We start from the raw sequence: 57,671 nt of genomic DNA, 5'->3' as shown, positions 1-57,671 counted from the left end.
GTATTTGCAGCGCGTGTGGAATTTGCATCCGTCGGGAGGATTGAGAGGGCTCGGCAGATCACCGTCTAGGAGCATTTCCGGTGCGTACAACCCCGTCTCGTCCAGCATCGACGATGCAATGAGGGCCTTGGTGTAGGGATGCTTCGGCGCCCGGAAAAGCTCTTCACGGTCGGCGATTTCAACGACGCGCCCGAGATACATTACCGCGATGCGATCGCACAGATAACGCACCACACGCAGGTCATGGGAAATCATCAGAACCGTCAAACCGTGGCGACGCTTCATGTCCATCAGGAGGTTCAGTATCTGCGTGCGCATGGAGGCGTCGAGCGCCGATGTCGGCTCATCGCAAACGAGGAAACTCGGATTGAGAAGAAGTGCGCGCCCTATGACGACGCGCTGCAATTGCCCGCCGGAACACTGGCTGGGATAACGATCGTAAAATGAGGCATCAAGACCGACCTCCTCCAGCATCCGGAAAACCCGCGTTGCGCGTTCCTCGCGAGAGCCGATGCCGTGCTGGGCAAGCGGTGCTTCCATGCTTTGCCCGATGCGCATACGGGGATCGAGTGCCGAATAGGGATCCTGAAACACCAGTTGCACGACCCGACGCATCCGCCGAAGCTCTTCGCCCTGGATTTGCAGTATATTATGATTACCGATGCTGACCTCGCCTTTCGTCGCGTTCGTCAGCCGCGTTATCAATCCGGCGACGGTGCTTTTGCCGCAGCCGGATTCGCCGACGAGGCCCAGAACCTCGCCTTCGCCGATCGTCAGCGACACGTCGTCAACGGATTTCACCACCCGGTGACCAAAGCCCGATATGGGGTAATATTTGCAAAGATTTTTGGCAATCACATAGGGTCGGCTGTCGCTGCCGGCCGATGGCGTGGCCTGTTTCATCGTTGGCGATAACATCGTCACCTCCTTCAGCACATTGCGTGGCCAGCATGATCATGGTTGACCTGCTCGTCACCGACTGCCCAGCACCGGGCCTTGCGTCCTTCCGGCAGGGCATTCAGATTCGGTTCGGCTGCCATGCAGCGGCTGCCCATGCCGGCGGATTTGGCGAGCGCGCAGCGCGGGTGAAACCGGCAGCCGCAGGACATGTCGTGGGCCTGCGAACTGGAGCCGGGGATTGTCAGCAACTGCCCCTCGCCGTCAGTGGTCAGAAGCGAGCAGCTGATGAGCGCCTTGGTATAGGGATGCTGCGGCGCCTTGAGGATCGCCTGGGTGGGCCCTTCCTCCACGATGCGGCCGGCATACATGACCGCGATCCGGTCCGCGAATGCGGCGACAACCGAAAGATCATGGGTGATGAGCAGCGTGGCCAGCCGGCGCTTGCGGCGCTCGTCATCGAGCAGGCGCAATATCTGTGCCTGAACGGTGACATCGAGCGCTGTCGTCGGCTCGTCGGCGATCAGCAGTTGCGGATTGCCCGAGAGTGCTGCGGCGATCATGACACGTTGCGCCATGCCGCCGGAAAGTTCGTGCGCGAAGCATTGCGCCCGTGCAGACGGATCGGGAATACCGACATCGGACAGAAGGCCGACGACCCGATTGAGAGCGGCGTGCCGGCTCATCTTGCGATGGACCCATAGCGGTTCGGCAACCTGCGTCCTCACCCGGCTGGTGGGATCCAGCATGGCCTGTGGCTGCTGAAACAGCATGCCGATATCTGCGCCGCGCAACGCGTCGAGTTCGGCGGATGACAGGGCGAGAATATCACGCCCGGCAAAGGAAATTCGGCCGGAGTTGATTTCCGCACCCTGTGGCAGGAGCCGCATCAGCGATAGCGCCGTCATGCTCTTGCCGGATCCGGACTCGCCGACGAGAGCGACAACTTCCCCGGCATTGACGGAAAGCGTCAGCCCGGAGATGACGAATTTCCGGCCATGTTGCGCCGGCACCGAAACGTGCAGGTCCTCAATTTCCAGAAGCGGTGCGCATTCGGAAGACATGGCCGTGCTGGCATGCGTGTGTCCTTCGATATTCATAAGAGTTCCCCTTATTTTTATTGAATCGGAGGCATTTACGGATTTTCATGCGGCTTCAGACGATATTACTCTCCTTCATTGTCCGTGGCGTCATCTATGTTTGACGGCAGTCAAATCGACCATTGCCCCTTCGCGGGCGTCAATGACCGCTCGTTTTCTTGGTTTCAAGGTTGAGGCCATGGCCGATCCAGGTCACGCTGAGCGCCGCCAGGAAAATCGCCAGACCCGGTGCGATAACCAGAACGGGCATGCGTTCGGCGTAGGCCTGCGCATCGGACAACATCAGCGCCCAGTCGGCGGCCGGCGGTTGTACGCCGAGCCCCAGAAATGACAGTCCGCCCACCGTGATCAGCTTGTGGCCGAACCGCAGGAACGCGACAGCGGCAATGGGCCAGATCGTGTTGGGAATAATATGCCGGAAGATGATGAAGCTCCGCGTACATCCAAGCACCTCTGCCGCGCGGATATATTCACGGGAATTGATCGAAAGCGTCAGTCCCCGTGCCAGCCGTGCGAAAGGCGTCCAGCCAACGATGGTCAGCGAGGCGATCAGTGTGCCGTATCCGGGCCCGAAGATGGCGACGAGGAAAATTGCGATCACGACATCGGGTATGGCTATGAGCAGGTCCACGATGCGCATCAAAATCTGATCGACTATGCCGCGGCTGCGGCCGCTGACGATGCCGATCAAGGCTCCTATCACGACCGAGAGAATGACGGTGATCGCGGCGATGGTGACCGTGAAACGGCCGCCTATGAGCAGACGGCTGAGCACATCACGCCCCAGATGGTCCGTTCCGAGCCAATGGGCGGCGCTCGGCGCGTTCAGCCGCAGGCGAAGGTTCTGCTGCGCCGGATTATAAGGCGAAATCCACGGCGCAATGATGAGCAGCAGGATGATGGCGAGAAAGATCGCCGATCCCGCATAGAAGGTCCAGTGCCGCCGGCGAATGAAATCCGTGAACCGGTTGAGTGTCGAGGGGCGTCTGGGCGCGGTCATCGTCATGGCGGCAGCCTGTGGAAAGTGACTAATGGTCATGGCGACCTCGCATTGCCGGATTGATCAGGACATAGAAGCTGTCGGCCAGGGTATTGATCAGGATGGAAAGCGCGACGATGCAGATGAAGCCGCCCTGCAGCATCGGGATGTCGCGGTTGACCACCGCATCGTAGAGAAGCCGACCCATTCCGGGGATGGCGAAGATCACCTCCACCACCACCGATCCGCCCAGCAGCCCCGCAAGCCACAGGGCAAAAAACGTGACTACCGGAAGCGAGCCGTTGCGGATGCCGTGCCGCATGACCGTGCCATGCATGCCCAGCCCGCGGCTGCGCGCCGCCGTGATATAAGGGGCGCGTAAAACTTCGGCCATCGCCGCGCGCGTCACCTGCGTGAAATAGGCGAGCGGTCGCAGGGTCAGCGTCAGCGCAGGAAGGACCAGCGAACGCCAGCTGTCCCATCCCGCGGAGGGCAGCCAGCCAAGATAGAGGGCAAAGACGAGCGCAGACATGGGCGCGAACCAGTATTCGGGCGTGGCGACGAAGGTCTGGATCATCAGCGTCGCGAAATTGTCCAGCCGTCCGCCGGGACGCATTGCGGCCAGCGTGCCGAGCGGCAGGGCAACGGCCACCGCTATTGCCAGCGCCGTCAGCGCCAGTGTCACCGACACGCCGAGGGAACGCAAAAGCTCACCGGCGACGGGTTGGCTGCTGGTGAAGGAGAAGCCAAGGTCACCGCGTAACGCGTTCGACAGCCAGGCGAAATATTGCACATAGAGCGGACGGTCGAGCCCGAGGCTGGTTCTCAGCGCTTCAACGGCGTGTGGATCAAGCGCCGTATCGCGCATGCGCGAAAACAGGATGGTACGGGCCGGATCGCCACCGGCCATATAGGGCAAAAGAAACGCGATGACGGAGACGATCGCCAACATCAGGCACAGGATAAGGAACCGCTGTAATATCTGTATCCACATGGCTGATCTCCTTCACCGCATTGGCATTTTTACCGCAATCGACGACGTCCACGATTGGAACGGCCGCTCATTTCGCAAGGCGCTGTAGTTCCGCTACCGGGCCGGACGTGCCCTTCAACATGCCCGACCGTTTCGGCACCACCGCCGCCGGGATGAAATCGGGATCTTCCGATTGTGCCAGATCCTGAATGATCGGACACTCCGGCTCGCCATTATCCGGGCAATAGGTCGCCAGATGGCGGAGCGTATCGGCCATGTCGCGAAGCGTTTGCATCTTGGCTTCGAGATCGACGACGTGTTCCATGACGATGCGTTTGACGTCGCAGGAGGCGCCGCCGGGATCACGCCACAAGGTCATGAGCTGCCTTATCTTTTCGATTGAAAAACCGAGGTCGCGGCCGCGCCTTATAAAGCGCAGTGTTTCCAGATCATTGGCCGTATAGACCCGGTAGCCGGAATCGGTGCGGGTCGCCGATTTGATCAGGCCGATCGTCTCGTAATGTCTGATCATCTTTGCAGAAACGCCGGATGCGGTAGCGGCTGTGCCGATGTTCATGGATCCTGCTCCTATCTTTCCGGGGTGGACAACAGATCTGCATCACTGTCGGAGAACGCGTCAGCGCCATTCAGCCAGCCGATCACCACGTCGCTTAATGGTATGGCTCGGCATGCAAGCGTCAGGCCATCTGCTTTCTCTTCCTCAGTCAGCGAAAAAGGCGTGTGCTTGAGAAGGTCGACCTCACCGGAGATCAGCCTCGACTTGCAGGCCCCACAGCGGCCCATGCGACAGCCGTGCGGGTAAGCGATGCCTGCTGCCAGGGCGGCCTGAAGGACAGTCTCGCCCTCCGCCACCGCGATGCTGCGATCAATCTGCGGCAAGTGGATGGACCGGGGGAGCGCCATTGTGTCCCCTCCTATTCCGCTGCTGCGAGCTGCAAGCCCGCGGGTCTGTCCGTGAGCGGCGCACGGAAGCTTTTCAGGCGCAGCGCGTTCGTCAGGACGAAGACGCTGGAAAGTGCCATTGCGCCGGCAGCAAGGACGGGTGACAGCAACACGCCGTTGACAGGATACAATATTCCGGCCGCCACGGGAACGAGCGCGGCGTTGTAAGCGAAGGCCCAGAACAGGTTCTGGCCGATATTGCGGATCGTGGCCTTGGACAGGGCGATGGCATTGGCCACACCGCGCAGATCGCCCGACATCAGCACCACATCGGCGCTCTCAATCGCGACATCCGTGCCCGTTCCGATGGCGAGACCGACATCGGCTGCCGCAAGCGCCGGTGCATCGTTGATGCCATCGCCTACGAAGGCGACCCGGCGCCCACCGGTGGCAAGCCTTTTGACGGCTTCCACCTTGCCGTCCGGCAGCACTTCCGCCACCACCTCGTCAATGCCGAGGCGACGGGCGATGGCCTCTGCGGTGCGGCGATTGTCACCCGTGATCATCGTGACCTTGAGGCCGAGCGCATGCAGCGCCGCGATCGCCTCCGGGGTCGTCTGCTTCACCGGATCGGCCACTGCGATAATCGCGGCCAGCCTGCCGTCGACTGCAGCATAAAGCGGTGACTGCCCTTCCCTGCCCAGCCGGTCTGCTTCATGCGCAAACATCGCAGTATCGTAACCGAGCTTCGCCATGAACCGGTCCGCGCCCGCTTCAACCCTGCGCCCTTCAACCACCGCCGCCACGCCAAAACCCGGCGTTGCCTCGAAACCTTCCGCATCGGCAAGCGCCAGGCCGCCATGTTTCGCGGCTTCGACGATCGCCTCCGCAATCGGGTGTTCGGATCGGGTTTCGAGGGATGCGACAAGGCGCAGCACCTCATCGGCACCGAAGCCCTCGGTCGTTGTAAAATGCACCAGTTTCGGCCTGCCGAGCGTCAACGTGCCGGTCTTGTCGACGGCGATCACCTCGGCATCACGGAGCGTCTGGAGCGCATCGCCGCGCCGGAACAGCACGCCCATCTCGGCGGCGCGGCCAGTGCCGACCATGATCGAGGTAGGCGTGGCAAGGCCCATGGCACAGGGACAGGCGATGATGAGAACCGCAACCGCATTGACGAGCGCGAAGGTCAGAGCCGGATCCGGCCCGAAGAAGAACCACACGAGGAAAGTGGCGGCTGCAGCCAGCATCACCGCCGGCACGAACCAGTTGGTGACCTTGTCGACCAGCGCCTGAATGGGCAGCTTGTCGGCCTGTGCTTCCTCGACCATGCGGATGATCTGGGCGATCAGCGTATCGGCGCCCACCTTGGTGGCGCGGAAGGTGAAAGAGCCGTTGCGGTTCACCGTACCGCCCACGACCTCGGAACCCGCCGTTTTCGTAACCGGCACGGGTTCGCCGGTTATCATCGATTCATCGACATAGGACGAGCCACTGAGGATCACGCCATCGACCGGCACTTTCTCGCCAGGACGGACAATGATCACATCACCGGCGCGCACATCCTGCAACGGCACATCCACGGTTTCGCCGTCGCGTAACACCCGCGCCGACTTGGCCTGCAACCCGAGCAATCGCTTTATCGCCTCGCTGGTGCGGCCTTTGGCGCGCGCTTCAAGGAACCGGCCAAGGAGGATGAGCGTGACGATGACAGCAGCGGCCTCGTAATAGACATTCGCCGTGCCGCGCGGCAATATTTCGGGCAGGAAGGTTGCGACAACCGAAAATCCCCAGGCGGCGGCGGTGCCCAACACGACAAGCGAGTTCATATCCGGCGCGAGCCGCAGAAGTGCGGGTACGCCTTTTTTGAAGAAACGCAGACCCGGTCCAAAGAGTACCAGCGTCGTCAGAACGAATTGCAGATACCAGCTTTCCCGCATGCCAACCGTTTCCATCACGATGTCGTGGATCGCGGGGACAAGATGCGAGCCCATTTCCAGAACGAAGACTGGCAGGGTCAAAGCAGCGGCCACGGCCAGGTTGATTTTCAGGCTGCGCAACTCCACGGCGCGTCGGTCCTGTTCCACGTCGCCGGCCCTGTCGGCGACGATTTCCTTCGCCGTGTAACCCGCCCGTCTGATCGCCTCGCCCAAGGTGGCGGTAGAGGCGGCATTGCCGGCGACGCGGATGGTGGCGCGCTCGCTCGCCAGGTTGACGCTCGCTTCCGAAACACCGGAAACAGCCTTCAGGGCCTTTTCAACACGGCCCACACAGGAGGCGCATGTCATACCCTCAATATCAAGCTCTATCGTTCTTTCTTCGACCCCATAGCCGGCATTCCGCACCGCCGCGATCACGGCCGGCACGTCAGGTGATCCGGAAAAAGAGATGTCAGCGCGTTCCGTCGCAAGATTGACCGAAGCCTTGAGAACCCCGGGCACCCTGGCGATCGCCTTTTCAACGCGGCCGACGCAGGAGGCACATGTCATGCCATCGATCGCAATCTGGTGGCTCGCCCGGATCTCCATTTGTGACATGCGTATGACCCCTCTTTTCTCATTTAAAAAAAAGATAGGGCTTCCCATCGTGGCAAGGTCAATAGGTTCTTTCGGGTGATTTCAACGGAAAAATGCCGCCTGCGTGATCAAGCACACTTTTAAGGCAATCCTGCGGATCTCAGCGCCGCCCGTGCTGAAAACCTGGAAAATTCGGCATAAAATCCTCCAGACGCCGGGAAACCGCAGGGAAGCAAAAAAGAAAATTTAATCGGGGGTATGGTGCGGACGGCGGGACTTGAACCCGCAAGACCAATGGTCGGCAGATTTTAAGTCTGCTGCGTCTACCGATTTCGCCACGTCCGCATTGCGGCGCCATGAACCGCTCGGGGTCAAGTCGCTGCAAAAATGCTGTCATCGTTCAGGTGGCCGGCGCAAAGGCCGACCTTAAACACGACCGCGCCCCATCTACACAGTCCGGGCCGTTTCGGTCAACGGGGCCTCAGCCACACCAGGACTGATTTTTTCCCGAGAGCGGATGGGCCAGACCTTCGCGCACAAGCTGATCGGCGAAGGAGACGCCTGAACGCGAAAGGCGTGTCCGTTCCGCAGCTTGCCCGCCCGCAGCACCGGTAGATGCGACATCGAAGGCGCCGGCGTTCAGCATTTCGCGAAGCCTGACTTTCGCAATGAAACCGCGCTGGCGTTCTTCCATGCAGCGCGCCCGGTCGATCTGCGGAACCTCGATGCCGGCGAGCTGCATTTTCACGCCCTTCATCCAGAAGGTGTTGCCATCGGCCACACAATTGTTGAGGCCGGAGCGGCCGCAAAAGGCAAAAGTTCCGCTTTTTTCGCCGAGTGAGACCTTCTCGACTGACGGGCGGGTTTCCGGCAGGATAGCTGCGACCTTGTTCTGAGAGGCCGTAGGCGGCATGGCGATGGGGCGTGGCGGAACCGGTGCGTTGCCGGGCAGGACGGGGGCAGCAGGGCGCATGGCCGCGACTTTCTCGGAGGTAACCGCCTCGCGCTTGGCCGCCGTCGTGACTTTAGGAGCGTTGGCTGCCGAAGACGTCGCCTTAGCAACAGCCCGCTGCGGCAAAAGACTATCGCGATGTTCGTAGGCCTGAATGCCGCCGGCAACCACACCCAGCATCAGCACCCAGGGCCAAACGCTACCGCCACTCGATTTCTTCGCCGTGCGGCGTCGCGCTGTCGATTTTCGGTTGCTCACGGTCGGACTCCTTTTTACGGAGCCGCATTATCGGCCAAAGGGGTTTCTGAAAGGTTGGCGTCCCGAAACAGCTGTGGAAAAGGTTTAGCGAACCTGATCCAGCAGGCGCTTGCATTCGAGCAGATCAAACAGGGCCTCCTGCAAAAGCGCCTGGTCATCCTTGCCAATGCCGGACTTGCCCACCGATATTTCAGCGTCGCTGCCGCCACCGCCAAAACCGAAAAACCGGCCGCTTGGCTTCGCCTTCGGACGGCCGACGACCTCATCGCCATCGGTATCGATAACCCGCGGCTCGTTGACTTCCTTTTCGCCGCTCGCCGCCATGATGGCTTCCATGGTCGCGAGATCACCGGAGGCAATGGCAGCCACGAAGCGGTTGCCATTGGCTTTCAGAAGCTTCTGCACGCCCTTGATAGTGTAGCCATGGTCATAAAGAAGATGGCGTATGCCTTTCAGCAGGTCGATGTCATCAGGGCGGTAATAACGGCGGCCCCCGCCCCGTTTCATCGGCTTGATCTGCGGAAAGCGCGTTTCCCAGAAACGCAGCACATGCTGCGGCAGGTTCAGCTCATCCGCCACTTCACTGATCGTCCGAAACGCGTCGGGGCTTTTATCCAAATTTCCACTCCCATCCGAACCGGAGCGCCATGCATCCGGCCGGACACTGAACGAGAACGCTTTTCACCCGCCGGCCCGCATATCACGCAAGGTCAGGTCCGACCTTCGCGCCAACACCGGTTGCGGCAGGATACAAATCACTAAAATTGATTATGATGTGAGTCGACCGGATTTCAACGGCTTGCGCGTTGAAATTCAAGCATGTTCACAGGAAGAATGGGAAAAAGGGCTTACGGAGGCGCAAAACCGCGCCATGGCGCTGCTTCGCGCGCAGGCTTAGGTACCGGACTTCTGACCCTTCTGCTTGGCTTTACGAGCGGTATGCGCTTTCAGAATGCGCTGCTTCAATACATTCGAAGCCTTGAAGGTCATGACGCGACGTGGGGAAATCGGAACTTCCTCCCCCGTCTTCGGGTTGCGGCCAATGCGCTCGTTCTTTTCCCTGATCTGAAACGTCGCGAAAGAGGAGAGCTTGACGACTTCGCCGCGGGTGATCGCGTTGCATATTTCGTCGATAATCGTTTCGACCAGCTCAGCGGATTCGGTGCGGGACAGCCCGACTTTACGAAACACAGATTCTGCAAGATCTGCGCGTGTCACTGTCTTCCCGGCCATTTTTCCCCACAAACCGTGTCTGAATTCTTCTCTAGGAGACGCCGAGATTATTTCCCTTGTGGCGGCCGGTCAAGGGACTGTTCCAGATTCATTTGCGGCTTTCGGCAATCGCTGCAAGGGCTTAGAGCAACTGATACGGTTTTGACACAGGCCGAGCCGTCAAGACGCGCCTTATCGGGGCGTGAGCGCGAAAATCACAGCGGATTTCGCTTCACCGCCCCGGCAAACGCTGAAATCGCGCCTTTACCAGCGCAGCAACACCGCACCCCAGGTGAAACCGCCGCCCATGGCCTCCAGCATGACAAGATCGCCCTTCTTGATGCGGCCATCGCCTGCGGCAACGGCAAGCGCCAGCGGAATGGAGGCCGCGGAGGTATTGCCATGCTGATCGACGGTAATGACGACCTTTTCCGGGTCGATGTTGAGCTTTTTCGCCGATCCGTCGATGATACGCTTGTTGGCCTGATGCGGAACGAGCCAGTCCAGATCGTCTGCCGTGGTGCCCGTGGCTTCGAATGCCTGTTCAATCACGTCGGTGATCATGCCGACGGCGTGTTTGAACACTTCACGGCCTTCCATGCGCAGATGACCGACCGTGCCCGTTGTTGAGGGCCCGCCATCGACATAGAGCTTTTCCTTGTGCGAACCGTCGGAACGCAGCTGCGCCGTCAGGATACCGCGATCGGCAGAGGTACCCTCGCCTTCCCCAGCTTCCAGAACAAGCGCGCCGGCGCCATCGCCGAAGAGAACGCAGGTGGTGCGGTCCTTCCAGTCAAGAATGCGCGAAAAGGTCTCGGAGCCGATTACAAGAACGCGCTTGGCCATGCCGCCGCGAATATAGAGGTCGGCGGTAGAGACGGCATAGACAAAGCCGGAGCAGACAGCCTGCATGTCGAAGGCGAAGCCGTGGGTCATGCCGAGGCGGTTCTGGATGTTTACTGCCGTCGCGGGGAAGGTGTTATCCGGCGTCGAGGTGGCCAGGATGATGAGATCGATATCGTCGGGCGTCAGACCGGCATTGTCGAGAGCCGCACGCGCCGCCGCTTCGCCGAGAGACGCGGTGGTTTCACCTTCGCCGGCGATGTAGCGCTGCTTGATGCCGGTTCGCTGCACGATCCATTCGTCGGACGTCTCCACGACGCCTTCGATTTCACTGTTGGTCATCACACGCTTCGGCAGCGCTGCCCCGAAACCACGAACTATAGAGCGGATCATTCCGTTATTCCTCGTCAGCCACGAGTGCTTCGGGCGCCGGGGGCGGAAGCCGTCTTGCGTGGTAAATCTTGAGATCGTTTTCTATCTTGGCCGTCAGGCCGTTATGAACCATGTCGTAGCCGACATCGACGGCGGAAGCAAAACCGATGGCATCCGTACCACCATGGCTCTTGATGACAATGCCGTTCAGGCCGAGAAACACGCCGCCATTGACCTTGCGCGGATCCATCTTTTCACGCAGCACGTCGAAGGCGCTCTTTGCGAGAACATAACCGATCTTGGCGAAGAAGCTGCGGGAGATCGCCTCACGCAGCAACGTGCTGATCTGGCGGGCGGTGCCTTCGGCCGCCTTCAGCGCGATATTGCCGGTGAAACCTTCGGTCACCACGACATCCACCGTGCCCTTGCCGATATCGTCACCTTCGACGAAACCGCGATAATCGATGGTGCCGAGATCTGCCTCGCGGATCAGCCGTCCGGCCTCGCGAACCTCTTCCTGACCCTTCACCTCCTCGACGCCGACATTGAGCAGGCCGACCGTCGGACGGTCGATATCGAAGAGCGCGCGCGCCATGGCGCCGCCCATCAGGGCGAAATCCAGAAGCTGCTGGGAGTCGGCGCCGATCGTCGCGCCTATGTCGAGCACGATGCTTTCGCCCTTCAGTGTCGGCCAGATACCGGCGATTGCCGGGCGCTCCACCCGCGCCATGGTGCGCAGACAGAATTTCGCCATGGCCATCAGCGCACCGGTATTGCCGGCGGAAACGGCGACGTCAGCCTCGCCGAGTTTCACGGCCTCGATGGCGCGCCACATGCTGGAGACGTAGCGGCCGCGGCGCAGCGCCTGGCTGGGCTTCTCGTCCATGCTGACAGAGACTTCACAATCGTGAAAGACCGACTTTTCCCGAAGTGCGGGATATTGTGCCAGAATGGGGTCGCATTTGCTCTTCTGCCCGTAGAGCAGAAAAGTTACATCGTTGTGCCGTTCGAGCGCCTTGGCGGCACCCGGGATGGCAACATCTGGGCCGAAATCGCCGCCCATGACGTCAATTGCAATTCTGATCACTCGTCCCTTATCCTTACTTGCCGCCAATCAAGCGGATTTTGCGCGAAAATACCTTTTCCGGCCTTCGTTACAATAAAATTATTTCAGCCCGGCTGGGCCATTCAGTCTTTTTTCCAATCTTTCAGCACGGCAAAGGGCGATGGCCGCTTCTCTTCTTCAGGTTCTTTTTCGGCCGTTTCGGGGAACGCCGCATCCGGTTTGCGCGGATAGGGATCGATGGCAAGGGCGGCAAATTCGGCAACGACAGCGCCGACATCGATGCTGTCGCCGGTGAACTGATCGGGAATGTCGGGACCATCGGGATCGAGCACGATTTCGCCTTCTTCGTTCGTGACCATCCGCGCCAGTTTCGAACCTTCCGGCACGAAAATCTGCTCGACAGTCTCATCGATCTTGCTCGACACCGGCTCCAGCGTCACGACGCAGGACTGGGTCACGGCCGCATGCACCTCGCCTTTTACCTTCACGCCATCCTTCTTCCAGCGGGATACCTGCAGCTCTGCCTTCAGATATTCGACGGAAACCACGTCCCAGAATTTCGCCAGCGCCTTGAGTTCCTCGGCATCGGCTTCGAGACCAATCCTGACGGGATTGGCGGAAATATGGCCTACCTTCACGGGATAGGAGAAAGGCAGGTCGTCATTTGCGGCGTGTCGCGCGTTCATGTGAACCTCATCGTCCAGGCAAGGGCAGCGTCAGGCTTCCGGTTGCGATTGTTTCTTCGGAACAGGCGGCAAGGACGGAAGAAGCCTCCATCATCCAGCCCGCCAGCCCATCCAGCGCCGGCGCGTTCTCGTCTGCCTGCGGATATATATTGCGCCGGAGTGCCGCGGCAAGGGCCGCAAGGTCGGACGTATCCAGCGCCGCCGCGTAGGATTCGAGACGGCCATAAAACATGCCGGCGAATTTCTTCATGCGTTTTGGCACGCCCTGATCGCCAATGCCAAGCTCACGGATGGAGTGATCAAGGTCCTGAAAGAAGGCGTCGACAATCTCCTGGGCAATCTCCTGCCCGCTGACACCGGAGGATTTGGTGCGGCGGAAATAGAGAATCATCATGACCGACAGCATCTCGAAACGGCCCATTACAGTGTCGGGGACCCCGAGATCGAGATAAAATTCGGGTGTGCGGGCTGCTGCCGTCAAGGTCGCATATTGCCTGTCAACTATGGCGCGATTGTTGTTTTTCTTCTTGAACAGCCCGAATATCATCGTTTTTTTTCCGAACGGGACGGGTGAATGCGCTTACCGCCCATCGCACTTGTTGCATGATCGTCAAAGCTGGTTTACCGAAGCATCCACGAATTGCAATGCTGTCGCGGTCACGTTCGTCTTTGCGCTGAAACAGTCGAAGAGAACCGGAGGAGTTCCAAAAGGCCGGGAAAGCATTGAATTTGGGGGGTGATCGGGATTTTCCGTCCCCGGATTGACACAATCATGTGCACAGACACTGTGCACCACGCAATGCCGGAAGGTGCCATTCATGATCGCAGTCGGGGAAAAGCAGTTGAGCAAGCAGAAATCCGCAAGTCACGGCAAAATTCTGAGCAAGACCGCCATCGCAATCGTGCTCGCATCCAGCCTGCTTTCCGCCTGCACCAGCACGACAGATGTATTCCATAACGGCTATGTCATGGACGAGCAGTCGCTCCAGCTGATCCCGGAAGGCTCGAGCCGTGAGCAGGTTCTCCTGACCATGGGCACGCCCTCCACGACCGCGACCTTCGGCAATGAAGTGTTCTATTACATCTCGCAGAAGCGTGTGCGCCGTGCGGCCTTCATGAAGCCGTCGCTGGTCGAACAGAACATTCTCGCCATTTATTTCAACAAGGACGGCGTCATCGAGCGCAAGGCCAACTACACGCTGCAGGACGGCAAGGTCTTCGACACGATTTCGCGCACCACGCCGACAGGCGGCAAGGACCTCACCTTCCTGCAGCAGCTGCTTTCCGGCGGCACCTCGGGCGCCAATATCGCCAAGAGCATTCTCGGCCAGGGCGGCAATACGCCCTGACCTCAGCAGGAACGGAAAATTCAAAGGCCCGGGGATCGCTCCCCGGGCCTTTTCAATTTGTCGAAACGGTAGCCTTCAGTGGGCGAGAACCGCCAGCAGCAGCAGCGCCACGATATTGGTAATCTTGATGGCCGGGTTGACCGCCGGACCCGCGGTATCCTTATAGGGATCGCCAACGGTATCACCCGTCACCGATGCCTTGTGCGCCTCCGAACCCTTGACGTGGCGCACGCCATCCTTGTCGACGAAACCGTCTTCGAAGCTCTTCTTGGCGTTATCCCACGCACCACCACCAGACGTCATGGAAATCGCCACGAAGAGGCCGTTGATGATGACACCGAGCAGTGATGCGCCAAGTGCGGCAAAGGCCGAGGCCTTGGAACCGGAAATCAGCAGCACACCGAAATAGACCACGAGAGGCGCCAGAACCGGCAGAAGCGACGGGATGACCATTTCCCTGATCGCCGCCCTGGTGAGCAGGTCCACGGCCTTGCCGTAGTCAGGCTTTTCCGTGCCGGCCATGATGCCGGGTTTTTCGCGGAACTGGCGACGGACTTCCTCAACGATGGCGCCTGCCGCCTTGCCCACCGCCGTCATGGCAATGCCGCCAAAGAGATAAGGAATGAGGCCGCCGAACAGCAGGCCGGCAACCACGTAAGGGTTGGCGAGGCTGAAGGAAATCTCGCCTATATCCTTGAAGTAGGGATAGGTGTCGCCGTTGGCTGCGAAATAGGAAAGGTCGTTGGCATAGGCGGCAAACAGAACCAGCGCGCCGAGACCGGCTGAGCCGATGGCATAACCCTTGGTCACGGCTTTCGTGGTATTGCCGACGGCATCCAGCGCGTCTGTCGCCTTGCGAACGTCTGGATCAAGACCAGCCATTTCAGCAATGCCGCCGGCATTGTCCGTGACCGGGCCGAAAGCGTCGAGCGCGACGATCATGCCGGCGAGACCAAGCATGGCGGTAACGGCAATACCGGTGCCGAACAGGCCACCGAGCTGGTAGGTGCCGATGATGCCGCCGACGATGACGATGGCCGGCAACGCGGTCGATTCGAGCGAAACGGCAAGCCCCTGGATGACGTTGGTGCCGTGGCCCGTCACCGAGGCCTGGGCGATGGAATTGACCGGGCGCTTGTTGGTGCCGGTATAATATTCGGTAATGACGACGATCAGCGCCGTCACGACGAGACCGACAAGGCCGCACAGGAAGAGATTGGTGCCGGTGATTTCCGTGCCGGCCACCGTGCCCACCGTCCCCCAGCCGATCGTCGCATAAGTGGCGACGGCAAGACCCGCGACGGAGAAGATGCCGGTGGCGATCAGGCCCTTGTAGAGCGCGCCCATGATGGAATTGTTGGTGCCGAGCTTCACGAAGAAGGTGCCGGCAATCGAGGTCAGGATGCAGGCGCCGCAGATCGCCAGCGGATAGACCATTGCGCTTTCGAGTATCGGCGTTCCCGCAAAGAAGATCGCGGCGAGAACCATGGTGGCCACCACCGAAACGGCATAAGTCTCGAAAAGATCGGCCGCCATGCCGGCGCAGTCACCGACGTTGTCGCCGACATTGTCGGCGATGGTTGCGGGGTTGCGCGGGTCATCCTCAGGAATGCCCGCCTCGACCTTGCCGACGAGATCGCCGCCGACATCGGCGCCCTTTGTGAAGATGCCGCCGCCGAGACGCGCGAAGATGGAGATCAGCGAAGCGCCGAATCCGAGCGACACCAGCGCATCGATCACTTCCCGCGAGCCGGGCGCATGGCCCATCACCGAGGTGAGGATGAAATAATAGATGGATACGCCGAGCAGCGCGAGGCCCGCCACCAGCATGCCGGTAATGGCGCCTGATTTGAACGCGATGTCGAGTCCGGCGGACAGGCTGTGCGACGCGGCCTGCGCCGTACGCAGATTGGCCCTGACGGACACATGCATGCCGACGAAACCGGCAACACCCTGAAAGGACAGCGCCGATGATGAAACCGATCGCGGCCATGGATGACAGGAGATACCAGGCCAGAACGGCGACGATCAGGCCGACGATGGCGATGGTGAGATATTGGCGGGTGAGATAAGCTTGCGCACCTTCACGGATATAACCTGCTATTTCACGCATGCGGTCGTTGCCCTGATCGGCATCGAGGACGCTCTTGGTTGCCCATACCGCGTAAACCACGGACAGGACACCGCATAAAATGACTATGGGTATTACGGTCATGCGCACTTACCTCCCAAAAGGCCGGGCCTCACTCCCACCCCGGCGTGGCGAAACCATGTGCAGCGGGACGCGGACGGCCTGTCCGAAGTCCCCTATTGGGCATTTGTTCCCCTCCCAAGGAAAAATGTCCTCGACGGGAGATTGCGTTGGCGCGACGTCTCGCGTCAAGCCCACAAATTTGCCTGAAACTTGAAAGGCGTAGCGCCGGCTATGCGACTGAGGCCGCTTTTCTGCGTGCGGTGAAGATGAGCGACAGCACCAGCAGGAGGCAAAGCCCTGAAACGGGCCAGATGACGAGGTTCATGACCGACCAGCCCCATGCCGTGAAGACCTTGCCGGAGGAGAAGGATGACAGGGCAACCGTGCCGAACAGCACGATATCGTGAAATCCCTGCACCTTGTCCGCTTCATGCGGGCGGTAACTTGACGTGATGATGGCGGTCGCGCCTATGAAACCGAAATTCCAGCCAAGCCCGAGCAGAATCAGCGCCGTCCAGAAATTCCACAATTCGATGCCCATGTGGGCGACGATGGCACAGGCCATCAGCACGATGAGGCCGGAAGCGACAATCTTTTCCGCGCCGAACCGGGAAATCAGCATCCCGGTGAAGAAACTCGGGCCGAACATGGCAAGGACGTGCCACTGGATGCCGAGCGTGGCGAGTTCGGTCGGGAAACCGCAGCCGACCACCATGGCGAGCGGTGCGCCGGTCATCATGAAGGTCATCAGCGCATAAGAGCCGATGCCGCAGATCATGCCGGTGACGAAACGCTGCGTGCGGACGATTTCAGAAAGCGGCCTTGCCGATTCGACATGGGTGGCGGCCTTGGGATCGGGCAACTTCAAAAACGCCAAAATGGCGATCGAAACGAGCCCCAATGGCACGAGCGCCATGAAAGCGCCGGCAAAGGTGACCGGCGCCAGCAGGTCCTTGCCGAAGATGGCGAGCTGCGGTCCGACAATGGCGGAGATGATACCGCCCGCAAGTATCCAGGAGATAGCCTTGGGTTTGTAGAAGGACGGCGATGCGTCGGCTGCGGCAAATCGGATCTTCTGCGTAAAGCCGCCGGAAATGCCGATCAGCAGCAGGCCGACGGCAAAAAGCCAGAAATCCGACCGGAAGAGCGCGACCGCAGCAACTCCGCCGCCGATCGAGCACATCAGTGCGCCGACCATGAAGCCAGCCTTGCGGCCGAGGAAACGGGATGCGGCCGCCACGCAGATCGCGCCAAGCGCCACACCGATATTAAACCCGGTAAGCGGTGCGGTCGCCAGCGACTTGTCGGCGCCAAGCAGTTGGTACCCTGCGAGCGCTCCGACGGAAAAGCTCATGGGTGCGGCCGATCCCATGATCGCCTGCGCCATGGTGAGGAGGAAGACGTTGCGCTTCGCCTCGTCCAGTTGACCTTCAAGTCCGGGGACGGAAACGGCGCTCATCTCTTCCTCATCTGCTCTTAGTTCAGCGTTTTGCCTCGCCGCGCACCTGCTTGGCAATGCGGTCAAGCACCGCATTCACCAGCTTCGGCTCGTCATGCTCGAAGAAAGCGCGGGCGATTTCAACATATTCCGTGACAATGACGGCGACCGGCACGTCCTTGCGCTCGAGAATCTCGAAAGTTCCTGCACGCAGGATAGCGCGGACGGTGGCATCGAGTCGCGACAGCGGCCAGTCTTCGAGAAGGGCGGAGCGCACCAGCGGGTCGATCTTCGTCTGGTCGCGGACGACGCCCGAGACGATCGAACGGAACCACGACGGGTCGGCCTTGAGATAGGTATCGCCATCGACTTCCTGGCCGAGACGATGCGCTTCGTATTCAGCGACGACTTCCATAACGCCGGTTCCGCCGACATCCATCTGGTAAAGCGCCTGCACGGCCGCAAGGCGGGCTGCGCCGCGCTGATTGGCGGGCTTTACCGAAGGCTGGCGCGGTTCACCGCCATTTTCCACATTAGACATGCGTTCAGCCACCCAGTTTTTTCTTCAACTCGATCATCGTGAGCGCCGCACGGGCAGCGAAACCACCCTTGTCCTTGTCGGAGCGGCGCACGCGCGCCCAGGCCTGCTCGTCGTTCTCGACGGTGAGGATGCCGTTGCCGATCGGCAGCGATTCGCTGACGGCCAGATCCATCAGGGCGCGGGAAGATTCGTTGGCGACGATATCGAAGTGATAGGTCTCACCACGAATGACCATGCCGAGTGCGACAAAACCGTCATATTCGGTGCCGTCATTGTCGGCGCCATCCAGCGCCATGGCGATGGCGGCCGGGATTTCGAGCGCGCCGGGAACGGTGATGACGTCATAGGTGGCGCCGGCTTCATCAAGCGCGAACTTCGCGCCTTCGAGAAGAGCGTCGGCCATATCATCGTAAAAACGTGCTTCCACGATAAGAAGATGGGGTTTGGACATGTGAGGGTTCCTGGGGATTTTCCCGAAAAGCTTGACGCCGGATCATACCGGCATTTGCGGCGGTCAAACCACGGCTGGCCGTTTTTGGCAAGTAATTTCATGTGTCGGCGGCGCAAGCGGCCGCGTTTGCAGGGCATTTGGCCGGGTTTTGCGCTCCCGGCGCGGCTCCCCGTGAATCAGGTTTTCTGGAAAGCGAGATGGACGCCGAGCCCCATCAGCACCGTTCCGGCAGCGCGGCGGGCAAACACCTGCACCGCGCTGGAACGCTTCAAGCGCCCGATCATCGCGCCCGCAAGAAGCACGCCGACGAGATCGGCGGAGGAGAAAATGAAATTGACGGCGATGCCAAGGATCAGGAACTGCAGCCAGACGGGAAAGGCGGCGGCCGGATCGACGAATTGCGGCAGGAAAGCCAGAAAGAACAGCGCTGTCTTCGGGTTGAGTACATCAACGATGATGCTGTCGATGAAGGCGCGGCGTGCCGATTTCGGCTCGATGGTCAGATTGACCGCCTCGCCTTCCATCTTGCTGCGCAGCATCGAAAAACCGAGCCAGACCAGATAAAGCGCGCCGCAGAGCTTTACCGCTAGATAAAGCCATGGCACCGCCTGAAACAGCATCGAGAGACCGGCCGCAGAGGCGAAGATGTGGACATAGCAGCCGACATGGATGCCGAGCACTGCCATCAACCCGGCAAACCGGCCCCGCGCCATGGTCTGCGCCGCCGCATACAGCATGGCGGGGCCGGGGATATAGGCAAACAGGGCTGTGGTGACGAAAAAGGCACTCAACAGTTCAAACGACGGCATGATGTATTCCCCTACCCCGTTTGGCTCGCGGTCGATTTCAAACGGCCAAAAAGTCCTATAGCGTTTCCAGCTTCATCGGAAGCGGGTGCTTGAGAACAATTGCTATAGGCCGCGATTTCAGGTGTTGACCACTCCCCTTTCCGTCATTCCGGCCTTGAGCCGGAATCCAGTCGACGCGCGTCTGCGCGGCGGGAAAAGTTCTTTCAGCCCAAAGACTTGAGCTGACTGGATTCCGGCTCGAGGCCGGAATGACGGAGGAGGCGTCGGTGCGTCCTCCTCTCCAAAGCATCGTCACATTACGCCGAGGGGAATTCCGCAAGCCGCGCGGCGTAACGGGCCATGGTGTCGACCTCGAAATTGACGAAATCGCCCGGCTGGCGCTCACCCCAGGTGGTGACGGAAAGCGTGTGCCGGATCAGGAGAACGTCGAAATCGGTGCCATCAACGGCGTTCACGGTGAGCGATGTGCCGTCGAGCGCCACGGAGCCCTTGGGGGCAACGAATTTCGCCAGATGTTCCGGCGCGCGCAGGCGGATACGCACCGCCTCGCCTTCCGGCTCGACCGACAGGATTTCCGCCTTGCCGTCCACATGGCCGGAGACGATATGACCGCCAAGCTCATCGCCGATCTTGAGCGCCCGCTCCAGGTTGACGTGCGTGCCCTTCTGCCAGCTGGCGATCGTCGTCAGGCGCAAGGCCTCTTCCCATGCTTCGACCTCGTACCAGCGCTCATTGCTGCCATCATCAGGCAGTCTCGTCACCGTCAGGCAGACGCCGCCATGGGAGATGGACGCGCCCATATCGATGGTCTTGGGATCGTAATTGGTCGCCACGCGCAGGCGGACACCCTCGGCCAAGGCCTCCAGTTCGGAAACGGTTCCGACATCGGTGACAATTCCGGTAAACATCAAATCGGCCTTTCATAATTGAAGCAGCGATCCGGCCCGTAGGCGGTTTCACTGATCAGAGCATAGTCGCCCTTGATGTCGGCACGGCTGAGCGGCGTTTCAATGCCGCCCTTGCCGATCATGACGGGGCTTTCAAACAGCATGATACGATCCACCAATCCAGCTTCAAGGAATGATTTTGCGGCAAAGGCGCCGCCTTCGACCAGAAGTTCCGACATGCCGCTTTCGGCAAGGATGTGGAGGAGGTTTTCGAGCGTAGGGGCTTCGAGGATTTCGACGCCGGCGTTGGTCAGGAGTTGGCGGCGGAGGTCGAGGTTACCCCCCTCTGCCCTGCCGGGCATCTCCCCCTCAAGGGGGGAGATTGGCAAGGGGCTGTCCGCACGGTCAAATTGCGCCCTAGACGCACCCTCTCCAGCCGTCGATGCAGGGCGGAGCAGCGCTCCATCGATCTCCCCCCTTGAGGGGGAGATGCCCGGCAGGGCAGAGGGGGGTAAGGCGGCAACCACCACCGGAACTTCCCGCGCACTCCGCACCAGTTTCGACGTCAATGGCAATTCAAATTGCCGATCCAGCACGATCCGCACAGGCGAGCGGTTTTCCAGACCGGCAATGCGCACGGTCAGCTCAGGATCATCCGCGATAGCGGTCCTGATACCAACGAGAATGCAGTCGCAGCGCGCCCGAAGTTGGTGCACTGCATGGCGTGACTCAGGGCCGGTAATGGCAATCTGCCCCTCACCTTGCCTGCCGATCATTCCGTCAGCAGAAACCGCAAGCTTCAGAATCACATGCGGGCGTTTTTTCACCTGTCTTGTGAGGTAACCGGCGAGCGCCCGTTGGGCTTCGGCACGCAGCAGACCGGTTTCCACCACGATACCAGCATCACGCAATATCTGATAACCACGGCCGGAGACGCGCTCGTCCGGATCGTCCACCGCGACCACGACACGGGCAACGCCATATTCCACCAGCGCGTTGGCGCAGGGCGGGGTTTTGCCCCAGTGTGAACAGGGTTCGAGCGTGACATAGGCCGTTGCGCCGCGTGCCGCCTCGCCGGCCAGTTCCAGCGCCTGGCGTTCGGCATGGGGGCGTCCGCCGATGGCGGTCACGGCTTCGGCGATGATTTGTCCGTCCTTGACGAGAACACAGCCGACCGAGGGGTTGGTCAGCGTCTGGCCCTGGTGGCGAAGCGAAACCTCGATGGCCCGCGCCATGAACCTTTCGTCATCGGCACGGCTCATCACGTCTATGCTCCAGCGTCGGTATCGCGCGCGATCTTGGCGTTGATTTCGGCAATCACGTTCTCGAAATCCTCGGCATGGCTGAAATCGCGATAGACCGAAGCATAACGAACGAAGGCGACGTCATCGAGGCTTTTCAGTGCTTCCAAAACCTGAAGACCGATTTCTTCCGAGGGAATTTCCGTCTCGCCGGAGCTTTCGAGGCGACGGGCTATACCTGATACGGCCCGTTCGATCCGGTCACGATCGACCGGTCGCTTGCGCAGCGCGATCTCGAAGGACCGCACCAGCTTTTCGCGGTCGAAAGGAAGCTTGCGGCCGCTTTTCTTGATGACCATCAGTTCGCGCAGTTGCACGCGCTCATAGGTCGTAAAGCGGCCGCCGCAATCCGGGCAGATGCGCCGCCGGCGGATGGAGGTGTTGTCCTCCGCCGGACGCGAGTCCTTGACCTGTGTGTCTTCGGAACCGCAGAATGGGCAGCGCATCGTCTTCTTTCCTTACATGTACGGATACATCGGGAAACGGTCCGTCAGGCCGACGACCTTTTCACGCACCGCAGCCTCGACGGAGGCATTGCCTTCATCCGAATTGGCGACCTTCAAACCATCGAGAACCTCAACGATCAGCTTGCCGATTTCGCGGAATTCCGCTTCCTTGAAACCGCGCGTCGTGCCGGCCGGCGTGCCGAGACGGACACCAGAGGTAACGAAGGGCTTTTCCGGGTCGAAGGGAATGCCGTTCTTGTTGCAGGTGATGTAGGCGCGACCAAGGGCTGCCTCCGCACGCTTGCCGGTGGCGTTCTTCTTGCGAAGGTCGACCAGCATCAGGTGGTTGTCGGTGCCGCCGGAAACGACATCTAGACCGCCTTCGATCAGGGTTTCGGCCAGCGCCTTGGCGTTCTTCACGACCTGTGCGGCATAATCCTTGAACTCGGGCTTCAGCGCTTCACCGAAGGCAACAGCCTTGGCGGCGATGACGTGCATCAGCGGGCCGCCCTGCAGGCCGGGGAAGACGGCGGAGTTGAACTTTTTCGCCAGATCCTCGTCGTTGGTGAGGATCATGCCGCCGCGCGGGCCGCGCAGGGACTTGTGCGTGGTCGTGGTCGCGACGTGGCAGTGCGGGAATGGCGACGGGTGCTGGTCACCAGCCACGAGACCGGCGATGTGAGCCATGTCGACCATGAGGTAAGCGCCGACTTCGTCAGCGATTTCGCGGAAGCGCTTCCAGTCCCACACGCGCGAATAGGCGGTGCCGCCGGCGAGAATGAGCTTCGGCTTATGTTCCTTGGCCTTGCGCTCCACTTCGTCCATGTCGAGCAGGTTATCGCCTTCGCGCACACCGTAGGACACGACGTTGAACCACTTGCCGGACATGTTGACCGGGGAACCATGCGTCAGGTGACCTCCCGAGTTCAGATCGAGACCCATGAAGGTGTCGCCCGGCTGCAGCAGCGCGAGGAACACGGCCTGGTTCATCTGCGAGCCGGAATTCGGCTGAACGTTGGCGAAGTTGACGCCGAACAGCTTCTTGGCGCGTTCGATGGCGAGTTCTTCAGCAATGTCGACGAACTGGCAGCCGCCGTAATAACGCTTGCCCGGATAACCTTCCGCATATTTGTTCGTCATGATCGAACCCTGTGCTTCGAGCACGGCACGGGAAACGATGTTTTCCGAGGCAATCAGTTCGATCTCGTGGCGCTGGCGGCCCAGTTCCTTCTCGATCGCGCCGAAAATTTCCGGGTCGACATCGGCAAGCGGACTGGAGAAGAAAGCATCTGTGTTCGACATGGTGAAGGCTCCTGAAACAGTAATGCGATGGCGTCTTAGCGCCCTGCCCGAACAAGAGCAATACGGAGAGCGAGATTTGCCCATCAAACTGCGACGTCGCGACGAAAAGTGGCAGTTGTTTTCAGGAAAAGCAGAGCGCGACGGAAACTTAAAGGCGGCGCTGCGATGATGCGCGGCCAAGCCGCGCACCTGCGTCATCCTCGGGATGGCCCCGAGGATCTGCAATGCTCTATTTTACGATAGGTGATTGGGTCCTCGGGACAAGCCCGAGGATGACGGCGGAGGGACTGGCCGGTTTCCGGCGATCACCTCTCCCCTCGCTCACAATTCAAAGCTTATTGCAAAAGCCCGATCAGTTGCGCGGCAGCAGATCGTCGTCCACGGCACCGGCCGGCTGTTCCATGCCCGCCGTCGTGTTCAGCGCCAGTTCGGCATTGCCGTCCTTGCCGTAGATATCGTCGCGGAACTGAACCACGCCGTCCTTCGCCGACCATGCGGTGATGTAGACGAAGTAGACGGGCACTTCCTGTGCGAGCTTGATCGGCGTGTTGACGCGCGAGGCAATGACGCGTTCCATTTCCTGGCGCGACCAGCCGGGCGTATCGCGCAGCAGCCACGACGTCAGGTCGCGCACGTTCTGCACGCGGACGCAACCGGAGGACTCGAAGCGCATCAGCTTGTTGAACAGGCCCTGCTGCGGCGTGTCGTGCATGTATTCGTTGTTCGGATTGTGGAAGTTGATCTTCGTCGAGGACATGGCGTTGATCTTGCCGGGGTCCTGGCGGAACATCAGGTTCGGCGCTTTCGGCGCGAACCAGTCGACCGTGGTCGGCGAGACTTCCTGTCCCTTGCCGTCGATAAGGCGGATGTTGTTCCGCTCCAGATAGGTCGGATCCTTCTGCATCAGCGGCACGATGTCCTTCTCGACGATCGAGCGCGGTGCGGTCCAATAGGGGTTGAGGATGACTTCGTAAATCTTCGAATTGATAACGTGCGTCGGACGGCTGGCGCGGCCGACAACGGCAGTGTTGCGCAGCACGACGCGTTCGTTTTCAACGGCTTCAATGGCGGCGGCCGGAATGTTCACCATCAGGTGACGCTGACCGAGATCGCCGGACATGGACTGGATGCGCACGAGGTTGGTCTGCAGCTGCGCGAGACGAATCTGCGCGGACACATTGAGAGCCTTGGTGGTGTATTCGCCGCTGACGCCGTCAGCCGGAAGGCCATGACGGGCCTGGAAACGCTTCAGCGCGCCATCGACATAGGAGTCGAAGGCGCTGGAAATGCCGGCTTCACGCGGCAGGTCGCCCGATACCATCAGTCGCTGGCGCAGTGCCTGAACGGAGGGATCGGAGACGCCGATCTGCAGACGCTGCTGCGACGCCGGAACTTCCGGCCAGCCGCCGTTCTGCACGATCTGCTGATATTGCATGATCGCCTGCTGCATATAGACGGGGGCTTCGCGGCCGAGGACCGGATTGTTGGAAACGACGCCCACAGCCGAACGCGACGTATTGGCGTCGAACTGGTCATCCCAGTTGCCGCGGCGCGAGGAACCCATGAGATCGTTAAGCGCGTCCTGCGCCAAGGCCGGCGCAGCGAGCGCGGCGACACCAGCGGAAACGGCCGAGCGCAGAAGCGTGCGGCGCGATACGGAATTGGAAACGGATGTCTTTGTCATTCTACCTACCAGCCACTCTATTCGGCATTCTCTATAATGCCTAAATCAATATGATTAACAAACACGTACAACGTGCCTGCCGGCCTGGAATACTCGACACCCATCGCCTGGGCGCTATTGTCTGGCAGAACGGTCGGGACTTGCCGCGACAGCAGGAGAAACAGCCGGCTCCTCAAGCTTTGCGGGTCCCATATCAATATGGCCAATTCGTGTCACGGGCCATTTCTCACGAAGCTGTGTATGCCCCACAAAACAGGGCTCCTACGAGCTTTGCAGGTTGGGCTTGACATGAAAAACGGCAGAGATGTAGCCGCCGAATCCGCAGGCCGGGAGCAAGAATGCCCCCGGCCTAAACAGTGAAACCGTCGCGGTATTACAGGCGGTAAGCGATCGAGTCGTTCCAGAAGCGATCGAGGCGCTGCAGCAGCTTGTTCATTTCGGAGAACTCGCCGGTGCCGATGCCGCCGACCTTTTCGATCGAGCCGACGTGGCGTTCATAAAGGCGGGCAACCGTTTCGGCGATTTCCTGGCCCTTTTCGGTCAGGCTGATGCGAACCGAGCGGCGATCGACGCGAGAGCGCTGGTGGTTGATGAGACCAAGGTCGACCAGCTTCTTGACGTTGTAGGAAACGTTCGAGCCGAGATAATAACCACGCGAACGAAGCTCGCCGGCGGTCAGTTCGGAATTGCCGATGTTGAACAGCAGCAAGGCCTGAACGGCGTTGACGTCATCGCGACCCTGACGGTCGAACTCATCCTTGATGACATCGAGGAGACGGCGGTGGAGACGTTCCACCAGATGCAGCGACTCCATGTAGAGCGAGCGGATGGTATCTTCATGTGCATCGGCAACAACGGCCTGGGGCTTAACTTTGCTATTGATCATGACTGCCTCACTGTTTTGTTTGGCGGTGTGTTTGTTTGTCTCCCGCCTTGAGTGAGAACCTAATCAATGCGCATAAAATTCTACTTAAAAGCTACGATTAACAAATGGTTACCTGCATTTTGCCTGGAGGCCCCAACTTGTGGCGAAGCGGGAATGCCTGACAGGCGATCGTTATAAATCAATGGGTTAGATATGAAATTCGGTCGCAGATCAGGCCGAATTGCTTTATTCTTATGGTAAATCAATTCTTGCGCGTTCTTCATTCTGGCGCTGATCCAGCCAGAAAGCGACCAGGAATAGTATATAAATGGTTGCCACCAGACCGTGCATGACGGGCACCAGCGTGTTAGCGCCGAAGATGTGGGGCCACACCTTGTACATCGCGATCTGCGTGCCCGCGCCCATCACCCACATGACAGCGCCCCAGGAGGCGCCGAGCCAAAGGCCTAGGGCCGCGACCGGGAAAATGACGGCAAGCGCGCTGCCGGCCACACGCCAGGGCAGGTTCAGCATATCGAACCTGCCGTGACCGCCCAGAGAATAGCCCGTCAGCATTGCCCAATATTGCAGCCCGAACCAGAAACACGAAACCGCGACCAGCCTCATGAAGACCAGAAACAGGATTTCAGTGAGCGGGCGCTTCGGCAGAGGTTGAGAATCAGGTTCCATGGCCGGAAGATACGGTCTCGACGAACGGGCGACCAGCCCATATTGAATTCCGCCGCCTGCCTTGTCAAAGCATCATCGTCATTGCCGGACGGCAATGAGGGAAGATTGTCGCATTCGCATGCGCCGCGCTTCATGGTATGCAGCCTTCCAAATTTGATCGAAGGACATTCTGACATGCAGGACAAAACCCACCTGGTCGACGAGATCACCGGCCATCGCCGCATGCGTCGCAATCGTAAGGCGGATTGGACGCGCCGTCTGGTACAGGAAAGCCGCCTCACTGTGGACGACCTGATCTGGCCGGTCTTCATCGTGCCGGGCAGCAATATTCTGGAGCCCATTCCGGCGATGCCTGGCGTCAACCGCATGAGCGTCGACAGACTGGTCGAAGCGGCGAAGGAAGCCGCCGATCTCGGCATTCCGGCAATCGCCACCTTCCCGAATGTCGAGATGGAATTGCGGGACGAGACCGGCTCGAACGCGCTTGAGGCCAATAACCTCATCAATCAGGCGACTGCCGCCGTCAAGAAAGCCGTTCCCAATATTGGCATGATCACCGACGTGGCGCTCGACCCATTCACCAGCCACGGGCATGACGGCATTCTGCGCGGCAACGAGATCGTCAACGATGAGACCGTGGAACAGGTCGTCAAGGCGGCGATCCTGCAAGCGGAAGCCGGATCGGACATTATTTCTCCTTCTGAGATGATGGACGGCCGTATCGGCGCCATCCGCCGCGGCCTTGATGCGGCCGGGCACCAGAATGTCGGGATCATGGCCTATGCGACAAAGTTCTCATCCGGCTATTACGGCCCCTATCGCGAGGCGATTTCCACAGCCGGCCTGCTGAAGGGCGACAAGGCAAGCTATTACATTAGCCCTGCCAACGGCATGGAGGCCATCCGCGACGCGGCGCTCGATGTGGAAGAAGGCGCGGACATGCTGATGGTCAAGCCCGGCCTGCCCTATCTCGACATCTGCTGGCGGCTGAAGGAGAATTTCGGCCTGCCGACCTTCGCCTATCAGGTCTCCGGCGAATATACGCAGATCAAGGCTGCGGCGATGAACGGCTGGATCGACGGCGAGCGGGTGATGATGGAAACGCTTCTCTGTTTCAAGCGTGCAGGTTGCGACGGCATTCTGACTTATTTCGCCATCGAAGCCGCACGCAAACTCAACAGGGGCTAAGGCCAGCGCTTATTGTATTCGGTGGTTCCTTACCCATATTGTTGCTGACACGGCACTCATGCCGAGCTGTCAGTTCTTTCAGGAGAAAACGACCGATGAGCCTCGACCAGAACCCCACCTATGCCGCACCGGATGACTGGCGCGCCTATAGCGGCGTCCTGAGCCGGCGGGTCTTCGCGTTCCTGATCGATTACGCAATCGTTCTCCTCCTGTGCATCCCGGCCGCCGTGATTGTCTTCTTTCTTGGCGTGATCACGCTGGGTCTCGGCCTCTTCCTCTACCCGGCGCTGTTCGTCATTGTGGCGGTACTCTATTTCGGCATGACGCTCGGAGGCCCGTCGCAGGCCACCCCCGGTATGCGGGCGATGGGTATTGCGATGGCGCGCATGGACGGGCGGCGAATCGATTTCCTGCTGTCCACCGTTCACATCGTGCTTTTCTGGATCATCAACTCGGTTTTGACGCCGCTGATCCTGCTTGCCGGCCTGTTTACGGAGCGCTCGCGCCTCGTTCACGACTTCCTGCTCGGCACCGTCATCGTCAGAACACGCTAATATTACGGAAAGCCACGGAAACGTGGCTTTCACCCCGCCAAATACCTCATCCCGCAGTTGACGTTTTCCGTCATTTTGCCATTCTGTGACATTATGCATGTCGCTTGAAGCGCCGCCGTCAGCCCCGTGAAATCGCGGCGCGCTTTATAACAGACGCAGGAGGCGATCACGGTTCGATGAACACGCAGGCGACGCCCTCTCCACAATTCTATCTTACGGCGCCGGCCACCTGCCCCTATCTGCCGAACCAGATGGAGCGGAAGGTCTTCACCCATCTGGTTGGCCCGCGCGCCTCGGAAATGAACGACCTTCTGACCCAGGGCGGTTTCAGGCGCTCGCAGAACATCGCTTATCGTCCGGCCTGCGAAAACTGCCGCGCCTGTGTTTCCGTGCGGATCCTGACCGAGCAGTTTCAACCCACGAAATCGATGCGACGCGTTCTTGCCGCCAACAAGGATGTCGTCGCCACGGTGCATGCGGCCGAGCCTTCCACCGAACAGTTTGCCCTGTTTCGCCGCTACCTCGACCACCGCCACCAGTCTGGCGGCATGTCCGACATGTCGGCGCTGGATTATGCGATCATGGTGGAAGACACACATGTGAACACCCGCATCATCGAATACCGCGTCCGCGAGCCCGGCTCCGGCATCGATTCCAGCAAACGCGGCGAGCTTCTCGCCGTGGCGCTCAGCGACGTGATGAGCGACGGCCTGTCGATGGTCTATTCCTTCTTCAACCCGGAACTCGAGAAGCGCTCGCTTGGCACCTACATGATCATCGATCATATCACCCGCACCCGTGCGCTCGGCCTGCCACATGTCTATCTCGGCTATTGGGTCGATGGCTCTGAAAAGATGGGCTATAAGACCCGCTACCACCCGCAGGAGCATCTGACGCCGCGCGGGTGGGAGGTTTATACGCCGGAAGATAAGTAACCCGCGTTTGGAAGTGTCATACCGAGAACCTCCGGAAATCGTACATTGTGTACGAATTTCAGCCATGTTATAACCACTGTTATAACAGGAGTTACTACCATGAACATTACGATCCGCAAAATCGGCAATTCCGAAGGCATCCTCATTCCGAAGGAAGTTCTGGATCGCATGGGTCTCAAGGCCGGCGACGCGCTGGAACTCAGAGAAACTGCCGGCAATATCGAACTCATTCCCGAGCATGCGGAAATGAAAGAACAGCTTGAAGCCGCCCGGCGTGGTATGAAAAAATACCATAAAGCTCTGAGAGAACTCGCTAAGTGAGCAATATAAAGTGGCTCTCCCGTGTCGCCATCGAAGTTATACATCAAGAGCAATTAGCCGAACATGGTGGCTTGCCGGGCCTTAAGGATGAAAACGCACTCGAGGCAGCTTTGGCGCGTCCATTGCACAAAGCTGCCTATGGAGAAGAGGAACCGCTGAAACTCGCCGCCGCTTATCTTTACGGTATAGCGCGCAACCATCCCTTTTCCGACGGTAACAAACGGACCGCTTTTCTTGCCGCCTACACCTTCCTTTTTATCAACCGACTTGAAGTCGTTGCCGAACAAGCGGAGATCGTGGCTTTTGTTCTTGATGTCGCGGCAGGTGAGATCGATGAGGACGGCGCATATCTGTTCCTCAAGGACCACGTCATCCCACTCGAATAGACAGAAACGCCGCACATCTTTCCGATGCGCGGCGCTTCATCGATAACCTGTCAATACCAGGCGGCTTTACCCACCAAATTTCCCGCTGCGCGGAAAGCCCTTCGGCACGGTGCGGCCGGCGGTGGCGCGGTCGGCAAGCCATTCGCGCAGTTCTTCACCCACCTTGTTGAAGAGACGCCCGGCCGTGTCGGACCAGCTAAGGCCGTCGGCCAGCGCGAAACATTTCACATCCACGACGCCGCCATCCTTGTAACGCTGCAGGCGCACGCCCTTGCCGCGCGACATTTCCGGGATCTGCGCCAGCGGGAACGCCAGGAGCTTGCGGTTTTCGCCGACGACAGCGACGTGGTCGCCGGTAACGGGAACCGCAAGCTTGGCCTCATCGGGCATGGATACGTTCATGATCTGCTTGCCCTTGCGGGTATTCGCGACCATTTCGCTTTCCGCCACGACGAAGCCGTTCCCGGCCGTCGAAACGAGCAGCAGCTTGCGCGACGGATCATGCACGAAGGCGGTGAGGACATCCTGATCGTTTTCCATATCGACCATGATGCGGATCGGCTCGCCATGGCCGCGTCCGCCCGGCAGCTTGTCGGCGCCAAGCGTATAGGCCTTGCCGCCCGTCGTCAGCAGCAGCAGCTTGTCGGTCGTCTGCGCCGGGAAGGCAAGCTTTGGACCGTCGCCTTCCTTGAAGGTCAGGGTCGAGGTGTCGGACATGTGACCCTTCAGCGCCCGGATCCAGCCCTTCTGCGAGATAACGATGGTGACCGGTTCCTTCTCGATCATCGCCTGCTGAATGGCCTCGATATCGGCATCCGGAGCGTCGGCAAACTGCGTGCGACGGCGGCCGAGTTCGGTCGCCTTGGCATATTTCTTTTTGACCTCGCCGATTTCCCAGGCGATTGTCTGCCACTGTTTGTCATCAGAGGCGATCAGCGCTTCGATCTCGGCCTTCTCATTCGTCAGTTCGTCGAATTCCTTGCGGATTTCGAATTCCTCGAGCTTGCGCAGGTTGCGCAGCCGCATGTTGAGGATGGATTCGGCCTGCAGGTCCGTCAGCGACCATTTCGCCATCATCACCTGTTTCGGCTCATCCTCCTCGCGGATGATGCGGATCACCTCATCAAGATTAAGATAAGCGACGAGCAGGCCGCCCAGAATTTCCAGTCTGCGATCAATTGCCGCCAGACGATGGCGCGAGCGGCGGACCAGCACGTCTTTGCGGTGCGCCAGCCACTCCGTCAGCACCTCGTTCAGCGCCATCACCTTCGGCACCTTGCCGAGCGACAGCACGTTCATGTTGAGCGGCAGGCGGCTCTCAAGATCGGAGAGACGGAAGAGCGATTCCATCAACAGCGTCGCATCGACGGTGCGGCTCTTCGGCACCAGAACGATACGCACATCCTCGGCGGATTCGTCTCTGACATCCTCCAGAAGCGGCAACTTGCGCGCGATCAGCAGCTCGGCGATCTTTTCGATCAGCCGCGATTTCTGCACCTGGAACGGAATTTCGGTAATGACGATCTGATAACCGCCACGGCCCAAATCTTCCGTTTCCCACTTGGCGCGCACGCGGAAACCGCCACGTCCCGTCTTGTAGGCATCAAGAATATTCTCGCGGCTTTCAACAATCACGCCGCCGGTCGGCAGGTCGGGACCGGGAATGAATTCCACCAGCTTTTCAACGGTCGCATCGGGATGCTTGATGAGGTAAAGCGCCGCGTCACACAGTTCATGCGCATTGTGCGGCGGGATCGACGTCGCCATGCCCACAGCGATGCCGGAAGCACCGTTCGCCAGCAGATTGGGGAAAGCGCCGGGCAATACCACGGGCTCGGAATTGGATTCGTCATAGGTGTCGCGGAAATCGACCGCGTCTTCCCCGATACCTTCCAGCAGAAGCTCGGCCACCGCCGTCATCTTGCTTTCGGTGTAACGCATGGCGGCGGGGCTATCACCGTCAATGTTACCGAAGTTGCCCTGCCCGTCGACCAGCGGATAACGCAGCGAGAAATCCTGCGCCAGACGCGCCAGCGCATCATAGATCGCCTGGTCGCCGTGGGGGTGATAGTTACCCATCACCTCACCGACAATCTTGGCACATTTGCGGAAGGCGGAATTGGGTCTCAGGCCCATTTCGCTCATCGCATAGACAATGCGGCGATGGACCGGCTTCAGGCCGTCGCGAACATCCGGCAGCGCACGATGCATGATCGTGGACAAGGCGTAAGCGAGGTAGCGCTCTTCGAGCGCCGCCTTCAAATCGACCGGATGAATATTATCGTCTCCGCCGGACGGAGGTACAAGATTTTTTCCCATGGTGCTTGACTAGCGGAAATGGCGATTCCCGGCAAGAAACACAGGGGTCGCGGCTGTGGATGAAACCAGCCCTTCCATGCGGTTTTTTGTTAACCGCGCTGCAAATGCCGCAATGCCGCCGTCATGGGAATCGATCTAAATACCCTAGACCTTTGATTATCAGCGAATATAAGTATCACCATTAGCATTAAGGCTCGGTTTGCAGCCGTACGTTGAGGGAAGAAACATCATGAGACTGAAATCCACCCGGCAGGTTCTTTTTGCGAGCGCCGCGCTTCTTGCCCTTTCCGCGCCGGCTTTCGCGCTGGATGGTGGGGATGTGCTGAAGAAGATCAATGCGGCCTATGCCGCGCAGGGCGGTCAAATTGATGCAGGCTCCGTCGCCGTCAACGGCTCGACGGTGACGCTGAACGACGTGACCCTCAGTGCCGCTGCCGACCCGGCCAAGAAAATCCCGGTTGGCAATATCACGCTTGATGGCGTCGAGGAAAACAACGGCGGCTACAAGATCAAGAACGCCCGCTTCGACAATATCGACTACAAGCAGGACAAGGTCGAGATCAAGGCCAGCGACATCTACATGTCCGGCCTCGTCATCCCCGCTGATGCCACCACCGGCACGGTCGATGCGCTGATGCTCTACGACGAAGCCCATAGCGGCCCGATTTCCGTGTCCGTCGACGGCAAGCAGGCTTTCTCGCTCGAGGAAACCAGTGCGACGATGTCGGTGAGCGACGACAAGAATTCGATCGGCTTTGACCTTGACGCCTCCGGCTTCAAGGCCGACCTCAGCGACGTCACCGACCCCGCCACCAAGGATGCAATCGAAAAACTGAAGCTGCAGGCGCTTTCCGGCGACATGACCATGAGCGGCAGCTGGGAAGTGGCTTCCGGGACTGTCGATGTCGAGGAATACGCGATCGACCTCGATGATGTCGGCCGCCTGAACATGTCGTTCGGTTTCTCCGGCTACACGCTCGCCTTCATCAAGTCGATGCAGGAAACGGTGAAGGCGCAGGCCGCCAACCCGAACAAGGAACAGGCAGACCAGGCCGCGAGCCTTGCCATGCTCGGCCTGATGCAGCAACTCTCCTTCGTCAACGCCGAGATCAGCTTCGAAGACGCCAGCATCACCAAGCGCGCGATCGATTATGCAGCGAGCCAGCAGGGTATGACGGGCGACCAGCTTGCACAGACCATCAAGGGCATGGCGCCGATCATGATGGCCTCGCTCAACGTTCCCGAATTGCAGAACATGGTGTCGGCGGCGATCAACACCTATATCGACGATCCGAAGAACTTCTCGATCACGGCAGCGCCGGAAAAGCCGGTCCCTTTCCCCATGATCATGGGCGCTGCCATGGGCGCGCCGAACACCCTGCCGAAAATGCTCGGCGTCACGGTGACGGCAAACGAATAAGACGAAAGAGCCCCGGTCCATTGCACCGGGGCTTTCCTTTTGTGCTCAATTAACATCCGGGAATGTCGTCAGCTCCCGATAACTTATCTCACGATCAACGCCAAAAGTGGGTCGCAGCTTGCGTCCCGCTTTTGGGGGCGGCAGTGGCGCTCAGGCCGTTTCGCCCTGTGCGATTATCCTGCCCTCACCTGCAGTGCCCGCTCCCGACCAGTCAACGCGGCGCGTCGCAAACATTGTGGCGGCTATGGCGATGAACGAGATTACCGCGCCGGCCAACAGCGCATATTCATCTTCATTCAGCACCAGATACATGACGCTGTAGGCGAGTGAGAGCACGCCGAACAGGGCAATGCCGTTCCTTCGGCTACGGGTTGCGCTGCCGAGATAAAAGGAGATCAGGACCGCTGTTGAAAGTGCGGCGGCGACATAAGCAATGGTGAATCCCGTGTGCTCCGAAAGCGCCAGGAGAAGTACATAAAAAACGATCAGCGCCAGCCCTGTCAGCACATATTGTAGCCAGTGCACGATGGTGCCGCCCTTGAGTTCGACGATAAAGACGGCAAGGAAAACGAGAGAGATGAACCCGATCGAATATTTCAGTGTCCGCGCGATGATCTGGTAAAATTTCACTGGCTCTACGAGATTGATTGTCATCAGACTGTTGGAGAGCGGCAATCGCGGGCCTTCAACAACCCGATCCAAGCCCCGTGCGAGATACGGAATTGGTCCAACTGGCACTGAACTCCGTGGCGGTGATCGTTTTTTCCTCCGGCAAAAACAGGCCTTCGAAACCCGGATGTGGCCAATTGGCTTTTGCGGCAAAACTCGTCGTCTGACCTGCCGGCGCGACGGCGAAACTGCCCGACCCGTTCAGTGAAAAGGCAATATCGAAGGCAAAGCCGGTTTCAATGAGGCCTCTGTCAATCTGCCTATGCACTCCGGCATCGGACATCATTCGCGCCTGCGGGTCGCCATGCGTTGCCGTTGCGGACATGTCCCGCATGCCGGGATCAAATGGCAGAACGGGCCCGCCGTCTATCCGGACGCCTGCGCTGGACCGGATGCCTGTCATGTCAGCGATATTGAGAACCAGGACGGCGTTATCGAGACGGGGCGCGCCAGCAAAACGGGCGAGATCCGTCAGGATGCCGGAACCAAAGCGACCGGCAAGCGCGAGATCGCCTTTATAAACGGGCAAGCTATAGATCGACAGCTGCTTTTCCTCGGCCTTGAGATCAGCCGTGACCTTTAGTGTTTCCGGCATGACAAGCACCCATTCCGTCACACGATCAACGACGCTTTGGCCATTGACCTCGCGGCGGCGTTCCACATCGAAGGGCACGGCAAGATAAGGTCCATTCACCACCTGATCGCCACCCCATCCATGGGCGATCCGTCCGGATACCTCTTGTGCACGAGAGGCGCGTTCTTCCGTCAATGCCCAGACCAGCAGGAGCGGCACCAGCAAGACCATCGAAATGAAGCCGATCATGACAAATTTCGCGCCCGGCGAGCGCAGCCCGGCCGCGAAATGAGTGCGGTGCGTGGCCGGATGCATATGCCCGGCCGCGATGGCAGGGTCTTTTTCCGTTTGATGAACCATTCTGAAATCCTTACCAATATTATCGCGCGAACCGGATTCAACGTTCGGTCGCCGCCGTCCCAAGTTTAAAATCTGCGTTAGACTTGCATCCTCCTGGTGGACGCAGGGCTATACTGGGATCGGATTTCGGCTGATTATGTGCGGAAGTGGGTTCGACTCGCGGTAAAATTGTGTCTTTGCCGCGTTCGCGAGAAAAAGACGGAAAATTCCTCATCCACCAGTGGTGACGGCTAGAGTTTCAGCCGCTCGCGAAAGAAGACCAGCGCTACGGTGACACCGGTCGCGACACCCACGATCACGTCGATGAAGCGGACAAGGCCGGCAACCTGCGGCCCCATGAGGAGCACGAGCATGGCGGAAGCACCAGCCTGTATCGGTACGACTGGCGGCAGGCCGAACATGGAGGCGAGGATCATGGCGATGAAGGTCGCCGAGGCCAGCCTGATTTCGGCGAAATCATGCGGAACCAGGAGGGCTATTTCCCCGACGAGAATGCCGACGGTGACGCCCACCATCAAGCCGAGGCCCTGACGAACATGGCTTGGAATTCCCGGCGCCAAACAGATGAGCGCGCTGATCGCCGCGAAGACGGGTTGCGGATGGCCTAGCCAGCGATGCGCGACCCAGAACGCAAAAGCGGCCGCAAGTGCGGCCGCCAATGCACGGGTGAAGGCTGCGCGAACACGGTCGAGCAGCGTCTTCAACACGATCAGTCTTTCTTGGATGGAACGACGCGCAGCGCCAGTTCGCGAAGCTGCGTCGGCGTTGCCGGCGACGGCGCGTTCATCAGGAGGTCCTGCGCCTGCTGGTTCATCGGGAACAGCGTGATTTCGCGCAGGTTCTTCGCACCGACCAGCAGCATGACCACACGGTCGATACCGAAAGCGCAACCGCCATGCGGAGGCGCGCCATACTGGAAGGCGCGGTAGAGACCGCCGAAGCGCTCTTCAACGTCGGTCTGCGACAGGCCAACCTTTTCGAAAGCCTTGACCATCAACTCGGGCGACTGGTTACGGATCGAACCGGAGGCGATTTCGAAGCCGTTGCAGACGGCGTCGTACTGGAAGGCCTTGATGGAGAGCGGGTCCTGCCCTTCCAGCGCTTCCAGACCACCCTGCGGCATGGAGAAGGGGTTGTGGGCGAAGTCGATCTTCTTTTCTTCTTCGTTGTATTCGAAGAAGGGGAAGTCGACGATCCAGCACATTTCGAAGCGGTCGCGATCGATCAGGTTCAGTTCATCGGCGGCGCGGGTGCGCGCCTCACCGGCAAACTTGTAGAACTTGGCGGGATCTCCGGCGACGAAGAAGCAGGCATCACCTGCCTCGAGGCCGAGCTGCTGGCGCAGCGCCTCGGTGCGTTCCTCGCCAATGTTCTTGGCGAGCGGACCGGAACCGCCGACCTTGCCGTCCTCTTCCTTCCAGAAGATGTAACCGAGGCCGGGCTGACCCTGAGACTGCGCCCAGGCGTTCATGCGGTCGCAGAATGCGCGCGAACCGCCGGTCTTGGCCGGAATTGCCCAGACCTGAACCTTCGGGTTGGAGGCGATCATGTTCGCGAAGACCTTGAAGCCCGAACCATCGAAATGCTCGGTCACGGCCTGCATGACGATCGGGTTGCGCAAGTCCGGCTTGTCGGAGCCGTATTTGCGGATCGCTTCATCATAGGGAATGCGCGGCCACTCTTTGGTGACTGGCTTGCCTTCGGCAAACTTTTCGAAGACGGCAGTCATCATCGGCTCCATCGTGGTCCAGACATCTTCCTGGGTCACGAAGCTCATTTCGACGTCGAGCTGGTAGAATTCGCCCGGCAGGCGGTCGGCGCGCGGGTCTTCATCGCGGAAGCACGGCGCGATCTGGAAGTAACGGTCGAAACCCGCCACCATCAGAAGCTGCTTGTACTGCTGCGGCGCCTGCGGCAGCGCGAAGAACTTGCCCTCATGAATACGCGACGGCACGAGGAAGTCGCGTGCACCTTCCGGCGAGGAGGCCGTGAGGATCGGCGTCGTATATTCGGCAAAGCCGGCATCGGCCATGCCGGTGCGCATGGCGGAGATGATCTGCGTGCGCTTGACAATGTTCTTGTGCAGCGTTTCGCGGCGCAGGTCGAGGAAGCGGTACTTCAGGCGAACGTCTTCCGGATAGTCAGGCTCACCGAAGACCGGCAGCGGCAGTTCCTTGGCGACGCCGAGAACCTCGATCTCCTGAGCGTAAAGTTCGATCTCGCCGGTCGCCATGCCCTTGTTGACGGTGTCTTCCGAACGCGCCTTGACGAGGCCGTCGATGCGGATGACCCATTCGCCGCGCACGGTTTCCGCAACCTTGAAAGCCGGGCTGTCAGGATCGGCAACCACCTGGGTGATGCCGTAATGGTCGCGAAGGTCGATGAAGAGAACGCCGCCATGATCTCGCACGCGATGAACCCAACCGGAAAGGCGAACGGTTTCGCCGACGTCGGACTTGCGGAGAGCGGCACAGGTGTGGCTGCGGTAACGATGCATTTTTTTATCCTGGAACGTGTCGTGGGCCCGTTGGAGGCCAGATGGGCGGCACTGTCGAAATTTGCCGGAAAAGCGCATGGCCAGCCCGATTTGTCAAGGCAAAGCGCAACAATGTCGCCTTCAGCCTGTCCTTTCCCCCGCCTTGGCTTTAGATAGTGCATATTCAGCCCGCCAAACCGAGTCGGCCCGCAATGAGCCAGATCAGACCCCTCATCCCGCTTCTCGTCACCGCCGGCATCCTGATCGGCGGCAACGGCCTGCAGGGAACCTATATTGCCCTGCGCGGCATCTCCGAAGGTTTTTCCGCCAGCACCATCGGCGTCATCAGCGCCGCCTACAGCATCGGATTCGCACTCGGCTGCATTTCGGTGACGCGGCTTCTGCGAAAGATCGGCCATATCAGAACCTTCGCGACCATGGCAGCGGTCGCCTCGGCCGCTTCGATCGCCATGCCGCTCATCATCCACCCGCTATTCTGGATGCTGATGCGTTTCGTCATCGGCATTGCCGTCGCCTGTCTTTTTGCGGCCATCGAAAGCTGGATCAATGCCCAGGTGACGAATTCCAATCGCGCGCGCACGCTTTCCATCTATCGTTTCGTTGATCTCGGCTCCGTGACGCTGGCGCAATATGTCATTGCCGTGATGGGTGTCGAAGGCCCGGTGGTGTTTTCGCTGATCGCGATAGCGCTGGTGCTGTCTCTGGTGCCGATCTCGCTTGCCGACAAATCCAACCCTGCCCCGCCGAAGCAGATTCCCTTCAACCTTTTCGCCGTCTGGCGAATCTCCCCGCTTGCTGTCGTCGGTTGCGTGGCGGTCGGCCTCAGCATGGCGGCCTTCCGCAACATTGGCCCGATCTATGCCGAACAGATCGGCTTTTCCGTCACCGCCATCGCCACCTTCATGAGTGCGGGCATTATTGGCGGTGTGGTGCTGCAATATCCGCTCGGCGTTTACTCCGATCGGTATGACCGGCGCATCATCATTCTCGCCACCACGGCCGCCTCTGTCATCGTCGGGCTGTTTCTCGCTTTCTTCGCCGGTACTGATGAATGGAGCAATATCATCGGCGTCTTCATCTTCGGCGCCTTCGCCCTGCCGCTTTATTCGCTGAGTTCGGCGCATGGCAACGACCACGCCAGGGAAGGCGAACATGCGATGATGTCAGCCGGACTGCTGTTCTTCTGGTCTGTCGGGGCGACGGTCGGGCCGCTTCTCGCCTCCGTCCTCATCGATCATTTCGGGCCGAAAGCGCTGTTCAGCTATACCGCCGCGATCCAGATCGTTTTCATCGCCTACACCATATATCGGCTGCAGGTGCGCGAGGGCGTTCCGCTTGAGGAGAGGAACTGGCGTTTCAGTTCGCTGTTGCGCACCTCGGCCTATTTCCAGAAGCTCGCCGCACCCGCACCACCTAAAAAGAATGGGTCGGAGCCCAATCCGCCGGAGAAAAACGATCGTTAGGCCTTCAAAAACGGGCTTTGTATTGACATGCGCCCGGCAAAGGGAAAGTAAGACGGATAATTTTCACGAGTGGCCATTTGCAATGATTGAAACGACTGCCGCCCTCGCCGAGGCCTGCACGGAACTGGCGAAATCGGAATTCATCACCATCGACACCGAATTTTTGCGGGAAACCACCTTCTGGCCGGAACTCTGCCTCGTGCAGATGGCAAGCCCGACTCTCGAGGTGCTGGTCGATCCGCTGGCGAAGGGCCTCGATCTTACGCCGCTTTTCGAGTTGATGGCCAATCCCGACGTCGTGAAGGTTTTCCACGCGGCGCGACAGGACATCGAAATCATCTACCATCTCGGCGGGCTTATTCCGCATCCGATCTTCGACACGCAGGTCGCCGCCATGGTCTGCGGTTTCGGCGATTCGATCTCATACGACCAGCTGGTTCAGAAGATCAAAAACGTGCAGATCGACAAATCCTCGCGTTTCACCGACTGGAGCCGCCGCCCGCTGACCGAAAAGCAGCTGGATTACGCGCTGGCCGACGTGACCCATCTGCGGGATGTCTATCTCTCGCTGAAAGCCCAGCTCGAGCGTGAAGGCCGCTCGCTGTGGCTGACCGAAGAGATGGATATTCTCGAGTCTCGCGACACGTATGACATGCATCCCGACGATGCCTGGCTGCGGCTGAAATCGCGCCTGCGCAAGCCGACCGAGCTTGCCATCCTGAAATTCGTCGCCGCCTGGCGCGAGCGGGAGGCGCGCTCCCGCAACGTGCCTCGCTCGCGCGTGCTGAAGGACGATGCGATCTTCGAAATCGCCCAGCAGCAGCCGAAGGATGCCGAGGCGCTGTCGCGGCTTCGCACCATTCCCAAGGGCTGGGAACGGTCCGCCTCAGGCACCGCCATCGTCGAGACGGTGAATGCGGCGCTGGCGCTGCCGAAAGAAGAAATGCCGAAGGCACCGCGTCACAGCCACGCGCCGGAAGGCTCGGGCGCTGCCGTGGAACTGTTGAAGGTTCTGCTGAAGCTGACGGCTGACAAGCACGGCGTCGCCGCCAAGGTCATCGCCAATAGCGACGATCTGGACAAGATCGCCGCCGAGGGCGAAAAGGCAACGGTGGCAGCACTGACCGGTTGGCGGCGGGAGCTTTTCGGCAATGTGGCGCTGAAGCTCATCAATGGTGAGGTCGCCCTGCGTTTTGCCGGCAAGAAGGTCGAGGCGGTAGAGGTTGCGGCGAACGAGTCGTAACGCTCGCTCCTTCCGCGACCTTCTCATACAGTGTATCGCCTCATTCGCTAGCGCTGCATCTGAATGGCGCTGGCCGAACACCCGAATCGCCCGACAGCGCGTCGGGCGACAAAATAGGGTGAAGCCATCGATTATACGATATCAACTTAGGCGGGGTGCGGGCCCCGCCCGTTGCGGCAACCGGGCAACAGGCTTTCCGATCCTTTATGCAACCTTACCGATTGCTCACTTTTTCCAGCGCTTTTTCCACATTAATGTCGCATATGACCTGAACAGAAGCTTTGCCCGCAAGGAGCGACGGGCCTGCCCTTCCCGAGATCAAGAATCGACATGAGAAAATTGCTGCCCATTCTGGATTACGTGGTGCTCTTCGTTGCCGTGGCCGGCAGCGGCGTGGCCTACGCCTTCCTGGAATATGGCGGTGGCGCGCTCATCGGCGCGACCTATGCGCTGTTTGCCTGCGCGCCAATCCTCGCCTTCGAGCGCGGTTACATCATGCCCGGCCTGTCGCGGCAGGTCAGCGCCCTGCCGACACCGGTTTACATTGCCGTCGGTCTTGTCATCTATGCCGTTCTCGTCTTCTGCGGCTTCGGGCTGGGCGGCACGATCCTGTGGCTGAGCGGCATCTTTCCCGGCACCTGGAAACGCGCCGTTCATGCCGAAGTACAGACGCTGGTCTTCACGCTCATCGTCTGCGGCATCATCGTCTTCATCATGCGTGTGCGTGAACTTCTTGGCCGCGATATCTTCATCGACCTCATTCTCGGGCGCTATCGCAGACCGGTGAGCGAAGACCGCGTCTTCATCTTCATAGACCTTGTCGGTTCCACCTCCTTCGCCGAAACCCATGGCGACCTGAAGGCACAGGAATTTCTGGGCGAAATCTTCGCGAGCTATGCCGCACCGGTCAGGAAACACGGCGGCGTCATCGACGATTACATCGGCGACGCCGCGATCATCACCTGGCCATACCATAGGGCGATACGGCGCGCGGCCTGCGTGCGCTGCGTTTTCGATATTCAGGCGACCATCGAGGAAAAGCGCGACATGTGGCTTTCCCGCTTCGGTGAAGTGCCGCGCCTGCGCTTCGCCATCCATGGCGGACCTGTCATCACTGCGGAAATCGGCGTCGACCATCACAAGATCACCTATTTCGGCGATACGGTGAACACGACCTCCAGACTCGAATCGCTGAGCAAGATGCTTGGCCATCCCGTGCTGATTTCCGCCGACCTCGCCCATCAGCTGGTGCTTCCCAAGGGCGTGCGCAGCGAATATCTCGGCGAGCACGCGGTCAAGGGTCGTGGTCAGACGCTCGGTGTCTGCACGCTCAGCCAGTATCAGGCCCCCGCCGCTTAGGGCGGAGCAACGTCGCCGTCACCTTTGCCAGCGGCCGCCGTCATCAAAATTCATCAAAGGCTTCAAACGGCAATCACCTCTCTGTCATGTGCTGCCCCTATCGCGTCAATCCTGTCTTCAACAGGTACTGAGAGGGGTCTCAACATGAAGCACGTTCTTTTCGCCTCTTGCGCGGTTCTCGCGCTCGCTTCCGCATCGCAGGCAGCGGAAAAGGAGTTTCCGGCAAAGCTGGTTTCACATGCCATTCTGCCGGCCAACACCATCATCGCCGCGCCTGCCGATGCGCCGGCACATCTCAAGACCTCCGCCAAGTTCACCACAGCCGACCGCAAGCGCGCCGAAGGCCTCGGCACCGTGCCCGGCAAGGACGGCGTGCGCCTGACAGGCCTTTCCATGCCGTTCAACGGCCAGCCCATGCAGGGCTTTTCCGGCATCAAGGCCATGCCGGACGGCAGCTTCTGGAGCCTTTCCGACAACGGTTTCGGCTCCAAGCTCAATTCGAGCGACGCCATGCTGATGCTTCACCATCTGAAGTTCGACTGGGAAGCCGGCAAGGTCAATGCGCTTGAAACCGTGTTTCTCTCCGACCCCGACATGAAATCGCCCTTCCCCATCGTTCTGGAAGGCACGGAAAAGCGCTACCTGACGGGCGCCGATTTCGATGTCGAATCCATTCAGCCTGTTGCCGACGGTTTCTGGGTGGGTGAGGAATTCGGTCCTTATATCCTGAAATTCACCCGCGACGGCAAGCTGACCGATGTGATCTCCACCAAGGCCGGCGATATCGAGGTGAAGTCTCCCGACCATCCGGCTCTCACACTGCCTGGCAACCCGACTCAGAAAATGCCCGCTTTCAACCTGAAACGCTCCGGCGGTTATGAAGGCATGGCGCTCTCCAAGGACGGCTCAAAGCTCTACGGCCTTCTCGAAGGACCGCTCTATATGGCGGACGGGCAAGTAGAAAAGACCGAAGACGGCGCGACCGCGCTGCGCATCATCGAACTGGACACCGCCAAGAAAGAGTGGACCGGTCGCAGCTGGCTTTATCCGCTGGCGGAAGGCGGCGAGGCGATCGGTGACTTCAACATGCTGGACGAGACCACTGCCCTCGTCATCGAACGCGACAACGGCGCCGGCACGGCCGACAAGGCCTGCGCCGACCCGAAGGCTCCCACCGCGGACTGCTTCGCCCGCCCAGCCAAGGTCAAGCGCATCTACAAGATCGAATTCAACGACGCCAATGTCGGCAAGGCCGCCCGCAAGATCGGCTATATCGACCTGATGAAGATCTCCGACCCTGATAACAAGAAGCGCCAGGGCGGCGGCAACGGTTTCTACGACATGCCTTTCGTCACCATCGAGAATGTCGACCGCGTCGATGCCACGCATATCATCGTCGGCAATGACAACAACCTGCCTTTCTCTGCCGGGCGGGCGCTGGACAAGGCTGATGACAACGAATTCGTTCTGCTTGAGGTCAAGGACCTGCTCGAGGCGAAGTGAGGCCACGGCTGCCGTCATTTGCACTGACGGTCACCAATGATCCGGACGGAGCGCTGGCAGACACGAACGTCTGCGCGGCGCTCCTCCCGATTTTCCGGCCGCGACAGAAACATGCTTGCGGAAAAGAAGACGTTTCATGCAGGACCATGCCGAAAGACTGTACTACGCCCTGAAGAGAAGCTGGTCGGGCGAGACCAGCGGCCTCTGGTCGCGCGAAAATCCAGCCAGGGGGCAAGGAAGCGTCACTGCCCTGGTGGTTCAGGACATTTTCGGTGGCGAAATTGCGAAAACCGCTGTCAGCGGCGCGCAACACTTCTACAATATCATTGATGGCGTCCGCTGGGATTTCACCTTCACCCAATTCGATCTGCCGGTGGGTTATCAGGATCATCCCGCCAATCGGACCGAAGTCATGGCGACGATAACGCCGCTGCAATATGCCTATCTCAGCGCCTGCATTCGAAAGGCACTCGGCCACGGCTGAACGGCTTGCAAAAAGGACAGCCCATTGCTGTTCGATCCGCACGGCATGGAGGTCAACCGGCGCGCTACACTTCAAGACCAAGATTTATGTTTCCCGCAAAGCGGACACAATCCACGCGATAATATTGCTTGGCGAAATGGTTGTACCCACAGGAGAGACATTTAATGAGCGAGAGTTGTCCGGTTCTGACACCGGCAGAACGGCAGGTTCAGGATATATTGGAACGCAACGAAGCGGCGATGATGGCGAGTGTTCATGCAGCGGTTGAGCGCGCCAGCAAAGAAGTCGCCGAAGCATTCGAGGCGACCGGGTCAGACATGCAGCCACCACCCCGGGATTATTTTGCCGCGGTCGCGCATCAACAGCTCTTTTTGTTGTTATGCGGGGCCGATCCGCAGACCTTTGAGGGCGGCGACCCAGAAATCGCCGGTCATATCATTCGGAATGCTCAAAACATAACGGAGCACTATTGGAAACGATAATGCGCCCGAATGTCGCCGGCAGGTGACGCCGATCTGTAAGGAGAGAATGTCACACGAAGCAGAGACGTGGTCTGAACTTGAGAGGGTATGCCGGTCACGGACGGACTGCTCCGCCGTCTCACGTCATAGGGCCTTCATCATGCCCGGTTAAGCATGCGCAGAATCGGGAGACTGCAATGGATTCGACCGCACAGATCAAGCGCCCTAAGCTCGCAGAGACCGTCATTCATGCAACAGCCAGCGTAAGAGACTCGAGCATCGGCAGATGCTGCGAGATTCTGGCCGATACCTCGCTGCATAATGTTGAGCTCGGAGACTACTCTTATCTTGGTCCCCGCTGCATGGTGGGGGATGCGATCATCGGGAAGTTCTGCGCCATCGCCGCGGAGGTCAGGATAGGCGCTCCCAACCATCCGATGGACCGGCCATCCATGCACCGTTTCAGCTACTGCCCGGAATATTACTCTGCCGATGCGGTGCGCGACGATGCCTTTTTCGCGCAGCGGAAGCAGGATCGCGCCGTCATCGGTCACGATGTCTGGATCGGGCACGGGGTCATCGTACTGCCGGGCGTCAAGGTGGGACACGGCGCGGTGCTGGCCGCCGGCGCCGTGGTGACCAGGGACGTACCGCCCTATACCATCGTCGGCGGCGTACCCGCAAAAATCATTCGCGAGCGCTTTTCACGATCGATTGCGCAGAAGCTTACCGCTATTGCCTGGTGGGACTGGCCCTTCGAGACGATCATGGCTCGGCTTGGCGACTTTCAGTCAAACGATATCGAAGCGTTCTGCGAGCGCTGGTCCTAGCACGGGGCCAATGTCGTTTCTGTCGTGAACGGAGACTCCGCCGCTCCTTATTCGAACACGAAGGCCAGCCGCTTGCCCGTCAGCTTCGCCAGTTGCTGCAAACGTCCGTCCAGCCGCTCGCCGGCAAAATCGCAATAATCATGCGGCACCACAAATTCCAGATCGAGATCCGGATTATCTGTCTTGCGGAATTTCAGGTGATCCACGACACCCGGCATGGAGGCTGAAAAAAGATATACGACGCGCAGCAGGCCGCCCAGCAGTTTGGCGAGTTCCTGCAGACGCTCCCCCGCCATGGCGGCAAGCGGCTCGGTGGTGCCGTTGTCGTTCAGGCCTTCAAAGCGGTAATAATTGGCAAGTGCAATATAGGCGCGCCCGGGATGGGTGATCGCCACGAAGGACGAGTGGGCGATGATATTGAGCGCCTGCAGACCGCGGTAATCGGGATGCGCGCGCCAGCTGATGTCGGCCAGCAGGCAGGCGGCCTGCCGATAGCGGCTTTCCTCTTCCGTCTCGTCTATGCCGAAAACCGGGAAGGTGCGACCGCTCCAGTCCGCCAGTTCTCGCGCATGCTCCGGAGAACGGGCGCGCAAAATGGCAAGTTCGTCGGCGGCAACCAGCAGCGGATCGGATTCGCGCTCCGCCTCCGTCAGCAGCGAATAAAGGTAACCCTCGCGTACGCCCTGTGCGGAAAAAGCGATCCTGGCCGGCTTCATCATCTTCAGAACTTCGCGCATGGCGATGGCACCGAATGGCAGGAGCGAGCGGCGGTTCTTGGAGACCGCCTGCCAGGCGGGATCCTTGCTATCCCGGGAGACGATGACCTCCTCGAGGAAATTCAGCATTTCCTCCAGCGGCAATTCATAACCCTGCATCATGTGCAGGGGATAACCGGATATCTCCATGTGCAGCTTGGCGATATTTCGCCAGGTGCCGCCGACGGCGTAAAAGGTGCGCCCCTCACCCGCCGCCAGAAGTTTGGCGAAGGATTTGACGTGCTTTCTGGCAATGGTCGCCGCTTTTTCCAGCGAGCCGTCCGATTGCTCCGAAAGCCGCAAACCGCCAAGCGGCAGGGTGATGCCTTCGCCGCAGCTCTTGCCCTTGATGTCGATCAGTTCCAGCGAGCCGCCCCCGAGGTCGCCGGCGATGCCATCAGGATCATGGAAACCGCTGATCACGCCATAGGCCGAATAAAGCGCTTCCTTCTCACCCGACAGAACCTCGATCTCGCAGCCGAGGATGGCTTCGGCCTCACGAATGAAATCGGGACCATTTTCCGCTTCTCGGGCCGCGGCCGTGGCCAGCACATAAAGCTGCTGCGCCTGCGCCTGCTCGGAGAGGGCGTGAAAACGCCTGAGCGCCAGGAGCGCGCGGCTTACACCTTCCTCATGCATGCGCCCCGTCAGCGCCAAACCTTTGCCAAGCCCGCAAAGCACCTTTTCGTTGAACAGCACCGCAGGCGCGCGGGAAAGACCTTCATATACGACAAGACGAACGGAGTTCGAGCCAATATCTATGACGGAAACGGGGGCAAGGCCGGTCAGCCGCCCCTGTGCTTCTGATCGAGTCATTCAGCCTGTTTCTTGCGGGACGAAATCAACCCGGCAATCAATTTGGGCGCACTGGATTTCAGGGCTTCACCACGTCCGGAAAGGCTGGGATTGGTCATGAAATAGTGCTGCGCGTTGAACGGTTCTTCGCCTTTACGCACCTCGATGCGCCTCGACGTTCCGTCCGCAAGTATCTCGTAGCTCTGCTGGTTGTCAATGAGATTGCCCAGCATAATCTGTGAAAGAACCTGCTCATGCACGGTGGGATTGGTCAGCGGCACCAGCGTCTCCACGCGGCGGTCGAGATTGCGCGGCATCATGTCGGCGGAGCCGATATAGACCAGCGCCTTGTCCGACGGCAGGCCGAAACCATTGCCGAAGCAGAAAATGCGGCTGTGCTCCAGGAAGCGGCCGACGATGGATTTGACGCGGATATTGTCCGACAGGCCGGGCACCTGCGGGCGCAGGCAGCAGATGCCGCGCACGACGAGGTCCACCTCAACACCGGCGGCGCTGGCATGGTAGAGCGCATCGATGATCTCTGGATCGACAAGCGAATTCATCTTCATCCAGATCGCCGCCGGCGCGCCGCGCTTGGCGTGCTCGATTTCCTCGTGAATATGCTTGAGGATGCGCGCGCGTAACGTATAGGGCGAGACGGCCAGCTTCATGCCCTCCTCCGGTTCGCCGTAACCCGTGATGAAGTTGAAGATATTCGCCATGTCGTGGGCGATCTTCGGGTTGCAGGTGAAGAAGGACAGGTCGGTATAGATCTTCGCCGTGATCGGGTGATAGTTGCCCGTGCCAAGGTGGCAGTAGGTCCTGAGCTTGCCATCCTCGCGGCGCACCACCATCGACATCTTGGCGTGGGTCTTGAGTTCGATGAAGCCGAACACGACCTGCACGCCGGCGCGCTCCAGATCGCGCGCCCAGCGGATGTTTGCTTCCTCGTCGAAACGCGCTTTGAGCTCGACCAGCGCGGTGACGGATTTACCTGCTTCCGCGGCGTCGATCAGCGCGCGAACGATCGGGCTGTCGTTAGAGGTCCGGTAAAGCGTCTGCTTGATGGCGAGTACTTCGGGATCGCGCGCAGCCTGCAGGAGGAACTGCACCACCACGTCGAAGCTTTCATAGGGATGGTGAACCACCATGTCCTTTTCGCGGATAGCAGCGAGGCAATCGCCGGCATGTTCACGAACGCGCTCCGGGAAACGGGCATTGTAGGGCTCGAATTTCAGGTCGTCGCGCGGGGCACGCACGATTTCCGAGATAGTGTTGAGCGCGAGAAGACCGGGCAGAACCGCGACGCGATTATCCGGCACACCGAGTTCATGCACCACGAACTGCCTGAGCGACTGCGGCATTTCACTGTCGGTCTCGATGCGGATGACGGAACCGCGGCGGCGGCGTTTCAGCGCGCTTTCAAAGAAACGCACCAGATCTTCGGCCTCTTCCTCCACCTCGATATCGCTATCGCGGATGATGCGGAACGTGCCGGAACCGCGAACGGTATAGCCGGGATAGAGCCGGTGAATGAACAGACCGACCACATCCTCGAGCGTGATGTAGCGGATGGCGTTCTTTTCATCCGGCAGCCGCACGAAGCGGTCGAGCGCCGGCGGCAGGCGCAAAAGCGCCGTCATCGGCTCGCGGCCGTTGACGCTGTCCAGCTGCAGCCCCATGGAAAAGCCGAGATTGGGAATGAAGGGGAACGGGTGCGCCGGATCGATGGAGAGCGGCGTCAGCACCGGGAACATGCGTTCCTCAAACTCGGTTTCCAGCCAGTTGCGATCCTCATCCGAAAGCGCAGCCGGGCGTACGATGTAGATTTCTTCCTTGGCAAGATATTGCTGCAGAACGGCAAGCGAGGCCTGCTGCTCCATCTGCAGGTTGTCGATTTCCTTCAGAATATCTTCGAGCTGTTCTGCCGGGGTCTTGCCGTCCGGGGTCCTGACGGTGATCTTCTGGCGCACCTGGCCTTCGAGGCCGGCGACGCGAACCATGAAGAACTCATCGAGATTGGCCGCCGAGATGGACAGGAAACGTAGCCGCTCCAGCAGCGGGTGATCGGTGTTCAGCGTTTCCTCAAGGACACGGCGGTTGAACTGGAGCCAGGAGAATTCGCGGTTGATGAAACGCGCGGGGCTATCCCAGAGGTTCTCGCCCTCGGTCTGCGGCTGAACCTTGTTGAAATCTTCCTGCGCGACAGCGTCCATGCCCTGTTCCATCCCCTGACCAATTTCCAATCCGTGATCCTGCTGCATCCCGCGATCGTCCTTCTTGCCCGTATAACAGTTTGACGACGGAACTGTGACAGTCAATCGTCGTCCGGTCCGTTATGTCTCTCGGCATTGTCCATCGCGTTGAGGACTTCCGCCACCAGTGGGCGGGTGATCCTCGTTCCGCGCGAAAGCGCCAGCCTGTCGATCCGCTCTACGATCGTCTGCGCCGTATCGAGCGAACGTTCCATTCTGTTGACGATGTAGCCTATGAGTTTGTCATCCATGTAAAGCTGCCGGTCAGCGAAGAGCTTCACCAGCACCTGCGCCAGCAACGCCTCGTCCGGTTCACCCGTTTCCACTACCGTCACGGCCTTGAGGCGCGAGCGCAGATCCGGCAGCGTGACGGGCCAGGCCGACGGCCATTGCCGGCTGGTCATCAGAAGCGTTGTGCCATTCTGGCGTACGCTGTTGATGACATGGAAGAGTTCGGTATCGTCAAAACCACGCCGATCAGCGTCCTCGAACAGCACCGCCCCCCTTTCGGCCGCGCGCGCGGCATCCGCGCCCGCTTGCGGATGAATCTCGCGGGCCTCGCTGATATTTTTCCAGATATTGGCAAGGTGCGATTTTCCGGAACCGGGCGGCCCTGCCAGCACGACCACCGGCGAGGGCCAGTGCGGCCATGCGTCAACGAGGCTGACGGCGGCCTCCAGCGAAGCCGACACGAGGAGATCGTCCCGGCCGGAGGCGGACGGATGCGAAAATGCGAGCGGCAGCTGCTCGGCCTTCGACCGGGCGTTGTCGGTTTTGATTGGGTCAGTCATTGTCAGCTCTGAGAGTCAACCTTGCCGGAGGACGTTTCCCTTTCTTCCAGGGTGAGGTTGGCTTCCCAGGGAAGGTTGGCGGCGTGCCCGTGGTAAAGATCGCTTTCAAGATACCGTGACAAGGCGAAGCGGACAAGCACGCCGACCGCCGCCGCAGCCGGCACCGCGACGAGAAGCCCGACGAAGCCGAAAAGCGCGCCGAAAGCGAAGAGGGCAAACATCAGCCAGACAGGATGCAGGCCGACGCTGCTGCCGACAAGTTTCGGCTGCAGGATGTTGCCTTCGATGAACTGGCCGGAAAAGAACACGACCAGGGTCAGTACGACATAGAGATAATCCGGCCAGAACTGCACGATGGCGACGCCAACCGCCAGGATCAGGCCGACCATGGAGCCGATATAGGGAATGAAGCTGATGAGGCCCGAAAAAAGGCCGATCAAAAGGCCGAAATTAAGCCCGACCAGCGACAGGCCGACGGCGTAATAAACCCCGAGAATGAGGCAGAGCGAGCCCTGCCCACGCACGAAACCGGCAATGGTCTTGTCCATGTCGCGGGCGATCTGGCGCACCGTGTGCACGTAATCGCGCGGTATCCAGCTGTCGACCTTGTCGATCATCCGGTCCCAGTCAAGCAACAGGTAAAAGGCGACGACGGGGGTGACCACCAGGAGCGACACGACATCGACCAGCGATTTGCCGGAATTCCATATCTGCGTCAGCAATGTGCCGATGAAACCTGCACCTTCGGTGAGGAGTTTCGAGAAGTTCTCCTTTACCGCATCGATCTGGCTGCTCACCCAGTCCGGCAGGAGATTGGTATCCGCGCCGGCGATCAGCTGCTGCAGCGATGAGATATATTGCGGGATGCGCGTGATGAATTCCGAGGCCTGGGCGGCAATGAGCGGAATGATGATGATGAGCGACAGCGCGAAGACCAGCACGAAGGAGATGAGAATGACGACCGTGGCCATCAGCCGGCTGAGGCCGCGCCTCTCCAGCCAGTCGGCCACCGGATCGAGAAAATACGCAAGCGCCATGCCAGCCACGAAAGGCAGGAGAATGGAGCTGAAGACCATCAGGAAGAGGATAAAGACGGCAAGCACGCCGATCCAGAAAAACACCTGCCGGCGCAGGCTGGTACCGCTTACATGGGGTTGCATCCGTTCATCCTTCTGTCACCGCATCGTCATCCCGCATCATGGAGATAGGATGGGCGTGGGCACATGGTCAAGACTGCGTCGGCAAAGGGATAAGGGGGGCTGAAAAAGCCGACAACGCAGAATATCCGGTCCCACCTTCGCCGCATTGCGGCAAATGCTGCCGAGAGCGGCCATCGCGGAACGTCAAAGCCGGTAAAAACCGGAGGTTTTGCCACTCAAACCCTTGCATCAGGCCCCGTCCCGTGCGAATGGCGACGCCAAAGGAACCAGCGGAGACGAGAGCCATGAGCCAGTCGGGCAAGAACGGTCTTACCTATAGTGACGCAGGGGTGGATATCGACGCCGGCAATCTGATGGTCGAGAAGATCAAACCGGCGGTGCGTTCCACGCGACGTCCCGGCGCGGACGGCGAAATCGGCGGCTTCGGCGGCCTGTTCGATCTGAAAGCCGCTGGCTTCACCGACCCGGTTCTGGTGGCCGCCAATGACGGCGTCGGCACCAAGCTGAAGATCGCCATCGACGCAAACTATCACGACACCGTCGGTATCGATCTCGTCGCCATGTGCGTCAACGATCTCGTGGTTCAGGGTGCAGAACCGCTGTTCTTCCTCGATTATTTTGCCACCGGCAAGCTCGATCCCGACCAGGGCGCTGCGATCGTTTCCGGCATCGCCGCCGGCTGCCGCGAATCCGGTTGTGCGCTGATCGGCGGCGAAACCGCTGAAATGCCGGGAATGTACTCAGATGGCGATTACGACCTCGCGGGCTTTGCCGTGGGCGCGGCCGAACGCGGCCAGCTTCTGCCCGCCGGCGACATTTCCGAGGGCGACGTCATTCTTGGCCTGTCCTCATCCGGCGTCCACTCCAACGGCTTCTCGCTGGTGCGCAAGATCGTATCGATCTCCGGACTCGACTGGGATGCACCTGCTCCCTTCGCCGATGGCAAGAAGCTGGGCGAAGCGCTGCTGACTCCAACCCGCATCTATGTGAAGCCGCTCCTGAAGGCGATCCGCGAGACCGGCGCGCTGAAGGCACTGGCGCATATTACCGGCGGCGGTTTCCCGGAGAATATTCCGCGCGTTCTGCCCAAACATCTCGCCGCCGAGATCGACCTCGAAGCGATAGAGGTTCCTGCCGTCTTCTCCTGGCTTGCGAAAACCGGTGGTGTCGAAGCAAAGGAAATGCTGCGCACCTTCAATTGCGGCGTCGGCATGATCGTCGTGGTTTCGGCTGAAAATGCCGAAAAGGTCACCGAAGTTCTGACGGCCCAAGGCGAGACCGTCTTCCCGCTCGGCCGCATGGTCGCCCGTGAAGAAGGCGCGCATGGCACCATCTACAAGGGCGCCCTCGCCCTATGATGCCCGCCGCCCTGTCGTCCGGCCGCAAACGTGTCGTCGTTTTCATCTCCGGCAGCGGCTCCAACATGGTGTCGCTGGTAAAGGCCTGCCAGACGGCGGATTTTCCGGCGGAAATCGCCTGCGTGATCTCGGACAAGGCAACTGCCGGCGGGCTGGAAAAGGCACGGGGTTTCGGCATTCCGACCCTCGTCTTCGAACGCAGGACCTATGCGAGCAAGACGGAACATGAGGGCGCCATTCTGGCCGCTCTTGGGGAGATTGCGCCTGACATCGTCTGTCTCGCCGGCTATATGCGGCTGATCTCGGGGGATTTCATTGCCCCCTATGAAGGCCGCATCATCAATATCCACCCTTCCCTGCTGCCGCTTTTCCCCGGTTTGCATACGCATGAGCGTGCCATCGACAGCGGCATGAAGATTTCCGGCTGCACGGTCCATTTCGTCACCGAAGGCATGGATGAGGGCCCGACGATTGCGCAGGGGGCTGTGCCGGTTCTTTCCGACGACACGGCCGATACCCTGGCTGCGCGGATCCTCACCGTCGAGCACCAGCTCTATCCACTGGCGCTGAAATTACTCGCCGAAGGCAAGGTACGGATGGAAGGCGGAAAAGCCGTTTTCGACAAGAGCGAAAGTAAAACCGAGTATTCCATCCTTGTCTCTGCCTCGTGATGTAGCTATTCCTAAAGTACATAGATAAATCAGAATTGGTATCTTCGGTGAAATAAACCGATCATTTACCATAATCGTCTTTAATGACCGCAACGGCCTCTACTTCAGGCCCTCCGGACGTTCAGGAGCGATTATGCGATTTTCGAGATTTCCCCTGCCGCTTTCTGCGGCTTTACTGATGGGTACCTGCCTGCCACTCGCCGCCGAACAAAACGGCATTACGGCTTCACTGGATGCCGGCGTTCTCAATCTCCGGGCGACGGAAACTGTTCATCTCGGTGGCCGCAAGGTGAGCGAACTGGAATGGGAAACGAAAAACGCCGTGGCGTTGCGCGGCTCGCTCGGGCTTGAACTAGCGCCCGGCTGGCGCGTCAAGGCGGAAGGCCGCATCGGTTTTGAAGGCGATGGCTACATGACCGACTACGACTGGGTATGGCCTTTTTCGAAAGACAGCTCCAAGGAGAATTGGAGCGATCGCTCCCAGCATGATGACACACGGCTCGACCATTATTTTTCGGGAGGCCTCGAACTCAATCGCACATTGCTGGAGGATCCGCAGCAATATCTCAGCGCGGGCGTCGGTTTTCGCTACACCGATGTGCAATGGTCGGCCTATGGTGGCAACGCCGTTTACAGTGTTTTCTCCCGCCGCGATTTCTCGGGCAAATTCAAGGATGGCCTCAAGGGAATAACCTATCGCCAACAAATACCGGTTTTCTACGGCAACCTGACGGGCGGCCAGAGATTCGGCAACTGGTCGCTCAATCTCGGTCTCGAAGGTGGCGCCATGGTCTACGCCAAGGCGACTGACGATCACTGGCTGCGCGACATGCGCTTCACTGACAAATTCGACGTTGCCGGCATGTTCGGGGTGAAGGCAGGCGTTGCCTATGACGTGACTGAAAACGCCTCGATCTACCTCGACGGCGCTTACGACTATACCAGCCTCGGGCGCGGGAACACGCATTATAGCGGCGCGGGCGCCGGAAGCCTGTCGTCGGAGAAGAACGCTGGTGGCGGCGACTTGCAGTCGATTTTCGTGGGTGCCGGCGTCAGGGGGCGGTTTTAGCGTTGATGGCTGTATCCGTGGGTTAGTTCACTGGATATGCTCAAGCCGCCCCGCCTTTAAAGCCGATCACGATTCAACATCGCCCATTGCAGCAGAATGATCGTCTTGGAATCCGTGATCTCACCCGAGGCGATCATTCCGAAGGCTTCGTCGAGACCATAGGTCAGAACCTCGATATCCTCGCCTTCATCCTCCAGTCCGCCACCGCTGCCCGCTTGCACGTCGAGATCGATGCGGGCGACGAAGAGACTGACCTTTTCCGTCAGCGTGCCAGGGCTGGCATACATGTCGAAGAGGTATTCAACCTTTTCGACGGCATAACCGGATTCCTCCATCGCCTCACGGCGGATTGCATCAGCGGCATCGTCGCCATCGAGAAGCCCTGCCGGAACTTCGATCATGAAGTTCGGGTCGCCGTTGACGAAGGCGGCGGGGCGAAACTGGCGTACCATTACCACGCTGTCGCGTTTCGGGTCATAAAGGAGAATGGCGGCGGCGAGGCCGTGATCATGGACCTCCCTCACAATACGGATCGTCTTGCCGTCAGGCATGCGCTGGTCAAAAACGAGCTTCTGCAAATGCACGAAGCCCTTCCAGACGGTTTCCTTTTCCACCAGCCGGATCCGGTCGGTCGCGGCAGCGGGCGACTTTAAGAGCGACACGTTCATAAGAGTCTCCGAAAGATGATGAAATCTCAGGCTGTCAGCGAGGCGCGGTTCAACGCCGCCCATTGCAGCAGCATGATCGTCTTGCCATCGCATATCTCGCCCGTCTCGATCATCTTCATGGCGTCGTCCAGCGGGATTTCCACGACCTCGATATCCTCGTCCTCATGGGCCGCACCGCCGCCTTCTTCGACACGATCCGAAGATTCGACAATCGCGGCGAAGAAATGAATGATCTCGGTGACAGAACCGGGCGACATGAACGATTTGAACAGGAACCGCACGTCCCTCACGACGTAGCCCGTTTCTTCCGTCACCTCGCGGCGGATGGCTTCAGCCGGATTATCGCCGTCCAGCAGGCCGGCCGGGGCTTCAAGGAGCCAGCCGGGATGACCGTTCACATGGGCCGGCATGCGAAACTGCCGTACCAGAACAACCGTCTGGCGTCGTGGATCAAACAGCAGGATCGTCGCGCCGTTGCCACGGTCATAGGCTTCGCGCCTGATGACTTTCGTTTCGCCACGGGAATTGGTGTAATTGTAGGTTATGTTGCGGAGGTGATACCAGTTCTTTGAAAGCGTTTCGTCTTTCAGAATTTCAATTTTCACGTTGTCGAACTTCGTCATTCAAAATCTTCCGTCAGCTCTTGCGCAGCCAAACCTTGTTGTCGTGAAATGCCGCGCCGCCATAGGGAGCGACGGCGTCGGCACCGGTCAGCACGTTGATGCCCTCGCCGTCCAGATGCGCCTTGTTCGGCCATAGCCCTTCGGCAATGAGCACTCCCGGCCTAGCACCTTCCACGATTTTCGCGTGGAGTCGGACCTCGCCTCGCCCGTTGCCGATGCGGACGATGTCGCCATCAGAAATGCCGTTGATGGCGGCATCCTCAGGACAGATCATCAGTTCCGGGCGACCTTCCTTCTGCACGGAGGTTTTGGTTTCCGCGAAAGTGGAATTCAGGAAGTTGCGCGCGGGCGATGTCGCCAGTCGGAAGGGATGGTCAGCATCCGCAACCTCGATGACATCGACCTGATCCGGGAATTTCGGAAATTCCGACACCGGCCCCATCACGCCGATGTTCTTCGGCGGCTTGTTGGGAGAAGGCCCCGTTGCCCAATCGGGGCTGAAACGGAACTTCCCGTCACCGTAACCGAAGCCTTCAAGATAATGCGCGACCTCGAACGGTGGCTGCGCATCGATCCATTTCTCTTCGGCGAGCGTATCGAAGTCGCCCCAGCCACTGACTTTCAGCATATGATCGACATGATCGCGCGCTGAAAGGCCAAAGCCCGGCATGTGGTCGATCCCGAGACGCTTTGCCAGCTCCTCGATGACGAAGAGGTTGGTACGCACCGTTTCGGGCGGCTCCACCAGTTTAGGACCAAGCAAGATGTGATTCTGGCCGCCGGCGCGGTAAATGTCGTCATGTTCGAGGAACATGGTGGCGGGCAGCACGATATCGGCAAGCTCGGCCGTTTCCGTCATGAACTGCTCGTGCACGGCGACGAAGAGATCATCGCGCAGGAAGCCCTGCTTCACCAGCCTCTGTTCGGGCGCGACATTGACCGGATTGGTGTTCTGGATGAGCAGCGCCGTCACCGGACCGCCATGGCGCAGCGCTTCGGCGTCCCCCGTCAGCACGCGGCCGATCTGCGACTGGTCGAGCTGGCGCACGTCGGGGTCGGCATAGGCCGTGCCCATGAGTTCCGCCTTGTTGAGCCGGAAGATGTCACCATTATTGTGGAACGCGCCGCCGCCCTCATATTGCCAGGAACCGAGCACCGTGGCGATCGAAAGCGCTGCATGCATGGCGACCGCGCCGTTGCGCTGTCGGGCAAAGCCATATCCGAGCCGGAAGAAGGTCTTTCTCGTGACGCCAACCAGCCTCGCGAAATCCTCGATCTCGTCGACGGAAAGGCCCGTGATCTCTGATGCCCACTGCGGCGTCTTCGTCTTCAAATGCGCCTCGAGCCCGGCCGGGTCGTCGGCGAAGCGCGCCATGTAACCACGGTCGGCGTAACCGTCGCGGAAGGCGATGTGCATCACGGCGCAGGCCAGCGCCGCATCCGTGCCGGGTCGGACGACGAGGCGCATATCCGCCTGTTTCATGGTCGGATTGTCATAGATATCGACCACGACGATCTTCGCGCCGCGTTCCTTGCGGGCCTTGACCGCATGGGTCATGACATTGACCTGCGTGGCGACCGCATTGGTGCCCCAGATGACGACGACATCGGCCTTGCCGATCTCGCGCGGATCGGGGCCGCGCAAGGCGCCCGTGCCCATCACATAGCCGGTCCAGGCCATGTTGGTGCAAATCGAGCCGAAGAAGCCCGAATATTTCTTGGCGTGGCGCAGCCGCTCGATGGAGTCGCGCTGCACCTGCCCCATGGTGCCCGCATAGAAATAGGGCCAGATGGCCTCCGCGCCGTGCCGGGCTTCTGCCTTCACAAAAGCGTCGGCGACCTCGTCCAGCGCCGCTTCCCAGGAAATTTCCTGCCAGTCGCCCGCCCCTTTTGCGCCCTTGCGGCGCTTCGGGGTCAGCAGACGACCGGGATGATAGATGCGCTCGGAATACCGCGCCACCTTGGCGCAGATCACGCCGGCGGTATAGGTGTTGGCATTGGCGCCGCGCACACGACCGATGCGGCCATCGGCATTGATATCGACCTCCAGCGCGCACGCGCTCGGACAGTCATGCGGGCAGACCGTGTGTCCGATACGGACTTCGGCCTTCAGGGTGGCTTTTTCAGCGGAAATCGGGGTCGCAACGTTCATGTCTTTTGTATATTGCATCAACGATGCGGCAAAAAGGCCGAAGTGACGTCCATCAAGAATATTCATCCTGACCATTCATCCGGATAAACGGCAA

At 59.7% G+C, this 57,671-nt stretch carries 53 protein-coding genes, 1 tRNA gene and 2 pseudogenes (1 of these 56 running past the window's edge); 17 read left to right on the top strand and 39 right to left on the bottom strand.

Going from position 1 to position 57,671, the window contains the following annotated elements:
* The 15 genes and pseudogenes from QE453_RS14880 to QE453_RS14810 form a co-directional block, all read right to left on the bottom strand.
* Positions 1-918, bottom strand: partial view of an ABC transporter ATP-binding protein gene (locus QE453_RS14880; RefSeq protein WP_022555997.1) — the 5' portion only. Its footprint begins 93 nt before the window's first position; the window shows 918 of its 1,011 coding nt (coding positions 1-918); the start codon lies at positions 916-918; its stop codon lies off the left edge, out of view.
* A gap of 11 nt (positions 919-929) precedes the next feature.
* Positions 930-1,997, bottom strand: coding sequence for an ABC transporter ATP-binding protein (locus QE453_RS14875; RefSeq protein ID WP_045534244.1), 1,068 nt, complete (start codon positions 1,995-1,997; stop codon positions 930-932).
* Positions 1,998-2,136: 139 nt separating this feature from the next.
* A complete protein-coding gene (locus QE453_RS14870; RefSeq protein WP_022555995.1) occupies positions 2,137-3,036 on the bottom strand; it encodes an ABC transporter permease in 900 nt (299 codons plus the stop codon).
* Positions 3,026-3,970 (bottom strand): ABC transporter permease, encoded by a 945-nt coding sequence (locus tag QE453_RS14865; protein ID WP_004441204.1) that lies wholly within the window; start codon positions 3,968-3,970, stop codon positions 3,026-3,028. The genes QE453_RS14870 and QE453_RS14865 overlap by 11 nt, the downstream gene beginning before the upstream one ends.
* A 67-nt stretch (positions 3,971-4,037) precedes the next feature.
* Positions 4,038-4,526, bottom strand: a complete 489-nt coding sequence (gene cueR, locus QE453_RS14860; protein ID WP_045534242.1) for a Cu(I)-responsive transcriptional regulator — start codon at positions 4,524-4,526, stop codon at positions 4,038-4,040.
* A 47-nt stretch (positions 4,527-4,573) separates the two neighbouring features.
* Positions 4,574-4,873: pseudogene (locus QE453_RS14855) on the bottom strand (2Fe-2S iron-sulfur cluster-binding protein); the annotation flags it as partial.
* Between the two features lie 11 nt (positions 4,874-4,884).
* Positions 4,885-7,389 carry a heavy metal translocating P-type ATPase gene (locus QE453_RS14850; protein WP_309777351.1) on the bottom strand — a complete coding sequence of 835 codons (2,505 nt, stop codon included), beginning with the start codon at positions 7,387-7,389 and terminating at the stop codon, positions 4,885-4,887.
* A gap of 238 nt (positions 7,390-7,627) precedes the next feature.
* A tRNA-Leu gene (locus QE453_RS14845) sits at positions 7,628-7,713 on the bottom strand.
* A gap of 136 nt (positions 7,714-7,849) precedes the next feature.
* Positions 7,850-8,578, bottom strand: a complete 729-nt coding sequence (locus QE453_RS14840; RefSeq protein WP_035207725.1) for a thermonuclease family protein — start codon at positions 8,576-8,578, stop codon at positions 7,850-7,852.
* An 84-nt stretch (positions 8,579-8,662) separates the two neighbouring features.
* Positions 8,663-9,196 carry a MerR family transcriptional regulator gene (locus tag QE453_RS14835; protein ID WP_004441196.1) on the bottom strand — a complete coding sequence of 178 codons (534 nt, stop codon included), beginning with the start codon at positions 9,194-9,196 and terminating at the stop codon, positions 8,663-8,665.
* 276 nt (positions 9,197-9,472) lie between these two features.
* A complete protein-coding gene (locus tag QE453_RS14830) occupies positions 9,473-9,811 on the bottom strand; it encodes an integration host factor subunit alpha (protein WP_006697942.1) in 339 nt (112 codons plus the stop codon).
* 243 nt (positions 9,812-10,054) lie between these two features.
* Positions 10,055-11,026: a beta-ketoacyl-ACP synthase III gene (locus QE453_RS14825; RefSeq protein ID WP_006697941.1), complete on the bottom strand. Its 972-nt coding sequence runs from the start codon at positions 11,024-11,026 to the stop codon at positions 10,055-10,057.
* 4 nt (positions 11,027-11,030) lie between these two features.
* Positions 11,031-12,092 (bottom strand): phosphate acyltransferase PlsX, encoded by a 1,062-nt coding sequence (gene plsX / locus QE453_RS14820; protein ID WP_004441191.1) that lies wholly within the window; start codon positions 12,090-12,092, stop codon positions 11,031-11,033.
* Between the two features lie 101 nt (positions 12,093-12,193).
* Positions 12,194-12,757, bottom strand: coding sequence for a DUF177 domain-containing protein (locus QE453_RS14815; protein ID WP_006697939.1), 564 nt, complete (start codon positions 12,755-12,757; stop codon positions 12,194-12,196).
* Between the two features lie 7 nt (positions 12,758-12,764).
* Positions 12,765-13,304: a ubiquinol-cytochrome C chaperone family protein gene (locus tag QE453_RS14810; RefSeq protein WP_107327110.1), complete on the bottom strand. Its 540-nt coding sequence runs from the start codon at positions 13,302-13,304 to the stop codon at positions 12,765-12,767.
* A 271-nt stretch (positions 13,305-13,575) separates the two neighbouring features.
* Between QE453_RS14810 and QE453_RS14805 the strand changes: the two genes are divergently transcribed.
* Entirely contained in the window at positions 13,576-14,106 is a 531-nt protein-coding gene (locus QE453_RS14805; RefSeq protein ID WP_004441184.1) for an outer membrane protein assembly factor BamE, read from the top strand.
* 75 nt (positions 14,107-14,181) lie between these two features.
* Here the strand turns inward: QE453_RS14805 and QE453_RS14800 are convergent.
* From QE453_RS14800 to QE453_RS14745, 12 genes and pseudogenes are all read right to left on the bottom strand, one after another.
* Positions 14,182-16,321 (bottom strand): annotated as a pseudogene (locus QE453_RS14800) (sodium-translocating pyrophosphatase).
* 208 nt (positions 16,322-16,529) lie between these two features.
* Positions 16,530-17,759 (bottom strand): MFS transporter, encoded by a 1,230-nt coding sequence (locus QE453_RS14795; protein ID WP_022555986.1) that lies wholly within the window; start codon positions 17,757-17,759, stop codon positions 16,530-16,532.
* Between the two features lie 22 nt (positions 17,760-17,781).
* Positions 17,782-18,279: a transcription antitermination factor NusB gene (gene nusB / locus QE453_RS14790; RefSeq protein ID WP_004441180.1), complete on the bottom strand. Its 498-nt coding sequence runs from the start codon at positions 18,277-18,279 to the stop codon at positions 17,782-17,784.
* Between the two features lie 4 nt (positions 18,280-18,283).
* The gene (ribH, locus tag QE453_RS14785) at positions 18,284-18,730 is read right to left on the bottom strand and encodes a 6,7-dimethyl-8-ribityllumazine synthase (RefSeq protein ID WP_004441178.1); all 447 of its coding nucleotides are present in this window, start codon (positions 18,728-18,730) and stop codon (positions 18,284-18,286) included.
* A 176-nt stretch (positions 18,731-18,906) separates the two neighbouring features.
* Positions 18,907-19,539, bottom strand: coding sequence for a LysE family translocator (locus tag QE453_RS14780; RefSeq protein WP_112765715.1), 633 nt, complete (start codon positions 19,537-19,539; stop codon positions 18,907-18,909).
* A 296-nt stretch (positions 19,540-19,835) separates the two neighbouring features.
* A complete protein-coding gene (locus tag QE453_RS14775; protein WP_022555984.1) occupies positions 19,836-20,447 on the bottom strand; it encodes a riboflavin synthase in 612 nt (203 codons plus the stop codon).
* Positions 20,447-21,691, bottom strand: coding sequence for a bifunctional diaminohydroxyphosphoribosylaminopyrimidine deaminase/5-amino-6-(5-phosphoribosylamino)uracil reductase RibD (gene ribD / locus QE453_RS14770; protein WP_113488285.1), 1,245 nt, complete (start codon positions 21,689-21,691; stop codon positions 20,447-20,449). The genes QE453_RS14775 and ribD overlap by 1 nt, the downstream gene beginning before the upstream one ends.
* 2 nt (positions 21,692-21,693) lie before the next feature.
* A complete protein-coding gene (gene nrdR, locus QE453_RS14765) occupies positions 21,694-22,173 on the bottom strand; it encodes a transcriptional regulator NrdR (RefSeq protein ID WP_003512508.1) in 480 nt (159 codons plus the stop codon).
* 12 nt (positions 22,174-22,185) lie between these two features.
* Complete coding sequence (gene glyA / locus QE453_RS14760; RefSeq protein WP_207589061.1) at positions 22,186-23,475, bottom strand: serine hydroxymethyltransferase; 1,290 nt, start codon at positions 23,473-23,475, stop codon at positions 22,186-22,188.
* A 352-nt stretch (positions 23,476-23,827) separates the two neighbouring features.
* Positions 23,828-25,159, bottom strand: a complete 1,332-nt coding sequence (locus QE453_RS14755) for a murein L,D-transpeptidase (RefSeq protein ID WP_004441170.1) — start codon at positions 25,157-25,159, stop codon at positions 23,828-23,830.
* A gap of 373 nt (positions 25,160-25,532) precedes the next feature.
* Positions 25,533-26,042: a transcriptional regulator LdtR gene (gene ldtR, locus QE453_RS14750; protein ID WP_026363448.1), complete on the bottom strand. Its 510-nt coding sequence runs from the start codon at positions 26,040-26,042 to the stop codon at positions 25,533-25,535.
* A 234-nt stretch (positions 26,043-26,276) separates the two neighbouring features.
* Complete coding sequence (locus QE453_RS14745) at positions 26,277-26,714, bottom strand: DUF6163 family protein (protein ID WP_006700200.1); 438 nt, start codon at positions 26,712-26,714, stop codon at positions 26,277-26,279.
* A gap of 174 nt (positions 26,715-26,888) precedes the next feature.
* Between QE453_RS14745 and hemB the strand changes: the two genes are divergently transcribed.
* From hemB to QE453_RS14720, 5 genes are all read left to right on the top strand, one after another.
* Positions 26,889-27,902, top strand: coding sequence for a porphobilinogen synthase (gene hemB, locus QE453_RS14740; RefSeq protein ID WP_006700199.1), 1,014 nt, complete (start codon positions 26,889-26,891; stop codon positions 27,900-27,902).
* A gap of 95 nt (positions 27,903-27,997) precedes the next feature.
* Positions 27,998-28,456, top strand: a complete 459-nt coding sequence (locus QE453_RS14735) for an RDD family protein (RefSeq protein ID WP_309777350.1) — start codon at positions 27,998-28,000, stop codon at positions 28,454-28,456.
* A 176-nt stretch (positions 28,457-28,632) separates the two neighbouring features.
* Positions 28,633-29,391 carry an arginyltransferase gene (locus QE453_RS14730; protein ID WP_004441164.1) on the top strand — a complete coding sequence of 253 codons (759 nt, stop codon included), beginning with the start codon at positions 28,633-28,635 and terminating at the stop codon, positions 29,389-29,391.
* A 99-nt stretch (positions 29,392-29,490) separates the two neighbouring features.
* A complete protein-coding gene (locus QE453_RS14725; RefSeq protein WP_309777349.1) occupies positions 29,491-29,712 on the top strand; it encodes an AbrB/MazE/SpoVT family DNA-binding domain-containing protein in 222 nt (73 codons plus the stop codon).
* Positions 29,709-30,098: a type II toxin-antitoxin system death-on-curing family toxin gene (locus QE453_RS14720; RefSeq protein ID WP_004441159.1), complete on the top strand. Its 390-nt coding sequence runs from the start codon at positions 29,709-29,711 to the stop codon at positions 30,096-30,098. The genes QE453_RS14725 and QE453_RS14720 overlap by 4 nt, the downstream gene beginning before the upstream one ends.
* Before the next feature lie 66 nt (positions 30,099-30,164).
* Here the strand turns inward: QE453_RS14720 and parC are convergent, their stop codons facing one another.
* Complete coding sequence (gene parC / locus QE453_RS14715; protein WP_309777348.1) at positions 30,165-32,417, bottom strand: DNA topoisomerase IV subunit A; 2,253 nt, start codon at positions 32,415-32,417, stop codon at positions 30,165-30,167.
* 229 nt (positions 32,418-32,646) lie between these two features.
* Between parC and QE453_RS14710 the strand changes: the two genes are divergently transcribed.
* Positions 32,647-33,837 (top strand): hypothetical protein, encoded by a 1,191-nt coding sequence (locus QE453_RS14710; RefSeq protein ID WP_309777347.1) that lies wholly within the window; start codon positions 32,647-32,649, stop codon positions 33,835-33,837.
* Between the two features lie 150 nt (positions 33,838-33,987).
* On the opposite strand, the gene QE453_RS14705 is transcribed toward QE453_RS14710, so the two are convergent.
* From QE453_RS14705 to aspS, 4 genes are all read right to left on the bottom strand, one after another.
* Positions 33,988-34,575: an inner membrane CreD family protein gene (locus QE453_RS14705; protein WP_309777346.1), complete on the bottom strand. Its 588-nt coding sequence runs from the start codon at positions 34,573-34,575 to the stop codon at positions 33,988-33,990.
* Positions 34,523-35,440 (bottom strand): inner membrane CreD family protein, encoded by a 918-nt coding sequence (locus QE453_RS14700; protein ID WP_309777345.1) that lies wholly within the window; start codon positions 35,438-35,440, stop codon positions 34,523-34,525. The genes QE453_RS14705 and QE453_RS14700 overlap by 53 nt, the downstream gene beginning before the upstream one ends.
* A gap of 230 nt (positions 35,441-35,670) precedes the next feature.
* Complete coding sequence (locus QE453_RS14695) at positions 35,671-36,147, bottom strand: aromatic acid exporter family protein (RefSeq protein ID WP_022555974.1); 477 nt, start codon at positions 36,145-36,147, stop codon at positions 35,671-35,673.
* A 2-nt stretch (positions 36,148-36,149) separates the two neighbouring features.
* The gene (aspS, locus tag QE453_RS14690; RefSeq protein ID WP_004441151.1) at positions 36,150-37,937 is read right to left on the bottom strand and encodes an aspartate--tRNA ligase; all 1,788 of its coding nucleotides are present in this window, start codon (positions 37,935-37,937) and stop codon (positions 36,150-36,152) included.
* A 191-nt stretch (positions 37,938-38,128) separates the two neighbouring features.
* On the opposite strand from aspS, the gene QE453_RS14685 reads away from it, so the two are divergent.
* The 7 genes from QE453_RS14685 to QE453_RS14655 all read left to right on the top strand — a co-directional run bounded on the left by QE453_RS14685 (position 38,129) and on the right by QE453_RS14655 (position 45,280).
* Complete coding sequence (locus QE453_RS14685; protein ID WP_309777344.1) at positions 38,129-39,400, top strand: MFS transporter; 1,272 nt, start codon at positions 38,129-38,131, stop codon at positions 39,398-39,400.
* Positions 39,401-39,482: 82 nt separating this feature from the next.
* Positions 39,483-40,643, top strand: a complete 1,161-nt coding sequence (gene rnd / locus QE453_RS14680) for a ribonuclease D (RefSeq protein WP_278067351.1) — start codon at positions 39,483-39,485, stop codon at positions 40,641-40,643.
* Positions 40,644-40,973: 330 nt separating this feature from the next.
* On the top strand, positions 40,974-42,002 hold the full coding sequence (locus QE453_RS14675) for an adenylate/guanylate cyclase domain-containing protein (RefSeq protein ID WP_004441145.1): 1,029 nt from the start codon (positions 40,974-40,976) through the stop codon (positions 42,000-42,002).
* A 144-nt stretch (positions 42,003-42,146) separates the two neighbouring features.
* A complete protein-coding gene (locus tag QE453_RS14670; protein ID WP_153775403.1) occupies positions 42,147-43,505 on the top strand; it encodes an esterase-like activity of phytase family protein in 1,359 nt (452 codons plus the stop codon).
* Positions 43,506-43,641: 136 nt separating this feature from the next.
* Positions 43,642-43,989: a hypothetical protein gene (locus tag QE453_RS14665; RefSeq protein ID WP_004441141.1), complete on the top strand. Its 348-nt coding sequence runs from the start codon at positions 43,642-43,644 to the stop codon at positions 43,987-43,989.
* A 164-nt stretch (positions 43,990-44,153) separates the two neighbouring features.
* Positions 44,154-44,471 carry a hypothetical protein gene (locus tag QE453_RS14660; RefSeq protein WP_072494276.1) on the top strand — a complete coding sequence of 106 codons (318 nt, stop codon included), beginning with the start codon at positions 44,154-44,156 and terminating at the stop codon, positions 44,469-44,471.
* A 176-nt stretch (positions 44,472-44,647) separates the two neighbouring features.
* Positions 44,648-45,280 (top strand): DapH/DapD/GlmU-related protein, encoded by a 633-nt coding sequence (locus QE453_RS14655; RefSeq protein ID WP_174150843.1) that lies wholly within the window; start codon positions 44,648-44,650, stop codon positions 45,278-45,280.
* A 47-nt stretch (positions 45,281-45,327) separates the two neighbouring features.
* Here QE453_RS14655 and ppx read toward each other — a convergent pair whose 3' ends face one another.
* From ppx to QE453_RS14635, 4 genes are all read right to left on the bottom strand, one after another.
* On the bottom strand, positions 45,328-46,851 hold the full coding sequence (gene ppx / locus QE453_RS14650; protein WP_004441136.1) for an exopolyphosphatase: 1,524 nt from the start codon (positions 46,849-46,851) through the stop codon (positions 45,328-45,330).
* A complete protein-coding gene (locus QE453_RS14645) occupies positions 46,848-49,046 on the bottom strand; it encodes an RNA degradosome polyphosphate kinase (RefSeq protein ID WP_034496238.1) in 2,199 nt (732 codons plus the stop codon). Before QE453_RS14645 ends, ppx begins: the two co-directional genes overlap by 4 nt.
* Positions 49,047-49,147: 101 nt before the next feature.
* Entirely contained in the window at positions 49,148-49,876 is a 729-nt protein-coding gene (hdaA, locus tag QE453_RS14640; protein WP_107339793.1) for a DnaA regulatory inactivator HdaA, read from the bottom strand.
* 2 nt (positions 49,877-49,878) lie between these two features.
* A complete protein-coding gene (locus QE453_RS14635) occupies positions 49,879-51,036 on the bottom strand; it encodes an AI-2E family transporter (protein ID WP_004441130.1) in 1,158 nt (385 codons plus the stop codon).
* Between the two features lie 284 nt (positions 51,037-51,320).
* Between QE453_RS14635 and purM the strand changes: the two genes are divergently transcribed.
* From purM to QE453_RS14620, 3 genes are all read left to right on the top strand, one after another.
* On the top strand, positions 51,321-52,394 hold the full coding sequence (purM, locus tag QE453_RS14630; protein WP_004441129.1) for a phosphoribosylformylglycinamidine cyclo-ligase: 1,074 nt from the start codon (positions 51,321-51,323) through the stop codon (positions 52,392-52,394).
* Positions 52,391-53,065 (top strand): phosphoribosylglycinamide formyltransferase, encoded by a 675-nt coding sequence (gene purN / locus QE453_RS14625; RefSeq protein WP_309777343.1) that lies wholly within the window; start codon positions 52,391-52,393, stop codon positions 53,063-53,065. The genes purM and purN overlap by 4 nt, the downstream gene beginning before the upstream one ends.
* 133 nt (positions 53,066-53,198) lie before the next feature.
* A complete protein-coding gene (locus QE453_RS14620; RefSeq protein WP_037088978.1) occupies positions 53,199-54,134 on the top strand; it encodes an omptin family outer membrane protease in 936 nt (311 codons plus the stop codon).
* A 56-nt stretch (positions 54,135-54,190) separates the two neighbouring features.
* Here the strand turns inward: QE453_RS14620 and QE453_RS14615 are convergent, their stop codons facing one another.
* Genes QE453_RS14615 through QE453_RS14605 form a run of 3 tightly spaced genes read right to left on the bottom strand, consistent with a single transcriptional unit; the run spans position 54,191 to position 57,643 of the window.
* On the bottom strand, positions 54,191-54,802 hold the full coding sequence (locus QE453_RS14615; protein ID WP_035207694.1) for an NUDIX domain-containing protein: 612 nt from the start codon (positions 54,800-54,802) through the stop codon (positions 54,191-54,193).
* A 26-nt stretch (positions 54,803-54,828) separates the two neighbouring features.
* Entirely contained in the window at positions 54,829-55,425 is a 597-nt protein-coding gene (locus QE453_RS14610; protein ID WP_004441124.1) for an NUDIX domain-containing protein, read from the bottom strand.
* Positions 55,426-55,438: 13 nt separating this feature from the next.
* Entirely contained in the window at positions 55,439-57,643 is a 2,205-nt protein-coding gene (locus QE453_RS14605) for a molybdopterin oxidoreductase family protein (protein WP_309777342.1), read from the bottom strand.
* Positions 57,644-57,671: the final 28 nt, after the last annotated feature.

It is taken from the genome of Agrobacterium sp. SORGH_AS_0440 (assembly GCF_031453135.1).
GTDB lineage: Bacteria > Pseudomonadota > Alphaproteobacteria > Rhizobiales > Rhizobiaceae > Agrobacterium > Agrobacterium pusense.
This window is presented reverse-complemented; position numbering and strand designations above follow the sequence as displayed.

Coding starts and splice junctions, on each gene's coding strand:
- QE453_RS14665 (WP_004441141.1), top strand. CDS start 43,642: ATGCAGGACCATGCCGAAAGACTGTACTACGCCCTGAAGAGAAGCTGG.
- QE453_RS14675 (WP_004441145.1), top strand. CDS start 40,974: ATGAGAAAATTGCTGCCCATTCTGGATTACGTGGTGCTCTTCGTTGCC.
- QE453_RS14755 (WP_004441170.1), bottom strand. CDS start 25,159: ATGACAAAGACATCCGTTTCCAATTCCGTATCGCGCCGCACGCTTCTG.
- purM (WP_004441129.1), top strand. CDS start 51,321: ATGAGCCAGTCGGGCAAGAACGGTCTTACCTATAGTGACGCAGGGGTG.
- QE453_RS14830 (WP_006697942.1), bottom strand. CDS start 9,811: ATGGCCGGGAAGACAGTGACACGCGCAGATCTTGCAGAATCTGTGTTT.
- hemB (WP_006700199.1), top strand. CDS start 26,889: ATGCAGGACAAAACCCACCTGGTCGACGAGATCACCGGCCATCGCCGC.
- QE453_RS14775 (WP_022555984.1), bottom strand. CDS start 20,447: ATGTTTACCGGAATTGTCACCGATGTCGGAACCGTTTCCGAACTGGAG.
- QE453_RS14815 (WP_006697939.1), bottom strand. CDS start 12,757: ATGAACGCGCGACACGCCGCAAATGACGACCTGCCTTTCTCCTATCCC.
- QE453_RS14605 (WP_309777342.1), bottom strand. CDS start 57,643: ATGAATATTCTTGATGGACGTCACTTCGGCCTTTTTGCCGCATCGTTG.
- QE453_RS14805 (WP_004441184.1), top strand. CDS start 13,576: ATGATCGCAGTCGGGGAAAAGCAGTTGAGCAAGCAGAAATCCGCAAGT.
- parC (WP_309777348.1), bottom strand. CDS start 32,417: ATGGGAAAAAATCTTGTACCTCCGTCCGGCGGAGACGATAATATTCAT.
- nrdR (WP_003512508.1), bottom strand. CDS start 22,173: ATGCGCTGCCCATTCTGCGGTTCCGAAGACACACAGGTCAAGGACTCG.
- QE453_RS14870 (WP_022555995.1), bottom strand. CDS start 3,036: ATGACCATTAGTCACTTTCCACAGGCTGCCGCCATGACGATGACCGCG.
- QE453_RS14710 (WP_309777347.1), top strand. CDS start 32,647: ATGAGACTGAAATCCACCCGGCAGGTTCTTTTTGCGAGCGCCGCGCTT.
- QE453_RS14615 (WP_035207694.1), bottom strand. CDS start 54,802: ATGAACGTGTCGCTCTTAAAGTCGCCCGCTGCCGCGACCGACCGGATC.
- QE453_RS14735 (WP_309777350.1), top strand. CDS start 27,998: ATGAGCCTCGACCAGAACCCCACCTATGCCGCACCGGATGACTGGCGC.
- QE453_RS14685 (WP_309777344.1), top strand. CDS start 38,129: ATGAGCCAGATCAGACCCCTCATCCCGCTTCTCGTCACCGCCGGCATC.
- QE453_RS14645 (WP_034496238.1), bottom strand. CDS start 49,046: ATGGACGCTGTCGCGCAGGAAGATTTCAACAAGGTTCAGCCGCAGACC.
- QE453_RS14730 (WP_004441164.1), top strand. CDS start 28,633: ATGAACACGCAGGCGACGCCCTCTCCACAATTCTATCTTACGGCGCCG.
- QE453_RS14795 (WP_022555986.1), bottom strand. CDS start 17,759: ATGAGCGCCGTTTCCGTCCCCGGACTTGAAGGTCAACTGGACGAGGCG.
- QE453_RS14780 (WP_112765715.1), bottom strand. CDS start 19,539: ATGCCGTCGTTTGAACTGTTGAGTGCCTTTTTCGTCACCACAGCCCTG.
- QE453_RS14635 (WP_004441130.1), bottom strand. CDS start 51,036: ATGCAACCCCATGTAAGCGGTACCAGCCTGCGCCGGCAGGTGTTTTTC.
- nusB (WP_004441180.1), bottom strand. CDS start 18,279: ATGTCTAATGTGGAAAATGGCGGTGAACCGCGCCAGCCTTCGGTAAAG.
- QE453_RS14725 (WP_309777349.1), top strand. CDS start 29,491: ATGAACATTACGATCCGCAAAATCGGCAATTCCGAAGGCATCCTCATT.
- purN (WP_309777343.1), top strand. CDS start 52,391: ATGATGCCCGCCGCCCTGTCGTCCGGCCGCAAACGTGTCGTCGTTTTC.
- glyA (WP_207589061.1), bottom strand. CDS start 23,475: ATGTCGAACACAGATGCTTTCTTCTCCAGTCCGCTTGCCGATGTCGAC.
- aspS (WP_004441151.1), bottom strand. CDS start 37,937: ATGCATCGTTACCGCAGCCACACCTGTGCCGCTCTCCGCAAGTCCGAC.
- hdaA (WP_107339793.1), bottom strand. CDS start 49,876: ATGACTGACCCAATCAAAACCGACAACGCCCGGTCGAAGGCCGAGCAG.
- QE453_RS14700 (WP_309777345.1), bottom strand. CDS start 35,440: ATGGTTCATCAAACGGAAAAAGACCCTGCCATCGCGGCCGGGCATATG.
- QE453_RS14865 (WP_004441204.1), bottom strand. CDS start 3,970: ATGTGGATACAGATATTACAGCGGTTCCTTATCCTGTGCCTGATGTTG.
- QE453_RS14745 (WP_006700200.1), bottom strand. CDS start 26,714: ATGGAACCTGATTCTCAACCTCTGCCGAAGCGCCCGCTCACTGAAATC.
- QE453_RS14660 (WP_072494276.1), top strand. CDS start 44,154: ATGAGCGAGAGTTGTCCGGTTCTGACACCGGCAGAACGGCAGGTTCAG.
- QE453_RS14810 (WP_107327110.1), bottom strand. CDS start 13,304: ATGATATTCGGGCTGTTCAAGAAGAAAAACAACAATCGCGCCATAGTT.
- QE453_RS14875 (WP_045534244.1), bottom strand. CDS start 1,997: ATGAATATCGAAGGACACACGCATGCCAGCACGGCCATGTCTTCCGAA.
- cueR (WP_045534242.1), bottom strand. CDS start 4,526: ATGAACATCGGCACAGCCGCTACCGCATCCGGCGTTTCTGCAAAGATG.
- QE453_RS14620 (WP_037088978.1), top strand. CDS start 53,199: ATGCGATTTTCGAGATTTCCCCTGCCGCTTTCTGCGGCTTTACTGATG.
- ribH (WP_004441178.1), bottom strand. CDS start 18,730: ATGTCCAAACCCCATCTTCTTATCGTGGAAGCACGTTTTTACGATGAT.
- QE453_RS14850 (WP_309777351.1), bottom strand. CDS start 7,389: ATGTCACAAATGGAGATCCGGGCGAGCCACCAGATTGCGATCGATGGC.
- QE453_RS14825 (WP_006697941.1), bottom strand. CDS start 11,026: ATGATCCGCTCTATAGTTCGTGGTTTCGGGGCAGCGCTGCCGAAGCGT.
- ppx (WP_004441136.1), bottom strand. CDS start 46,851: ATGACTCGATCAGAAGCACAGGGGCGGCTGACCGGCCTTGCCCCCGTT.
- QE453_RS14655 (WP_174150843.1), top strand. CDS start 44,648: ATGGATTCGACCGCACAGATCAAGCGCCCTAAGCTCGCAGAGACCGTC.
- QE453_RS14670 (WP_153775403.1), top strand. CDS start 42,147: ATGAAGCACGTTCTTTTCGCCTCTTGCGCGGTTCTCGCGCTCGCTTCC.
- rnd (WP_278067351.1), top strand. CDS start 39,483: ATGATTGAAACGACTGCCGCCCTCGCCGAGGCCTGCACGGAACTGGCG.
- QE453_RS14610 (WP_004441124.1), bottom strand. CDS start 55,425: ATGACGAAGTTCGACAACGTGAAAATTGAAATTCTGAAAGACGAAACG.